Source organism: Serratia quinivorans, assembly GCF_052113645.1.
Classification (GTDB): Bacteria; Pseudomonadota; Gammaproteobacteria; order Enterobacterales; family Enterobacteriaceae; genus Serratia; species Serratia quinivorans_B.
In genome coordinates, this window is sequence record NZ_JBIEIU010000001.1 from 688321 (window position 1) to 744616 (window position 56296).

The 56296-nt window shown below is 57.3% G+C and carries 57 protein-coding genes (2 of these 57 running past the window's edge); 32 read left to right on the top strand and 25 right to left on the bottom strand.

The genetic code is table 11. The features are described 5' to 3' along the window. On the top strand, positions 1–998 hold the 3' portion of the coding sequence (locus ACGS9J_RS03150) for a CoA transferase (protein WP_442229968.1). The gene continues 388 nt to the left of window position 1, outside the view; the window shows 998 of its 1386 coding nt (coding positions 389–1386); the start codon falls outside the window, past its left edge; it ends in the stop codon at positions 996–998. Between the two features lie 2 nt (positions 999–1000). Here the strand turns inward: ACGS9J_RS03150 and ACGS9J_RS03155 are convergent, their stop codons facing one another. Then, on the bottom strand, positions 1001–1873 hold the full coding sequence (locus ACGS9J_RS03155) for a LysR substrate-binding domain-containing protein (protein WP_442229617.1): 873 nt from the start codon (positions 1871–1873) through the stop codon (positions 1001–1003). Between the two features lie 101 nt (positions 1874–1974). On the opposite strand from ACGS9J_RS03155, the gene ACGS9J_RS03160 reads away from it, so the two are divergent. Together ACGS9J_RS03160 and rcsA are read left to right on the top strand one after the other, a co-directional pair. After that, a complete protein-coding gene (locus ACGS9J_RS03160; RefSeq protein ID WP_442229618.1) occupies positions 1975–3390 on the top strand; it encodes a pyridoxal phosphate-dependent decarboxylase family protein in 1416 nt (471 codons plus the stop codon). Positions 3391–4138: 748 nt separating this feature from the next. Next, complete coding sequence (gene rcsA / locus ACGS9J_RS03165) at positions 4139–4768, top strand: transcriptional regulator RcsA (protein ID WP_442229619.1); 630 nt, start codon at positions 4139–4141, stop codon at positions 4766–4768. 235 nt (positions 4769–5003) lie between these two features. Here the strand turns inward: rcsA and dsrB are convergent, their stop codons facing one another. The 3 genes from dsrB to ACGS9J_RS03180 all read right to left on the bottom strand — a co-directional run bounded on the left by dsrB (position 5004) and on the right by ACGS9J_RS03180 (position 6909). After that, complete coding sequence (gene dsrB, locus ACGS9J_RS03170) at positions 5004–5204, bottom strand: protein DsrB (RefSeq protein WP_442229620.1); 201 nt, start codon at positions 5202–5204, stop codon at positions 5004–5006. Between the two features lie 341 nt (positions 5205–5545). After that, positions 5546–5758 (bottom strand): transcription antiterminator/RNA stability regulator CspE, encoded by a 213-nt coding sequence (cspE, locus tag ACGS9J_RS03175; protein ID WP_004946278.1) that lies wholly within the window; start codon positions 5756–5758, stop codon positions 5546–5548. Between the two features lie 284 nt (positions 5759–6042). Further along, positions 6043–6909 (bottom strand): ion transporter, encoded by an 867-nt coding sequence (locus ACGS9J_RS03180; protein ID WP_442229621.1) that lies wholly within the window; start codon positions 6907–6909, stop codon positions 6043–6045. A gap of 153 nt (positions 6910–7062) precedes the next feature. Between ACGS9J_RS03180 and ACGS9J_RS03185 the strand changes: the two genes are divergently transcribed. From ACGS9J_RS03185 to ACGS9J_RS03195, 3 genes are all read left to right on the top strand, one after another. Further along, a complete protein-coding gene (locus tag ACGS9J_RS03185; protein ID WP_442229622.1) occupies positions 7063–7431 on the top strand; it encodes a hypothetical protein in 369 nt (122 codons plus the stop codon). A gap of 511 nt (positions 7432–7942) precedes the next feature. Beyond that, entirely contained in the window at positions 7943–8152 is a 210-nt protein-coding gene (locus ACGS9J_RS03190) for a hypothetical protein (RefSeq protein WP_442229623.1), read from the top strand. A 158-nt stretch (positions 8153–8310) separates the two neighbouring features. Continuing rightward, positions 8311–9318, top strand: a complete 1008-nt coding sequence (locus ACGS9J_RS03195; protein WP_442229624.1) for an NAD(P)H-quinone oxidoreductase — start codon at positions 8311–8313, stop codon at positions 9316–9318. Positions 9319–9353: 35 nt separating this feature from the next. On the opposite strand, the gene ACGS9J_RS03200 is transcribed toward ACGS9J_RS03195, so the two are convergent. Both ACGS9J_RS03200 and ACGS9J_RS03205 read right to left on the bottom strand, forming a co-directional pair. After that, a complete protein-coding gene (locus ACGS9J_RS03200; protein ID WP_442229625.1) occupies positions 9354–10433 on the bottom strand; it encodes an endonuclease/exonuclease/phosphatase family protein in 1080 nt (359 codons plus the stop codon). A 92-nt stretch (positions 10434–10525) separates the two neighbouring features. Continuing rightward, entirely contained in the window at positions 10526–11578 is a 1053-nt protein-coding gene (locus ACGS9J_RS03205; protein ID WP_442229626.1) for an SDR family oxidoreductase, read from the bottom strand. 114 nt (positions 11579–11692) lie between these two features. On the opposite strand from ACGS9J_RS03205, the gene ACGS9J_RS03210 reads away from it, so the two are divergent. Continuing rightward, positions 11693–12625 (top strand): LysR family transcriptional regulator, encoded by a 933-nt coding sequence (locus ACGS9J_RS03210; protein WP_442229627.1) that lies wholly within the window; start codon positions 11693–11695, stop codon positions 12623–12625. Positions 12626–12628: 3 nt separating this feature from the next. Here ACGS9J_RS03210 and ACGS9J_RS03215 read toward each other — a convergent pair whose 3' ends face one another. The 4 genes from ACGS9J_RS03215 to ACGS9J_RS03230 form a co-directional block, all read right to left on the bottom strand. Further along, positions 12629–13015 carry a YidB family protein gene (locus ACGS9J_RS03215; RefSeq protein WP_442229628.1) on the bottom strand — a complete coding sequence of 129 codons (387 nt, stop codon included), beginning with the start codon at positions 13013–13015 and terminating at the stop codon, positions 12629–12631. 92 nt (positions 13016–13107) lie between these two features. Further along, positions 13108–13356, bottom strand: coding sequence for a GlsB/YeaQ/YmgE family stress response membrane protein (locus ACGS9J_RS03220; RefSeq protein WP_017893301.1), 249 nt, complete (start codon positions 13354–13356; stop codon positions 13108–13110). A 509-nt stretch (positions 13357–13865) separates the two neighbouring features. Further along, positions 13866–14768, bottom strand: a complete 903-nt coding sequence (locus ACGS9J_RS03225; RefSeq protein ID WP_442229629.1) for a LysR substrate-binding domain-containing protein — start codon at positions 14766–14768, stop codon at positions 13866–13868. 53 nt (positions 14769–14821) lie between these two features. Further along, a complete protein-coding gene (locus ACGS9J_RS03230) occupies positions 14822–15595 on the bottom strand; it encodes an SDR family oxidoreductase (protein WP_442229630.1) in 774 nt (257 codons plus the stop codon). A 268-nt stretch (positions 15596–15863) separates the two neighbouring features. Here ACGS9J_RS03230 and ACGS9J_RS03235 point away from each other — a divergent pair, with 268 nt between their 5' ends. Continuing rightward, positions 15864–16280 (top strand): VOC family protein, encoded by a 417-nt coding sequence (locus tag ACGS9J_RS03235; RefSeq protein ID WP_442229631.1) that lies wholly within the window; start codon positions 15864–15866, stop codon positions 16278–16280. A gap of 54 nt (positions 16281–16334) precedes the next feature. Here ACGS9J_RS03235 and ACGS9J_RS03240 read toward each other — a convergent pair whose 3' ends face one another. Then, positions 16335–16529: a hypothetical protein gene (locus ACGS9J_RS03240; protein ID WP_442229632.1), complete on the bottom strand. Its 195-nt coding sequence runs from the start codon at positions 16527–16529 to the stop codon at positions 16335–16337. 165 nt (positions 16530–16694) lie between these two features. Between ACGS9J_RS03240 and ACGS9J_RS03245 the strand changes: the two genes are divergently transcribed. Beyond that, positions 16695–18245 carry a sensor domain-containing diguanylate cyclase gene (locus ACGS9J_RS03245; protein WP_442229633.1) on the top strand — a complete coding sequence of 517 codons (1551 nt, stop codon included), beginning with the start codon at positions 16695–16697 and terminating at the stop codon, positions 18243–18245. A 345-nt stretch (positions 18246–18590) separates the two neighbouring features. Beyond that, positions 18591–19487 (top strand): Kdo hydroxylase family protein, encoded by an 897-nt coding sequence (locus ACGS9J_RS03250; protein WP_442229634.1) that lies wholly within the window; start codon positions 18591–18593, stop codon positions 19485–19487. Between the two features lie 57 nt (positions 19488–19544). On the opposite strand, the gene paaZ is transcribed toward ACGS9J_RS03250, so the two are convergent. Beyond that, positions 19545–21617, bottom strand: a complete 2073-nt coding sequence (gene paaZ / locus ACGS9J_RS03255) for a phenylacetic acid degradation bifunctional protein PaaZ (RefSeq protein WP_442229635.1) — start codon at positions 21615–21617, stop codon at positions 19545–19547. Between the two features lie 318 nt (positions 21618–21935). Here paaZ and paaA point away from each other — a divergent pair, with 318 nt between their 5' ends. The 14 genes from paaA to pdxR all read left to right on the top strand — a co-directional run bounded on the left by paaA (position 21936) and on the right by pdxR (position 34779). Further along, the gene (gene paaA / locus ACGS9J_RS03260) at positions 21936–22874 is read left to right on the top strand and encodes a 1,2-phenylacetyl-CoA epoxidase subunit PaaA (RefSeq protein ID WP_442229636.1); all 939 of its coding nucleotides are present in this window, start codon (positions 21936–21938) and stop codon (positions 22872–22874) included. Between the two features lie 10 nt (positions 22875–22884). After that, positions 22885–23172 (top strand): 1,2-phenylacetyl-CoA epoxidase subunit PaaB, encoded by a 288-nt coding sequence (paaB, locus tag ACGS9J_RS03265; RefSeq protein ID WP_020827596.1) that lies wholly within the window; start codon positions 22885–22887, stop codon positions 23170–23172. A gap of 8 nt (positions 23173–23180) precedes the next feature. Continuing rightward, on the top strand, positions 23181–23942 hold the full coding sequence (gene paaC, locus ACGS9J_RS03270) for a 1,2-phenylacetyl-CoA epoxidase subunit PaaC (protein ID WP_442229637.1): 762 nt from the start codon (positions 23181–23183) through the stop codon (positions 23940–23942). 9 nt (positions 23943–23951) lie between these two features. Then, positions 23952–24449 carry a 1,2-phenylacetyl-CoA epoxidase subunit PaaD gene (gene paaD, locus ACGS9J_RS03275; protein ID WP_442229638.1) on the top strand — a complete coding sequence of 166 codons (498 nt, stop codon included), beginning with the start codon at positions 23952–23954 and terminating at the stop codon, positions 24447–24449. 14 nt (positions 24450–24463) lie between these two features. Next, positions 24464–25522 carry a 1,2-phenylacetyl-CoA epoxidase subunit PaaE gene (gene paaE / locus ACGS9J_RS03280; protein WP_442229639.1) on the top strand — a complete coding sequence of 353 codons (1059 nt, stop codon included), beginning with the start codon at positions 24464–24466 and terminating at the stop codon, positions 25520–25522. 9 nt (positions 25523–25531) lie between these two features. Continuing rightward, positions 25532–26305: a 2,3-dehydroadipyl-CoA hydratase PaaF gene (paaF, locus tag ACGS9J_RS03285; protein ID WP_442229640.1), complete on the top strand. Its 774-nt coding sequence runs from the start codon at positions 25532–25534 to the stop codon at positions 26303–26305. A 3-nt stretch (positions 26306–26308) separates the two neighbouring features. Then, positions 26309–27100 carry a 2-(1,2-epoxy-1,2-dihydrophenyl)acetyl-CoA isomerase PaaG gene (gene paaG, locus ACGS9J_RS03290; protein ID WP_442229641.1) on the top strand — a complete coding sequence of 264 codons (792 nt, stop codon included), beginning with the start codon at positions 26309–26311 and terminating at the stop codon, positions 27098–27100. 2 nt (positions 27101–27102) lie between these two features. Then, positions 27103–28623: a 3-hydroxyacyl-CoA dehydrogenase gene (locus ACGS9J_RS03295; protein WP_442229642.1), complete on the top strand. Its 1521-nt coding sequence runs from the start codon at positions 27103–27105 to the stop codon at positions 28621–28623. Continuing rightward, on the top strand, positions 28623–29063 hold the full coding sequence (gene paaI, locus ACGS9J_RS03300) for a hydroxyphenylacetyl-CoA thioesterase PaaI (RefSeq protein WP_442229969.1): 441 nt from the start codon (positions 28623–28625) through the stop codon (positions 29061–29063). Before ACGS9J_RS03295 ends, paaI begins: the two co-directional genes overlap by 1 nt. Beyond that, a complete protein-coding gene (gene pcaF / locus ACGS9J_RS03305; protein WP_442229643.1) occupies positions 29060–30265 on the top strand; it encodes a 3-oxoadipyl-CoA thiolase in 1206 nt (401 codons plus the stop codon). The genes paaI and pcaF overlap by 4 nt, the downstream gene beginning before the upstream one ends. Before the next feature lie 15 nt (positions 30266–30280). Further along, the gene (paaK, locus tag ACGS9J_RS03310; protein ID WP_442229644.1) at positions 30281–31588 is read left to right on the top strand and encodes a phenylacetate--CoA ligase PaaK; all 1308 of its coding nucleotides are present in this window, start codon (positions 30281–30283) and stop codon (positions 31586–31588) included. A gap of 78 nt (positions 31589–31666) precedes the next feature. After that, positions 31667–32605, top strand: coding sequence for a phenylacetic acid degradation operon negative regulatory protein PaaX (paaX, locus tag ACGS9J_RS03315; protein WP_442229645.1), 939 nt, complete (start codon positions 31667–31669; stop codon positions 32603–32605). Positions 32606–32617: 12 nt separating this feature from the next. Continuing rightward, positions 32618–33214, top strand: a complete 597-nt coding sequence (gene paaY, locus ACGS9J_RS03320; RefSeq protein ID WP_442229646.1) for a phenylacetic acid degradation protein PaaY — start codon at positions 32618–32620, stop codon at positions 33212–33214. A gap of 80 nt (positions 33215–33294) precedes the next feature. Next, a complete protein-coding gene (gene pdxR, locus ACGS9J_RS03325; protein ID WP_442229647.1) occupies positions 33295–34779 on the top strand; it encodes a MocR-like pyridoxine biosynthesis transcription factor PdxR in 1485 nt (494 codons plus the stop codon). Between the two features lie 156 nt (positions 34780–34935). Here pdxR and ACGS9J_RS03330 read toward each other — a convergent pair whose 3' ends face one another. From ACGS9J_RS03330 to ACGS9J_RS03355, 6 genes are all read right to left on the bottom strand, one after another. Beyond that, complete coding sequence (locus ACGS9J_RS03330; RefSeq protein WP_442229648.1) at positions 34936–35853, bottom strand: DMT family transporter; 918 nt, start codon at positions 35851–35853, stop codon at positions 34936–34938. Between the two features lie 93 nt (positions 35854–35946). After that, positions 35947–37347 carry an amino acid permease gene (locus tag ACGS9J_RS03335; protein WP_442229649.1) on the bottom strand — a complete coding sequence of 467 codons (1401 nt, stop codon included), beginning with the start codon at positions 37345–37347 and terminating at the stop codon, positions 35947–35949. Positions 37348–37365: 18 nt separating this feature from the next. Beyond that, positions 37366–38553: an amino acid aminotransferase gene (locus ACGS9J_RS03340; RefSeq protein WP_442229650.1), complete on the bottom strand. Its 1188-nt coding sequence runs from the start codon at positions 38551–38553 to the stop codon at positions 37366–37368. 60 nt (positions 38554–38613) lie between these two features. Then, complete coding sequence (locus ACGS9J_RS03345; protein WP_442229651.1) at positions 38614–38985, bottom strand: RidA family protein; 372 nt, start codon at positions 38983–38985, stop codon at positions 38614–38616. A 3-nt stretch (positions 38986–38988) separates the two neighbouring features. Further along, entirely contained in the window at positions 38989–39783 is a 795-nt protein-coding gene (locus ACGS9J_RS03350; RefSeq protein WP_442229652.1) for an alpha/beta hydrolase, read from the bottom strand. Between the two features lie 161 nt (positions 39784–39944). Continuing rightward, positions 39945–40844 (bottom strand): LysR family transcriptional regulator, encoded by a 900-nt coding sequence (locus tag ACGS9J_RS03355; protein WP_442229653.1) that lies wholly within the window; start codon positions 40842–40844, stop codon positions 39945–39947. A gap of 98 nt (positions 40845–40942) precedes the next feature. Between ACGS9J_RS03355 and ACGS9J_RS03360 the strand changes: the two genes are divergently transcribed. Then, positions 40943–41560, top strand: coding sequence for a glutathione S-transferase family protein (locus tag ACGS9J_RS03360; protein ID WP_442229654.1), 618 nt, complete (start codon positions 40943–40945; stop codon positions 41558–41560). A 5-nt stretch (positions 41561–41565) separates the two neighbouring features. Then, positions 41566–42480, top strand: a complete 915-nt coding sequence (locus ACGS9J_RS03365; RefSeq protein ID WP_442229655.1) for a pyridoxamine 5'-phosphate oxidase family protein — start codon at positions 41566–41568, stop codon at positions 42478–42480. 133 nt (positions 42481–42613) lie between these two features. Here the strand turns inward: ACGS9J_RS03365 and ACGS9J_RS03370 are convergent, their stop codons facing one another. Then, positions 42614–42829, bottom strand: a complete 216-nt coding sequence (locus ACGS9J_RS03370; RefSeq protein WP_442229656.1) for a glycogen synthesis protein — start codon at positions 42827–42829, stop codon at positions 42614–42616. A 225-nt stretch (positions 42830–43054) separates the two neighbouring features. On the opposite strand from ACGS9J_RS03370, the gene gabD reads away from it, so the two are divergent. Then, a complete protein-coding gene (gene gabD / locus ACGS9J_RS03375) occupies positions 43055–44530 on the top strand; it encodes an NADP-dependent succinate-semialdehyde dehydrogenase (RefSeq protein ID WP_442229657.1) in 1476 nt (491 codons plus the stop codon). Positions 44531–44689: 159 nt separating this feature from the next. Here gabD and ACGS9J_RS03380 read toward each other — a convergent pair whose 3' ends face one another. Together ACGS9J_RS03380 and ACGS9J_RS03385 are read right to left on the bottom strand one after the other, a co-directional pair. Then, positions 44690–45085, bottom strand: a complete 396-nt coding sequence (locus tag ACGS9J_RS03380) for a (R)-mandelonitrile lyase (protein ID WP_442229658.1) — start codon at positions 45083–45085, stop codon at positions 44690–44692. An 85-nt stretch (positions 45086–45170) separates the two neighbouring features. Continuing rightward, entirely contained in the window at positions 45171–45953 is a 783-nt protein-coding gene (locus tag ACGS9J_RS03385; RefSeq protein ID WP_442229659.1) for a carboxymuconolactone decarboxylase family protein, read from the bottom strand. Between the two features lie 184 nt (positions 45954–46137). Between ACGS9J_RS03385 and ACGS9J_RS03390 the strand changes: the two genes are divergently transcribed. Further along, positions 46138–47037 carry a LysR family transcriptional regulator gene (locus ACGS9J_RS03390; RefSeq protein WP_442229660.1) on the top strand — a complete coding sequence of 300 codons (900 nt, stop codon included), beginning with the start codon at positions 46138–46140 and terminating at the stop codon, positions 47035–47037. Between the two features lie 32 nt (positions 47038–47069). Here the strand turns inward: ACGS9J_RS03390 and ACGS9J_RS03395 are convergent, their stop codons facing one another. Continuing rightward, positions 47070–48059, bottom strand: a complete 990-nt coding sequence (locus ACGS9J_RS03395; protein ID WP_442229661.1) for an aldo/keto reductase — start codon at positions 48057–48059, stop codon at positions 47070–47072. Between the two features lie 464 nt (positions 48060–48523). Here ACGS9J_RS03395 and ACGS9J_RS03400 point away from each other — a divergent pair, with 464 nt between their 5' ends. Both ACGS9J_RS03400 and ACGS9J_RS03405 read left to right on the top strand, forming a co-directional pair. Beyond that, positions 48524–50899: a glucose/quinate/shikimate family membrane-bound PQQ-dependent dehydrogenase gene (locus ACGS9J_RS03400; RefSeq protein ID WP_442229662.1), complete on the top strand. Its 2376-nt coding sequence runs from the start codon at positions 48524–48526 to the stop codon at positions 50897–50899. A gap of 253 nt (positions 50900–51152) precedes the next feature. Then, positions 51153–51347 carry a hypothetical protein gene (locus ACGS9J_RS03405; RefSeq protein WP_442229663.1) on the top strand — a complete coding sequence of 65 codons (195 nt, stop codon included), beginning with the start codon at positions 51153–51155 and terminating at the stop codon, positions 51345–51347. Positions 51348–51357: 10 nt separating this feature from the next. On the opposite strand, the gene ACGS9J_RS03410 is transcribed toward ACGS9J_RS03405, so the two are convergent. Continuing rightward, positions 51358–52614, bottom strand: a complete 1257-nt coding sequence (locus ACGS9J_RS03410) for an MFS transporter (protein ID WP_442229664.1) — start codon at positions 52612–52614, stop codon at positions 51358–51360. A gap of 80 nt (positions 52615–52694) precedes the next feature. Further along, positions 52695–54002 (bottom strand): alpha-glucosidase/alpha-galactosidase, encoded by a 1308-nt coding sequence (locus ACGS9J_RS03415; protein WP_442229665.1) that lies wholly within the window; start codon positions 54000–54002, stop codon positions 52695–52697. 200 nt (positions 54003–54202) lie between these two features. Here ACGS9J_RS03415 and ACGS9J_RS03420 point away from each other — a divergent pair, with 200 nt between their 5' ends. Together ACGS9J_RS03420 and ACGS9J_RS03425 are read left to right on the top strand one after the other, a co-directional pair. Beyond that, positions 54203–55027, top strand: a complete 825-nt coding sequence (locus tag ACGS9J_RS03420) for an AraC family transcriptional regulator (protein WP_442229666.1) — start codon at positions 54203–54205, stop codon at positions 55025–55027. Positions 55028–55271: 244 nt separating this feature from the next. After that, positions 55272–56108 (top strand): lytic polysaccharide monooxygenase, encoded by an 837-nt coding sequence (locus ACGS9J_RS03425; protein WP_442229667.1) that lies wholly within the window; start codon positions 55272–55274, stop codon positions 56106–56108. 104 nt (positions 56109–56212) lie between these two features. Here ACGS9J_RS03425 and ACGS9J_RS03430 read toward each other — a convergent pair whose 3' ends face one another. Further along, a protein-coding gene (locus tag ACGS9J_RS03430; RefSeq protein WP_442229668.1) for an EmmdR/YeeO family multidrug/toxin efflux MATE transporter crosses the window boundary here: on the bottom strand, positions 56213–56296 show its final stretch. The gene runs 1371 nt beyond the window's last position; the window shows 84 of its 1455 coding nt (coding positions 1372–1455); its start codon lies off the right edge, out of view; the stop codon is at positions 56213–56215.

Consider the following 56296-nt stretch of genomic DNA (forward strand, 5'->3'; position numbering starts at 1 on the left):
AGGATAAAAATGGGCTGGCACAAAAAGTGCTGACGTGGAAAAAAGGTGAACTGGAGCAAGCGGTGATCGACGCCGGTGGCTGCGCGGCGCAAATGCGCTCTGTCGACGCGTGGCGGCAGCATATTCAAGGCAAAAGCGTTGCACTGGAACCGCTGATCCATCAGGCACAACATCAGGAAGCTCCGCCGCCGGTCTGGGCGTTACCCTGTGCCAGACCACTGCACAGCGTACGGGTGCTGGATTTGACCCGAATTATCGCCGGGCCGGTAGCCACCCGCTTTCTCGCCGGCTTGGGCGCGGACGTATTACGTCTCGATCCCTACGGCTGGGAGGAACCCGGCGTCGAGCATGAAGTGATCCTCGGCAAACGCTGTGCGCGGCTGAACCTGACGAATGCCCACGATCGCCACACCTTTGAGCTTCTGCTGAAAAATGCCGATGTTATCGTGCACGGTTACCGTGCCGGGGCGTTGGAAATACTGGGATATGGCGCGGAGCAACGACGGGCGCTGTCACCGGGAGTGATCGACGTTTGTCTGAATGCCTACGGCTGGAGCGGCCCATGGCGGGGACGCCGGGGGTTCGACAGCCTGGTGCAGATGAGCTGCGGCCTGGCAGATGCCGGCATGAAGTGGAAAAATGCGGCCCAGCCGGTGCCATTACCGGTACAGGCATTGGATCACGCCACCGGCTACCTGATGGCAACGGCGGTGTTGCACGGCCTGCGTCAACGTCTACACAACGGCACCGGCTACAGCGCCCGGTTGTCACTGGCGCGGACTGCGCAGTGGCTGGTTGATCACCCCTATCCGCCACAACATCAGTCGGTACCGCCGGCCCCGCCGGTCCCCGCTGATGAAAACCCGGAAACCGAACTGACTCACTGGGGCCCGGCGCAACGCCTTAATCCGGCATTACGGCTAAACGGCACCGAGTTACTTTGGGCTTTTCCCGCCACCACGCTCGGCAGTTCACCGCCGGAATGGTTACGGCGCTGATTTCAAGCCAATTGACGCTGCAACCAGTGTAATAACGCTTCAACCGCCGGCGTCAACCCGGCGCTCTGCGGCCAAACCAGATAAAAATCCACCTGATCCAGATGCCTCGCCGAGGCCAGCGCCACCAGTCGCCCCTCAGCCAGCGCATCACTCACCAGCAGCTTTTTCACCAGCGCGATGCCAAACCCCTGTTCCGCCGCGCGGATCAATAATCCTGCGTCATTGAACGATGCCAGGGGCCTGCCAGACTCCCCTTGCTGATGTGCCAAAAACCAACTGCGCCATGGCGTAACATCATGTTCCAGCAATGGCATACCTGAAGTTCCGCTATCGAAGGCCGCCTGCCATTGATGTGCCAGTGCCGGAGTCGCGACCGGCACCACCTCTCCCGAGGCGATGCGTTGCGCCTGCATATCCGCCCATTGGCCATTACCGAGACGAATGGCCGCATCGAACCCTTTGCGCGCCAGATCCTGCACCGCCAGCGACGCCTCGATATCCAGCGCAATATCGGCGCAGGCCGCGTGAAAAGACGGCAAACGCGGCATTAACCAGTAATGCGCGAAAGAAGGCAACACGCTGATGCGCAGGGCCTGGCTTTGCGCAACGCGTCTGACCCGGCTGATCCCCAGTTGCAACGCTTCCAGCGCCGGTTCGGCCACCGCCAACAGTTCCCGCCCGGCAGCGTTCAGACGCAGCCCTCGCCCCTGCCGTTGAAACAACGGACAGCCGATCGCCTGTTCAAGCTGCTGGATCTGTTGGCTGACCGCACCATGGGTAAGATGTACCTGCTGAGCCGTAGCTCGCAGGTTCTCCAGCCGGGCGGCAATCACAAAGGTCGGCAGGAGGTGCAAGGGAAGGCGTTCGTTGAGCATCGGTTAGTCCTGCTATCCAAAAAGGGCATTTTTCATCGATTTTCGCGCGAAAGCAAATGGTCTAGGGTGTCACTCTTGCCCCTTCACCTCCGGAGTTACCGATGCACCCACGTTTACAACAGGATCTTGAGCAGTATCCGCAGATACTCGATCACACCCGTCAGTTGGCCGAGGACTTTCTTGCCGGGGTGAAACAACGCCCGGTTTGCCCTCCCCTGAGCGCACAGCAACTGCAGGCGGGTGACGACCAGTTGGCCGAGAGTGGCCATGGCGCGATCGCGGCGCTGGACGACTTCTGGCAGCGCTATGCCGCCGGCCTCTCCGCCAGCGCTGGGCCGCGTTACTTTGGCTTTGTCACCGGTGGCGCCACCCCGGCCGCACTGGCAGCGGACTGGCTGGTTAGCGCTACCGACCAAAACAGTCAGTTAAGCCAGGATACCGTGGCCGCCGCGATCGAACTGGCGACGGTGGCGCAGCTCAAAACCTTGCTGGGTCTGCCGGAGGCATTCAACGGCAGTTTCGTCAGTGGGGCGACCATGGCCAACTTTGTCGGTATCGCCATCGGACGGCAGTGGCTCGGGCAGCAACGCGGCATTGACGTCGCCGAACAGGGACTGGCGGCGCTGGGCCCTCTGCAGGTGCTGTCGGCCAATGCGCACGCCAGCAGCATCAAAGCGCTCAGCATGCTGGGGATTGGCCGTGATGCCCTGAAAATTATCGACAGCCTGCCGAACTCGGAGGCTATCGACCCTGCGGCGCTGGAACGGCATCTGGCCGCCAGTGTCGGTGTCCCCACCCTGGTCCTGGCCAGCGCCGGAACGGTGAATACCGTGACTTTCGACGACCTGCAACAGCTGCTGGTGCTGCGTGAGCGCTACCCGTTCTGGTTGCATGTCGATGCGGCCTTCGGCGGCGTAGCGGCCTGCTCGCCGCGCTATGCGCCACGTTTAGCCGGCTGGCAGCAGGCAGACTCCATCACCGTCGATGCGCATAAATGGTTGAATGTGCCTTATGACAGCGCAATTCAATTCAGCCGTCATCTGGCGTTGCAGATGCAGGTTTTCCAAAACCACTCGGCCTATCTGGAAGCGCCAACGCTGCGGCCGGACAACTATCTGCATCTGACGCCCGAAAACTCGCGACGGTTCCGCGCGCTGCCGTTGTGGATGGCGCTGAAAGCCTATGGCCGCAGCGGCATGCAGGACATGGTGGAACGAAATGTCCAACTGGCGCAATTGCTGGGCGCAGAGCTGACGGCCAGCGAAGGCTTCCATCTGATGGCACCGGTCAATTTAAACGTGGTGTGCTTTGCGCTCAAAAATATTGAAGGAGATGCCGTTGCAGCGCGCGATCGTTTTATCGCTCGTCTCGATCGACACGGCGCCGTGCGTTGCACCCCCACCCATTATAACGGGCAACCGGGGATCCGCGCTGCGCTGGTCAATTGGATGACGCAAGAGAGCGATATTCATCTGGCACTGGAATCGATGCGCCACTGTCTGCCAGATCCAGGCTGAACGGCAAAAATCGAGAGCGTTCCCTGAGTGGGACGCTCTATTATGGCAACCGGGATCGGGCGGGCGTAAACCTTTACCAACGATTAATAATTGACAGTTTATTGACCTAGCGGAAATACTTCAGAAAAACCAATTAATCACTCGCTGACATTTTTCACATTTGTTGAAATAGCACGAATGGTCACGTCAACCCGTTGTTATACCGCCAATTTTCTTAACAAAACCTCGCCACAATGTTAACTCAATGTGATTATTGGTTATCACAAGTGATAAGGAATGAAAGAATTATCATTATCAAAAACAAAAGAATAACTTATAACTTTATGATAATATTATTAAAAATAAAATCACACTCATTCAACACTCTTCTTACTGATGAATAAATAAGCTAAAAAATGTTAAAAAAACGACACATGAATTTTTTTTAAGATTTTTCCTAACAACCTAAAATTTCGTTTCGTGACATTATGGCTTGATTCAATGATAAAAAGACCAGCAGGCACGCGGTTCAAGCACAAATTGGCGTTACCTCACAGCAATCCCTGCGCCAGCAGATTATTCTGACTTAAGCTAAACTTATAGATTCACAGTGTTAATTAGTTTAGTAATAAAATATCGTTGAGTGCAGCCGTGTTTATTGATAGAACACTGCTTCTACGTGAATTTTTTGTTCCTTTTTTTTGCCTTTTAGGCTTCAGGCTTTTTCTTTTTGTTACCGCGGTAAAACGGATTTAAGTGGGGGTGCGATATGCCAACGATCATTATGGATTCATGCAGCTATACCAGATTAGGTTTGACAGACTACCTGACAACACACGGAGTAAAAAAACGCCAGATTAATGCCATCAGCGATATCGACGATCTGCATGAGAAATGCAGTAAGTTGAAGCCCAGCCTGGTGTTTATAAATGAAGACTGCTTTATACACGAAGCGAACGCGACGGAACGTATAAAAGGGGTGATTTCACTGCACCCTGACACCTTATTCTTCATCTTTATGGCCATCACCAACGTACATTTTGACGATTATTTATATGTTCGTAAAAATGTCATCATCTCGTCAAAATCCATCAAACCAGAGACTATGAATCAACTACTTAGTCACTATCTGGAAAGAAAAGTCCCCCGCGCGGAAAAAACTTCACTTGACCAGACGCCCGTTACGCTGAGCCAAACTGAGTCAAACATGCTGCGCATGTGGATGTCGGGTCAGGGAACTATCCAGATCTCCGACCAGATGCAAATTAAGGCTAAAACCGTCTCTTCCCACAAGGGAAATATCAAACGAAAAATCAAAACGCACAACAAGCAGATTATTTACCATGTTGTTCGTTTAACCGACACGCTGACCAGTGGAATATTTGTCAATAGCCGCTAGGTAAAAGGCCTGTCGTTTACTCTGCCAAATGTTGGTTTTAAATGTCGTTCAGACTGTCGTTCTGGATATCACGCATTTAAATAACCTAAATACCTGCTCGCGACGATACTCTCGGCCGCGGCGGGTATTCCCGTATAAAAAAACAGAGCATTTCTACCCCTCCGGGATAATTACCCAACGGAAGTTTTACCAATTAAATTAATGCGCCAGAGAGGTATGGGTGTCGGCCAGGCTATTACCTGGGTACCGCCTGTCGAAGTTCAACGAAGGTGCCGTCCCGGCTGTCAATCTCGTTGAAGAACCAGACACCGGCAGGATAGTCCGGCAATGAGACCAGATACATAATCCCTTCATTAAACTCTTCTACCGCCAGGATCACCCCTTCACGCCGCTGTTTGCCATCCGTTTTTACGGTAACCAGATCGTTAACTTTCATGCCTTACCCCATCCTTTATCATTGATGTCAGTGTATTACAAAATGAGGTGAGAAAAATACCGCCGACAGTGCATCCGTCGCTAACTTGCACGGCCTCTCCCTAAAGCGTAGCAGCCCACTCCGCCGCCGGCTTTTCGCTTTCTTAACGTTTTGTCCGCAGAATCTTAAGCGCGCAACGGTTAGTCTGTTTCCTGGTACTTCCCCCCAGAGAAGTATCAGCAAATGAAGAAGTAACAAGGAACTTTTGCCCGCAGACTTGCGGGCTTTTTTTTGCCTGCGGTAAATGACAGGCACAAAAAAACCCGCCTTGGCGGGTTTTTATTAATCAGCAGAAGAGCCGATTAGATAGCGGTAACGTTAGCCGCTGACGGACCTTTAGCACCGTTCTCGATAGAGAACTGTACGTTCTGGCCTTCAGCCAGGGTCTTGAAGCCTTGATCCTGGATAGCAGAGAAGTGTACGAACACGTCTTTGCTGCCGTCTGCTGGAGTGATGAAACCAAAACCTTTAGACTCGTTGAACCACTTCACTTGACCTTTGATCATGTTAGACATGTCTAATTCCTTCAATATTAAATGTAAGCCACCATGGGCAAGATATAGCCGGTCATCAGTTACTTATGGAGGCACTAGAAAGGAAATTCGTCAGTGAAGAGCTATCTAGGATAACGCTTTAAATTTGAACTACTTTACTCAAAATGTCGTGCATAAATAGGTCTGTACCACAGGCCGAGAAGCATTAACTCATGATGGAGCTTTAATAGCAACTCTTTTTGTTAGCCCCTCTGTGGAAACGGGGCTAAACGCACAGGATTTAACCCAGATTGATGGATTTTTAATCATTTTTGGCTGTATTTGCCCGGCAACGGAGGCAATCGGCTCCCGCAATATTTGCAAAATATTGCCTCGGTCTCGTGGCCACCTCGTTGACATTGCTCACAATTTCGCCTTTCACGATTGCGTTGCAGCTCCTGCGACATGTAGGCCGTCAGAATGCCGGTCGGTACCGCGATGATCGAATACCCCACCAGGATTAACACTGAGGTCAGTAATCGCCCTAACGGAGTATGGGGGACGATATCACCGTACCCCACGGTGGTCAGTGTCACTACCGCCCAATAGATAGAGGCTGCCAGACTGGTAAACCCGCCGCTGCCGCCTTCAATCGCATACATCAGCCCGCCAAAGACGCACAACACCACGGCGACAAAGCCAAAAAACATCGCCAGTTTGTGGCGCGCCAGCTTGATGCTGCGCCAAATCATGCCCATCTCGCTCATGTAGCGCAGCAGTTTCAGCACCCGGAACACCCGCAGTATCCTCAGGACACGCAGCAGCATCACGAACTCTACCGTCATATGCGGGAACAGCCAGATGATGTACAGCGGCAGTACCGTCAGCAAATCGACCATGCCGAAAAAACTCAGGGCATAGTGTTGCTCACGCGGCGTACTCCACAAACGCAGCAGGTACTCGACAGTGAAAATGCCGGTAAAAATCACCTCGGCCCAAAAGAAAAGATAAATCGCCTGTCGGTCGGGGGAATATAAGGCGCTGCCCCCGGGTTCGAGGAACAGCAAAATCACGCTGAGCAGCGCGGCGCTGACCCAAAAGGTTTCCATCCTGCGCCCCATGCGCGAATGGTTGTCGAACAGCAGTCGGTAGCTGCGCCGGCGCCAACTGAGCGCCGCAGTGTCAGGAGTCATAGTCCAATGTCTTATAACGGGAAGTTGCTCATATACTAGACCTGAACCTTCATGCCGCCAACTCAGCACCGCTCCGTCAGTGGCCACAAATGATAGTAATTCTCGTCTGACTGTTTTATAGTTGCGCAGCGTAACTATAAAGGGAGATTAACCATGCTTAGAGGACATACGCTGGCAGCACTGTGCTGCACCACATTATGCTTGTTGAGCGCCCCAGTCCTGGCGCTGGACCTGTCGTACAAGGCGCCGGAGCCCAGCATTAAACCCGCGCCCGCACCTAAAACCGCACCTGGCCCCGTGGAAAAAACCGCCAAGGCGCCTGTGGTCTGGTCAGAATCAGAAGAGAAAACCGGTTTTCGCGTGGATCTGGAATGCGATCACCCCGGTTGTAGCCAACCGCGCACCAAGCCGTATTCGGCGCTTAACAGCCCAGTGAAAAAAACCGATCGTCGTCGCCAGTCTGATCCCTACTCCACCAATCAGGATCCTGACTACAGCGTGAACATGGGTTATCAGTGGTAACTGCGCTTTAAGAGTTATCCCTATATCTGCGACAGCGCCCACTTCATACAATGGTTTCCTGTTCACCACTCCTCCTGGTGCTGGACACAACAAGCTGTGTTGTAATTTTTTATGCGCCTCCCTATAGGCGCTTTTTTTATGCTTGAATATCAGCAAGTTGATCTGTTACAGAATGCTCTTATTGCCGCATAACGTGATAGCTGTCACAAATAGCCGCTCTTGAGCCACGCTTTATCGGAGGTTAATCGGATGGCGACTGAATATTTATCTTTGCTGGTAGTGTTAGCCGGCATCGCAGGGTTTGCGCTGTATAAACACTTTAAATCACAGAAGAAAAGTACCCTGCTGCGTCCACACGATCGTTGATGCCAAGGTGGCTGAGGCAAAGCATCCACGCTGTGCCTCAGGCCACACATCCGCGCCCTGTCATTTTTTTATCACAAAATTGTCACAATACAGCCATATCATGGTCGGCGATTATCCGCACTGGCTCAACACCAAGGATTTCGTTATGACCACCATTAAAGCGACAAACCACCAGGAAGCAGAAAAGCTGATCCGCTACGGCACAGCAAAAAAAATCGAACTGGCCTATGACATCGGCAGCGATGACTTTTTCCAACTCGCCAGCCTGTGGTGCGATAGAGGCGCCAAAATCTCCAAAGGGAAAGAGCATTTTGTCGTCTCGCTGAAAGGTTTTCGTATCCCGCCCAATGACTGAAGCCATGCCGCCCTTGCGGCGGCGCCCCCTTCCCCCGCTAAAAATCGCCCTATGATCTACACTCCTCCCACGGCATTTCTGTAAGATAAATCATGAATTACAGCAGGCGGTTACCTACACTGGTTACTGCGCCTGAATGTCAACCGAGGAGAATCATCATGTCTGCAAACCCGCAGCTGCCCAGCACCATGAAAGCCATTGAGATCAGCCAGCCCGGTGAACCGGAAGTTCTGGTTACCGCACAACGGCCGCTGCCGACCCTGCAACAGGGGGAGATTCTGGTGAAAGTCGCCGCCGCCGGGGTTAACCGCCCTGACGTAATGCAACGTCGCGGCCAATACGCACCGCCTCCCGGCGCATCGGATATCCCTGGCCTGGAGATCGCCGGTGTGGTGGTCGCCACCGGCTTAGGGGTGAAAAATTATGCCGTTGGCGATAACGTCTGCGCCCTGATTGCCGGGGGCGGCTACGCTGAATACTGCAAAGTGCATGAGAGCAATGCACTGCCGGTCCCCCAGGGATTTAGCCTGATCGAGGCCGCGGCGATCCCGGAAACCTTCTTTACCGTTTGGGTCAATGTGTTCCAACGCGGCAACCTGAAGGCCGGTGAGACCGTCTTGATCCACGGCGGTACTTCCGGCATTGGCACTGTCGCCACGCTGCTGGCGAAGGCCTTCTGCGCCCACGTGATCACCACCGTCGGCTCAGAAGAAAAACGCCAGGCCAGCCTGGCATTAGGTGCCGACGTGGCGATTAATTACCGCAGCGAAGATTTTGTCGAGCAGACCCGGCACGCGACTAACGGCAAAGGGGCCGACGTGATTGTCGATCTGATTGCCGGTGACTACGTGGCGAAGAACTACCAGGCGGCGGCGATGGATGGCCGCATTGTGCAGATTGGCACCCAGAACGGGGTGGTGAAGGAATTGAACCTGATGCCGCTGCTGCTCAAACGTCTGACTCACACCGGCTCGACGCTGCGCGCACGCAGCGTGGAAGATAAGGCACAAATTGCCGCCGACTTGCAGCAGAAGGTTTGGCCACTGCTGGAACGCGGCGCGTTAAAACCGCAGATCTTCAAAACCTTCCCGCTGGCGCAGGCGGCCGAAGCCCATGCGTTGATGGAGTCGAGCCAGCATATCGGCAAGATTATGCTGACTCTTTAAACCGGAGCCCCGCAGCCGACGCTGCGGGGCTTGTTTCAGCCGCCTGGCGTATGCACATCTTCCGGCGTTGAGTCGGTATTGGCTAACTTCTCTTGCGCCAGCGCTTCGTCTTCGCTGTCTTTCTCCAGACTTTCCTGCTGTGCTCCCTGCTTCGGCGAATACACCAACTCCACCATGATCGGGAAGTGATCCGAACCGACGCTGGTCAACCGCCGCAGCGATCCAAGCACGAAATCGTCGCTGTGAAATACGTGGTCTAACGGCCAACGCAGGAACGGATAACCGGCATGAAAGGTGCTGAACATGCCGCGGCCACGGCGCGGATCCAACAGGCCGCTGACTTTAAGGAACAACCGGGTAGTAGTCGACCAGGCCACATCATTCAGATCGCCGGTCACAATCACCGGAAACTCCGATTTGGCCGCACTTTTACCGACCATGACCAATTCGGCATCGCGGTCTTCCGATTCTTCATTCTCGGTCGGGCTTGGCGGCATCGGGTGCACGCAGTGCAGGCGCACCTGCGGCCCCTGCGGCAAATGCACCATCATGTGCATCGACGGGATCTGTTCATCCACCAGATACTGTATTTGTGCATCGCTGAGTTTCAGCCGTGAATAGACATGCATGCCGTACAGGTTATCCAGCGGGCATTTCAACGTATGGGGATAATCCTGCTCCAGCGCCGAGAGCTGTTGTTCCCACCAGTCGTCGGTTTCCACCGCCACCAGCACGTCCGGGCGTTCGGCCGCCACTAACGCCAGCAGCTTGTCCGCCTGCCGATTGGTTGTTAACACGTTGGACACCAGAATGCGGATGCGGGGCTTTTTCTGATAGCCGGTAAAATCCAGCACCTGAGGTTTGCTCAGCCGGGTATAAGGGAAAATCCAGGTCGCCTGATAAACCACGCAGGCCAGGTTCAACGCCATCATGCCCCACACCCAAGGTGACAGCGGCACAAACAGCAGGTTAAGCAACAACACCAATAGCGAAAGCGCCAGTATCTGCAGGCGGGGGAAATCCCACACCCGAATCCACCAGGCTGCATGCTTTGAAAGCGGCGCAATGGTCACCAGCGCCAGCAAAAGCGTCAGTATGGCGGTTATCCCTGTCACGTTTATTTCCTCATCTTCGCCTGGACCTGTCGGGGTGACGGCCTCGTGGCAGCCAAAGATTGCCATAAAAAACCGTCTCCCCGCCAGCGGGCTTAAGGAATAATCTTGCGACGACGGAATTCGTCAAACAACGCGAACAACATGGTTTCGGTTTCGACAAACTGATGAAAGCCAAAACGGCGCGCCTTACTGCCGTCGGCGAACATGTCGTAATCCCACGAAAAAACGAAGTCGGCAAAGGGCCAGCTCGCCACCGCGCGGTAATCCGCCTCGGCCAAATCATGCTGCTGGGCCAGGGTCTGCCACAACTCGCTTTTGTCCGCCATCACTGACGCCAGTGGCATGGGGAGCGGCGGTGCCACCTCCAGGCCAAAATAGTCGGCAATTTTCGGCCACATCTCACTCCAGCGAAACAGGTCGCCATTGTTGATATTAAACGCCTGATTGGCCGCCGTCGGTTCCGTCGCGGCCCACAGCGTGGCACGCGCCAACAGCCCGGCATCAGTCATTTCCAACAGGCTGTGGTAAGCCCCCGGTTTGCCGGGAAAACGCAGCGGCAGCCCCAGCGCCTTGCTGATGGAGGCATAAACGGCAAGGGTCAACGCCAGGTTCATCGGATTGCCGAGCGAGAAACCGCCCACCACGCTGGGACGGATCGCACTCCAGTGCCAACTTTTGCCATGCTGGCGCCGCTCAAGATAGCTCTGCTGTTCCAGGTTGAACTCCGGCGGCATGTGCCCGGCATCGCTCTCCCGCGCCGGCGTCTTGAACGGCCCCAAATGAGCGCCATAGACTTTGTAGCCCTGCATCAGGCTGATGTGCTCCAGCCGTTGTGCTACCGGCTCCAGCGCCTCCACCACATTGGCCAACATCGCCAGGTTCGGCGCGACCAGCCCCGCCCAGTCCGGCGCATCCTGATACGCGGCATAGAAAATATGGCTGACCTGGGTCAGTGGGCGCAAGGCCGTGCGCGTCGCCTGAGCATCCAGTAAATCTACCGCCAGGTAACGTACCTGCGGCCGGTCGACTCCGCCGCGCCGCGACAGCCCCACCACCTGCCAACCCTGCCGTTCCAGCTCTTCAATCAGCTTGCCGCCTATTACGCCGTTCGCGCCGACCACCAGCGCCATTTTTTCGTTTTGCATGGGTCACTCCCGCTCACTTTTGTTTGAAGGTCTTACTGTGATAGATAAACAAAGCTTGCGGTAGAGGCGTATTTTCACTATCACTTATAAGCAAAACCTATAATTGGAGGACTGATGGACAAGCTGAGCGCCATGAACACTTTCGTCCGGGTCGCGGAACTGGGCAGCCTCTCGGCAGCCGCGCGCGATCTGGGCCTGACACAGCCGGCCGTCAGCCAGCAGATCGCCGGCCTGGAGCAACAGCTGGGCGCACAGCTGTTGTTTCGCAGCACCCGTGCCGTCACGCTCACCGATGCCGGCGGCGGCTATTACCGGCAAATCAAACCGATTCTGGCGGCCGTGGGTGAAGCGGAAGAAGCGCTGCACGGCCTGCACCAGCGGCTGCAGGGGCCGCTGCGTATTCATGCCCCTACGGGCTTTGGCCAGCAACACCTGACACCGCTGGCGATTGCCTTTCAGCAGCAGCACCCGGATCTGAATATCGAGCTATTGCTCGACGATCGCCGGGCAGATGTGATCGGTGAAGGCATCGATGTGGCGATCCGCTTTGGCGACCTGAATACGCCGGGCACGGTAGCGCGTCGGTTAGGGGAGTTACAGCGCATTTTGGTGGCCTCTCCGGCCTATCTGGCAGCGCAGGGTGAACCGCAAACGCCCGCCGATCTGGCGAGGCATCCGCATATCCGTTACAGCGGTCTGAGCGACGGCGATGCGTTGACCTTAATCGGCTCCCAGGGCACCGAGATAGTGAATCTGCGCTCGGTATTTCGCGCCAACAATACTTTCTCGCTGCTGGCGGCTATTGAATCGGGATTGGGTATTGGCGGCGCTCAGCGCCCGCTGATTGGTCGGCAATTGGCCTGCGGCGCGTTGGTGCCGGTGCTACCGGCCTGGCATTATCCGCCGATGGCGCTGCATGCGGTTTATCCCGCGGCACGCTTTATTCCCGGCAAAGTGCGGGCCTGGGTAGATTATTTGCTGGCGGCGCTGGGGAACATTGAAGGCATTCGGGTTAACAATGCCCCCGACAAGGCGTCGGGGGCATAAGCATTATTTGAACAGTTTACCGACCATATCGCCCAGCTCGTTGCTGTTCGACTGCACTTCGCCGTTGGGCGAGGCCGCGTCAGCCACCGTTGGCAGGAACTGCGCAATGGTGCTGGAAGCCTGAGCCGGATCGATCCCCAGCTTTTCAGCCAGTTGATTGATGGCATCGCTACCCAGCGCCTGCTGCACGTGGTCGCCGCTAATCTGCTGGTTTTCGCCGTTGCCCAGCCATGAGCCGACCACATCGCCGAATTGCCCCTGACGGAACTTGTCCAGAATCGCCTGCAGGCCACCCTGTTGCTCTACCCATTGCATGATGGCGACGTAATCGATGCCTTTACCACCGGCACCGCCCAGAATATTGCCCAATACGCTATCAAACAGACCCATGGTAATCCCCTTCCGGTCGTCGGCAAGGCCGCCCGACCGCTGTAATTGTACTAAAAAGGGTCGCCGCAGCGACCCTGTTGATCAGCAACTGATTAGTTCCTGATCTTTCTGTAGACAAAAAGCACCACCAGGGCACCGATGACCGCGACAACGAAGCTGCCCAGATTGAAGCCATCAACACGGCCCATACCGAAGAAGGTACTGATATAGCCGCCGACAACCGCACCGATGATCCCCAGGATAACGGTCACGATAAAGCCGCCACCGTCTTTGCCCGGCATAATCCATTTAGCCAAGATACCGGCGATTAACCCAAAAATGATCCAGGAAATGATGCCCATTTTTACTCTCCCTATAACTTTTTGCCTAAAAGAAACTCTGTTTTCAGGCCCGTACCGGCACCTGATCCAACCCTGACGATACTTTCACATGCCCTATGCTGGCCGCGAACGGCAGCGCGATGCAGGGTGAATCTTGATAAACATGCGTCTTCACACTGTTACTATAGACAAATATCAGCAGTTTACACATTCCGTCTGTCTGAATTTACCTGCGTAAAAATCGACCGCATTCATCCGGCGGTCATTTCAGCGCGTTATAACAGCAGGTGAAGACTTCCGCCGGAGACCCGCCATGACCCCTACCCCGTTTCTGCTGATACTGGCTGCACTCTATGCGCTGGCAGCCGCCTGGGACGGTTCTGCCGCCCTGCTGCTGATGTAATGTTACACAGGCTTTGTCACTTTATCGTCGGTTTTAAATGTGTCTTGTTTTTTCAGCAATTTAATTAACTGAAAAGCAACGTGAAATAGCGACTCGCTTAGATAAAAATCCCATTGCCCGTCAGCCGTCAATTTTCGCAAAAGGGCTTGATTAACTGACTGAACCACTCGGCAAACGCGGTGAAACGCGCCGAACGTTGGCGACGGTGGGGATAAAGCAACGCAATGCCCATCGCCGGAGGCCGAGCCTGCGGCAAGATTTCGCACAGGCTGCCGTCATCCAGATGGTGCTGAACGTCAAAGCGCGGTATCTGAATCATGCCCAGCCCTGCCAGACAACAGCCGATATAATTTTCCGCATTATTTACCGTGACCCGGCTGCGCAAGGTTGTTTCAATGCACTGTTCGCCCTGTTGCCAAAGCCAGGTATCTGCCTGCGCCAAAGTCGGTTGCGCGTAGCCCACGCCCCAATGTTCCGCCAACCGCTCCGGATGCTCCGGCGTTCCGTAACGCTGCAGATACGCCGGGCTGGCGCAGTTGATCATGCTTAATCGCCCCAGCGGCTGACTGACGAGGCTGCTGTCGCTGAGACTGCCGACCCGCACCACGCAGTCGACCCCTTCCTGAATCAAATCGATCGAACGGTCGCTGGCGCTGAGAAACAGCTGAATGTCGGGGTACTGCAGAAAAAAGTCCGGCAGCGCCGGCACAATCATTCGTCGGGCGATACGGCTGGGCACATCGACCGTCAACCGGCCATCAATCGGGCCGTTTTGTCGATGAAACAGGTTTTCCAGGCTTTGAACGTCGAATAACAGGCTGCGCGCTTTTTCCAGCAACAGCTCGCCGTCACTGGTCAACTGCACCCGACGGGTAGTGCGGTGAAACAGGCGGGCGCCCATTTCATGTTCCAATTGCTGTATCGCCGCCGAAACCGTGGTTTTTGGCATCAACAGAATTTGCGAAGCGCGGATAAAACTGCCCACCTCGGCAACCTGGATAAATACCCGCAATCTCCCTATTTTATCCACCGGTTGTGCATCCTGATTAACGGGCTGCGGCCCAGGCCGCAGCAGAATTGAGATTAACGGGTAGTATAGCCACCGTTGGCGAACAGCGTTTGTCCGGTGATCCACCAGCCGTCGGTGACCAAAAACTTGACGATCGGCGCGATGTCCTCAATGTCGGTCAGACCGGTTTTCGAGAACTTGCTCAACGCGGCGGCGCTGCTGTGATACTCCACCGCCTCCTTGCTTTCCTGGCCGTAGAAGAACGGCGTGTCCATGGGGCCGGGGCCAATGGCATTCACGCTGATACCCCGTTCGCCGAACTCTTTGGACGCGGCGCGGGTGAAGTGCTCTACCGGGGCCTTGCTGCCTGGATAGACCGCATAAAACGGCGTATAGGCTGCCAGCAACGAACTGACGATGGTGACAATCCGGCCGTTATCGGCCAGGTGTTTACCGGCCTGCTGGATAAAGAAGAACGCCGCTTTGGCATTGATGTCGAAACTGCTGTCGTAATCCGCTTCGGTCACCTCGGCAATCGGCTTTTTGATCACCAGACCGGCGGTATTGATGGCGATATCCACCTTGCCGAACGCCTTGACCGCTTCCTCAAACAGCCGCGCCACGTTGCCCGGCTTGGTGAGATCGCCCTGTACCGCAATGGCCTGTGCGCCGGCCGCCTTGACCGCTTTCAACGTTTCCTCGGCTGCCGCACGGGTTGCGTCGCTGTTGTAGTGCACCACCACGGCCGCCGCGCCGTTGGCGGCTAAATCACGCGCCACCAGGCCGCCCAGATTCTTCGCGCCACCGGCGATCAACACCACTTTTCCATTTAAAGATTGCTTGCTCATTACAGTGACTCCGTTAGTGAAGGTTGCAATGAGTATAGAAACGGTGACCGCTCAGATAATCTGTCCAAACCGGGATGAACCATCCCGGTTTTTCGGTCAATGGGCACCATGGCGCAGTAAATCCTCACAGCGTGATCGCCCTCCAGGCATTCAGCGCAAAGCGCACTACACTTGTAAGTTCCCAGCAGCAATAGTCGCCACTCGAAACTATTGCTCCCCGCCCGTGGGCCTCCAAACGCCTTGACGGGCCACAACAGAGGTCAAGGTCATGTTGATTCAACCCTATCTATTTTTTAGCGGTAACTGCGAACAGGCGGTCAATTTCTACGTGCAGCAGTTGGGCGCTAAAATCGAAATGATGATGCGCTACAAAGAGATGCCCGAGGAAGCCAAACAGGAGGGTCCGCAGGACGTCAATCCGGAATCCATCATGCACGTCCGGTTGTTAATCGGTGAAACGGCGCTGATGGCCTCCGACGGGTGCCCGCAGGAGGGCAACGAGGCTTCTCACAAAGGATTTGCCCTGTCGCTCAACCCCAGCGACGTGGAGCAAGGCCGTGCCCTGTTTGAAAAACTGTCGCAGGGCGGCCAGGTGACCATGCCTTACCAACCCACCTTCTGGGCCAAGGGCTTTGGCATGCTGACTGACCAGTTTGGCGTCAATTGGATGATTAACGTTGAATAACCCGTCATCCCGCCGCGGTGTCCGTTGCCAAGAGCGAACACCGCAGCGCCGCTATCAACGGTAGTGATACCAGTCATAGGCCGCCATGGCGAACAGCACAAACAACACCGTCAACAGCACCAGTCCCAAACGCCAGTAAGGCGATTTACGCTGCCGCCAGGCAAAACCGATCATTAACGCCAGCACGCCCAGGGTCACCGGGTAATAAACCACCAGCGTCAGCAAAGTAATAATGATGTAGTCAGACATGCACACCAACTCTGTATTCTTTATGTCAATTTTACGGCTAATGATAACACTGCCTTTCAGTGACTTATTCATTTTTGCCGTTTAGGGAGTAGTGGACGGCGCAATTAACGAATAAGATGTAGGATTGTTCTTATCTCGATTGAAAGACTTTCTAGCAAGGGTGACATGACACAGCAGCAACCGCAGGATGCCGAACGGCCACGCAACGGTAAAAATTCCCCGTTACTCTTTCAGGCCGGCGTATTTGTCGTCATCGTTGCCGTCACGCTGATTCTGTTTAACGCCTGGCAGATTTGGAATGCGCACCAGCGCGACTTGCAAAGCGCCGAACATGAATCCGCCAATCTGGCCCGTTCGCTGGCGCAACATGCCGATGACACCTTTATGCAGACCGACAGCACGCTGTCCGATCTGACCGAACGCATTCAAACCGACGGCCTGGGGCAACAGCAGCAACTGCGGTTACAGAAAGTGATGCAGACGCAGGTCGGCAACCTGCCTCAGTTGCACGGCCTGTTCGTTTACGATGCGCAAGGGAATTGGGTCGTGACCTCATCAGGCCGGTTCGTGCAAAACGCCAACAATGCCGATCGCGAGTATTTTAAATTTCACCTGAGCCACAACAGCAACGCGATTTTTATCGGCAAGGTGGTGCGCAGCCGCTCTACCGGTGATTTGATCATTCCGGTCTCGCGCCGTATCAACAATCCGGACGGCAGCTTTGGCGGCGTGGTTCTGGCCACGCTGTATGTCGACTATTTCCGCCAATTTTACGACACCTTCGCATTGAACAGCGACGCCTCGCTCAACCTGCTGTTGGCGGATGGCACCATTCTTTACCGCCGTCCCTACTCGATTGCCGCGATCGGCAAGAATATTTCGGAAGGCGTGCTGTTTCGCGAAATTCTGCCGCACTCCGAATTCGGCAATGCCACCATCACCTCGCGTTACGACAAGGTGGAACGGATCTACGGTTATTCGCGGGTCAATCGTTATCCGCTGGTGATAGCTGCCGGGCTGTCGAAGGAAGATGCGCTGGCCGACTGGCGCAATGATAGCGGCGTATTTGCTCTGGGCGGCGCGACCCTGTTGATCATTTTGCTGGCGATGGGGTTGGTGCTGATGCGCCAAATCAACCACAGCGTGCGAACCGAAGCCGAACTGATGCGCACCCGCGACCAGCTCACGAGCATCAACCGGACGCTGGAAGAGTTGGCGTTGCTGGACGGGTTAACCGGCCTGGCCAACCGTCGTCAGTTTGATATCGCCTTGAAGAACGAGCTGATGCGTGCCTCGCGCAACTACCGCAGCGTGGCGTTGCTGATGCTGGATATCGACTGCTTCAAACAATATAACGACATTTACGGTCACGTCGCCGGCGACCAGTGTCTGCAACAGATCGGACAAACACTCAAAGGACTGGCCTGCCGCAGCAATGACATTATGGCTCGCTACGGCGGTGAGGAGATGGCGATTATTTTGCCGGATACCGATACCCAGGGTGCGCTTATATTCGCCGAACGCGTGATCGAAACCGTGCGCGAGCTGAAAATACCGCATGCGGGTAACCCCCACGGTATCGTCACCATCAGTATTGGCATCTACGCCAAAGTGCCGCATATGTATAACGACACGCCGATCGGCTTTATTAATCAGGCCGACAGCGCACTGTATCAAGCCAAAGCTCAGGGTAAAAACCGCATTTACTCCGCCTGATCCTACCGGGCCGTCTCAACCGGAGACGGCCTCTGAGCTCAGGTTTTTTCGACAGCAAAAGTCAAAAACAAGCCACTGATTGCAAAGATTAAATTTAATTTAATCTTTTATTTCCTGCTCGACCGAAAATTAATTAATTCCGCTTAAATCTATTTTTACCCATTCGTGCCATTCGCCTGTCGTTTAATGTCTGTTTATTTTTTAGCGCTAATAAGCAGTGCTAGGATTAATCAACCCAGCTATTAATACCCTGTAGTTCAATTCAGCAATAATTCCCGCTGGTTATAAATTCCTTTCAAATAAAAACAATTAAAACATCCCCCCTCTCAAGGAGATATTATGCGCATGGAAAATCTAACGCCTGAACAGGCGTTAATGACATTGCCACAGCAACAATGGGATAGCGTTCCGACGCCCTCCGGCCCCTCTGCCGTCGAGGCACTGGAGCAAGGCAAGCTGGTGTTCTTGCCCGATCTGAGGTTTCCCTTGTTGGCCGGCGAAATCGCGCTGCTGGATCCGGCATTGGTCGATATAAAACGTAAAAATATCAGTTACTGGCCGGAAACAGGCAAATTATCCGGTGTGGCGATAGCGGCGCAGCAGCCCCAGGTCGAGACATTGCTGTCGCGCTATTATCAGGCCAGCCTTCAATTGGTTGCCGCTTTGCTGCCCCACTATCAGCAAGCCTTGCATTCACCGGTCAACACCCTGCGTCTGCACCCGGTCGCGGCCTGGCGCGAGACCAGCTCATGGCGCAAGGACGACAGCCGGTTGCACGTCGATGCCTTCCCTTCACGCCCGAACTACGGTGAACGTATTCTGCGCATCTTTACCAACATCAACCCCGATGGGGAACTTCGCCAATGGCGCATCGGCGAACCCTTCCCTCAACTGGCGCAACGCTTTATGCCGCGCCTGAGTCGCTATTCGCCGCTCAACAGCTGGCTGCAGCATAAGGTCGGCATCACCAAGCGTCGTCGCAGTCATTACGACCATCTGATGCTACAGCTGCATGATGCGATGAAAGCCGACCAAAGCTATCAGCAACAAGGCCCGCAGCTGGCGCTCGACCTGCCGCCGGGCAGCAGTTGGATCTGTTTTTCCGATCAGACGCCGCACGCGGCGATGGCGGGTCAGTTTATGTTGGAGCAAACCTTCCTGTTACCCGTCGCCGCGATGAAAAACCCGCAGCAGTCGCCGTTGAAGGTGCTGGAGTCGCTGCTGCATCAGCCCTTGCTTTAACCGGGTTGCGCCAACTGCGGCGAATATTGGTGATCCGCAGTTGGCCCTTTCTCGCCCTTAGCTCGCCGCCCCGAAATCCCCTTCCTGGCGTGCCACCAGCGTCAGAATGCTGTACAGCGCCACCGCCTGCTGATGCTGGTTGAGCACCTGAACGTCCCAGACCACCACGCCGTGTGGACGATCCTCAGCGGTTTTCTGCGGCTTGCGGATTTTCTTTTTGCAGGTCAGCCGCACCTGAAGGGTATCGCCAATCTTCACCGGTTCGATAAAGCGCAGGTTTTCCATGCCGTAGTTGGCGATCACCGGCCCGACGCCGGGATCAACGAACAACCCGGCGGCGGCGGAAACCACAAAGTAGCCGTGCGCTACCCGCTCGCCGAACAGCGATTCGGCAGCGCCAATCTTGTCCATGTGGGCATAGAAATGGTCGCCGCTCAGGCAGGCGAAATTAACGATATCGGCCTCGGTGACGGTGCGCCGCGCGGTCAGCAGGCTCTCGCCCAGCCGCAGTTGTTCAAAGTACTTGCGGAACGGATGCACCGGATCTTCAATCACCGTCGCGCCGCGAACCCACTCACGGCCGATCGCCGCCAGCATCGCCGGGCTGCCCTGGATTGCCGTGCGTTGCATATAGTGTTTTACCGCACGCAGCCCACCCAGTTCCTCACCGCCGCCTGCCCGGCCCGGCCCGCCGTGCACCAGCATCGGCAGCGGAGAACCGTGACCGGTGGACTCCACCGCCGCCTGTTGATCCAGGATCAGCATGCGACCATGGGCGCAGGCGGTGGCGCGAATAAACCGCGTCGCCAGCGCCTCGTCGGCGGTCACCAGCGATCCTGCCAGGCTGCCCTGGCCCAATAACGCCAGCTCAATCGCCTGTTCGGTATGCTGATAAGGCATCAGCGTCGCCACCGGGCCGAACGCCTCGGTACCGTGCACCGCCTGATGATTAAAGGGATCGGCACAGTACAACAGCGTAACCGGGTAAAATGCTCCCTGCTGCACGCCTTCCCCCATCACTGCCAGTTTATCCGCTCTCGCGCCGCACAGCGGTTCGCAACCGTTATGCAGCAGGAAATCCACCTTTTGTTGCACGTCGTCGCGCTGTTCGCGGCTGACCAGTGCGCCCATGCGCACCTGTTCGAGTTTAGGGTCACCCACCGTGACCCCGGCCAACCGTTGCAACAGCGCCTGCTGCACCTCGGCCACCCGTTTCGCCGGCACGATAATCCGCCGGATAGCGGTGCATTTTTGCCCGGCCTTGGCGGTCATCTCGCGGCACACTTCTTTGATAAACAGCGCAAATTCCGGCATCTGCGGCGTAACGTCTTCGCCCAACACGCAGCAGTTGAGCGAATCGGCTTCCATGGTGAAAGCAATCGATTTTTGCAGCAGACGCGGGTGCGCACGCAACTGCTGGCCAGTCTGCGCCGAGCCGGTAAAGGTCACCGCATCCTGATAATCCAGATGGTCAAACATATCGCCAACCCCGCCACACACCAGTTGCAGCGCCCCCTCCGGCACCAGACCGCTGTCGATAATCAGCCTGACCATCGCCTGTGTCAGTTGGGCGGTGGCGGTCGCCGGTTTGATGATCGCCGGCATGCCGGCCAGCCAGGTCGGCGCCAGTTTTTCCAGCATCCCCCAACAGGGGAAATTAAAAGCATTGATGTGCAACGCCACGCCAGGACGAGAAGTCAGCACGTGGCGGGCGGCGAATTGCGCCTGTTTGGACAGCGGGATCAGTTCGTCTTCCGGCCACAGCGTATCGTCAGGCAGTTCGCGCCCCGCCAGCCCGGCATAGGCAAACAACGTGGCGATGCCGCCTTCGATATCTACCCAGCCATCGCTGCGGGTGGCGCCGGTCTGGTACGAAATGTCATACAGCGCTTCTTTATGGGCCAGCAGGTGTTTAGCCACGGCTTTCATCATTTGCGCGCGCTGTTGGAAGGTCATCAGCGCCAGCGCCTTGCCGCCCTGGCTGCGTGCGTATTCCAGACTGGCGGCCAGCGGCAGCCCATCGGAACACACCTGATACAGCGGTTGGCCGGTAACGGCATGATGGATTTCGCGGGCTTTGCCCTGGCCGAACACCCAGGCGCCAGAAAGGTAACTCTGTAGCTGCTGCATTTGCTCCTCCGGAATTCATAAATTTACACCACAAGGATTAATTACGTATCACATATTGTCCAGTTTTCGCCAAGGTAAAATTTAACAAAATAAAAACACATGGCGCTTTAAGCGCGCTAAACCGCCGATTTCCACTCATAAACTCATTTTTAATATTGTTGTAAAACAATTAAATAACTAACCACCTTGTGAGTGCACTCGCAAAACCATATCAATGTTGTTTGATCTTTTTGTTATCAGTTTGTAGCCTTATGGTTAGTTAATGTGATTCACATTTTTATATTTAATGTGAAAAATACGAATCATCAAGAGGCCAGCATGACAACTGACGCGCAACAACAGCAGCACTTCGACGACAAAATTGCGGCGGACACCGCCATCGAGGCCAAGGACTGGATGCCGGATGCCTACCGCCAAAACCTGATCCGCCAGATTGGTCAGCATGCCCATTCCGAAGTGGTCGGCATGTTGCCGGAAGCCAACTGGTTGACGCGTGCACCGACTCTGCGCCGTAAGGCGGTGCTGCTGGCCAAGGTGCAAGACGAAGCCGGGCACGGCCTGTACCTGTACAGCGCCGCCGAAACCCTGGGCTGCTCGCGCCAGGACATCTACCAGAAGATGCTCGACGGCAAGATGAAGTACTCCTCGATCTTCAATTACCCGACGCTCAACTGGGCGGATATCGGGGTGATCGGCTGGTTGGTGGACGGCGCGGCGATCGTCAATCAGGTGGCGCTGTGCCGCGCCTCCTACGGCCCCTATGCACGGGCGATGGTGAAAATTTGCAAGGAAGAGAGCTTCCACCAGCGCCAGGGTTACGAAGCGGTCATGGCGATGGCCAGCGGCAGCGAACCACAGAAAGCCATGCTGCAAGATGCGATTAACCGCTTTTGGTGGCCGGTGCTGATGATGTTTGGCCCCAGCGATACCGATTCGCCGCACAGTGCGCAGAGCATGGCCTGGAAGATCAAACGCCACAGCAACGATGAGCTGCGGCAGAAGTTTGTCGACAACACCGTGCCGCAGTTGGAAGCCCTGGGCATGAGCGCGCCGGACGCCGATTTGGCCTGGGACCAGGCCAGCGGCCACTACCGCTTCGGCGAAATCGACTGGAGTGAACTGCACGAGGTGATCAAGGGGCGCGGTCAGTGCAACCACGAACGGTTGCAAGCCAAGCGCCGCGCCTGGGACGAAGGTGCCTGGGTGCGCGAAGGCGCTTTGGTTCACGCTTCGAAAAACACCTCAACCGCCGCATAAGGAACCGATGATGACACATGCCCAATGGCCACTGTATGAAGTGTTTATCCGCAGCAAACAAGGGCTGGCGCACCGTCACGTCGGCAGCCTGCACGCCGCCGATGACCAGATGGCGCTGGAAAACGCCCGCGATGCCTATACCCGGCGCAACGAAGGCTGCTCCATCTGGGTGGTGCAATCGAGCCATTTGATCGCCTCGCAACCGGAAGATCGTGAAGCCTTTTTCGATCCGTCCGATGACAAGATTTACCGTCATCCGACGTTCTACACCATTCCCGACGGCATCAAGAACATGTAGGGGCGGCCATGACTATCCATAACGATCCGCGAATCACTTATGTCCTGCGTCAGGGCGATACGCCACTGATCCTCGCCCAACGTTTATGCGCCTGGTGCGGCCACGCACCGGAGTTGGAGATCGACCTGGCGCTGGCGAATATCGGTCTGGATCTGCTCGGGCAGGCGCGCAACTTTCTCGGCTATGCCGCCGAACTGGCCGGGCCGCAATTTTGCGAAGATCGGCTGGCCTTTGGCCGCGACGAGCGCGAATTCCACAACCTGCTGCTGGCGGAACAACCCAACGGCGGGTTCAACGACACGCTGGTGCGGCAGTTCCTGATTGACGCCTATCACGTACAGCTGCATCAGGCGCTGAGCCACAGTCAGGATCCGCAACTGGCCGCCATCGCCGCCAAGTCGCTGAAAGAGGCACATTACCACCTTCGTTTCAGCCGCGGCTGGATGATCCGTCTGGGGGATGGCAGCCCGCTCAGCCACCAAAAAATTCAGCAGTCGCTGGATAACCTGTGGCGCTTTACCGCTGAATTGTTCCACGCCGATGAGCTGGAGCAACAGTTGGCGGAACAGGGCATCGCCGCCGACCCACGCCAGCTTGAGGCCCCCTGGTTGGCGCTGGTTGAAGAAACGCTGCAACAGGCCACCCTGCAGCTGCCGACAGAGCAAGCGTTCCGCCACGGCGGCAAGCAGGGGCGACACAGCGAACACCTTGGCCCGCTGTTGGCAGAGATGCAGTTTCTGCAACGCGCCTATCCCAACGCGAACTGGTAAGGGGCCGCTATGAACATTACCCGGCTGCAGGCCGCGGAAATCCCGCAAATCTGGCACTGCCTGCAACAGATCAGCGATCCGGAACTGCCGGTGCTGTCGATTACCGATCTGGGCATGGTGCGCGACGTTGAAGCCGACGGCGACGGCTGGCGCATCACCTTTACGCCAACCTATTCCGGCTGCCCCGCCACCGAGTTCCTGCTCGAGGCAATACAGCAGCGACTGGCCGAAGCCGGCTTCGGTCCGGTAAAAGTCGCTATCCGCCTCAGCCCGGCCTGGACCACCGACTGGATGAACGCAGCGGCGCGTGCGCGACTGCGCGAATACGGCGTCGCACCGCCACAGGGGCACACCTGCGACAAACCTCAGGCGCACGGCCCGGTGCCCTGCCCGCGTTGCGGCAGCACCCACAGCGAGAAAATCAGCGAATTCGGTTCTACCGCCTGCAAAGCGCTGTACCGCTGCTGCGATTGCCGTGAACCCTTCGACTATTTCAAATGTATTTAGGAGCGCAGAAAACCATGACGGTCTTCCATCGCCTGAACGTCGCCGCCATCGAGCGCGAAACGCCGGACGCCGTAGCCATCACTCTGCGGGTGCCCGAAGAACTGAAAAGTCACTATCGCTACACCCCCGGCCAACATCTGACGTTGAAGGCACAGGTGGACGGCGAAGAGCTGCGCCGCTGCTACTCCATTTGCAGCGCACCGCAGGAAGGGCTGTTGCAGATCGGCGTGAAAGCGATTCACCAGGGGCGCTTCTCCTCGTTCGTTAACCGGCTACTGAAAGTCGGCGACGCACTGGAGGTAATGGTGCCACAAGGCCGCTTCGGCTATCAGCCGCGGGCGGAAAACAGTGGCGACTATCTGGCGATTGCCGCCGGTTCCGGCATCACGCCGATGCTGTCGATCATCAAGGCCACGCTGCAACTTGAACCAAACAGCAGTTTCACGCTGATTTACGGCAACCGCAGCAGCCGTTCGGTGATGTTTAAAGAGACACTGTCCGATCTGAAAAACCGCTACCCGCAACGTTTCCAGCCGCTGTATCTGTTCAGCCAGGAGAGTCTCGACAGCCCATTGCTCAGCGGACGCATCGACCGCGAGCGCCTGTTAGCCATCGGCGGCACCCTGCTGGACTACCGCGACTATGACCATGCCTTTATCTGCGGCCCGCAAACCATGATGGACGACGCCCAGAGCGTGCTGGAACAAGCCGGTGTGCCCGCCGAACACATCCACAGCGAACGTTTCAACACCAGCGGCATGGTCGCCCGCCCGGTCAGCGATGCCAATCGCAACGCCACCCGAGTGGAAATTTTGCTGGATGGCCGCCGGTTGGATATCGAAGTCGGCGCGCAGGACGACAGTATTCTGGACGCGGCGCTGCGTCAGGGCGCCGATCTGCCCTACGCCTGCAAAGGCGGCGTGTGTGCCACCTGCAAGTGTCGGTTGAAGGCCGGCCAGGTGGATATGGCCGTCAACTACAGCCTGGAGCCGGATCAGTTGGCGGCGGGTTACGTATTGAGTTGCCAATCGTGGCCGCGCGGCGACGGTGTGGTGTTGGACTTTGACGTATAGGAGCCGCCAATGGAAACCCCTTTGATCCTGCAACATCGTCAGGCGCGCGTGGTGACCCTGACGCTACATCGTCCGGAGGCGCGCAACGCCCTGAACACCCCATGCCTGGAGCAACTGGTGAATTTGCTGGAACAGGCCGACGCCGATCCCAGCGTCGGTGCGGTGGTGATTGCCGGCGCACCACGTTTCTTTGCCGCCGGGGCCGATCTGCATGAACTGCAACAACAAGATCTGCCCGCAACGCTGACCGACCGCCGTCCGCTGTTGTGGCAACGGCTGGCGCAATTCAGTAAACCGCTGCTGGCGGCGGTGAACGGCTACGCGCTCGGTGCCGGCTGTGAACTGGCGCTGGCCTGCGACCTGGTTATCTGCGGCGAAAGCGCCCGCTTTGGCCTGCCGGAAATCACGCTCGGTCTGATGCCGGGTGCCGGTGGTACCCAGCGTTTAATTCGCTGCGTCGGTAAATCCCGCGCCAGCCAGATGGTGCTGACCGGCGAAGCCATTAACGCCGCCTGTGCACTGCAGAGCGGGTTGGTCAGCGAAGTGTGCGTTGACGCGCTGACGCTGGAACGCACGCAACAGATCGCCGAACGCATCAGTCGACAGGCACCGCTGGCACTGCGCGCCGCCAAACAGGCGCTGAAACAGGCGGAAGAAATCGGCCTTAGTCAGGGGCTGGCCGTTGAGCGCCAGCAGTTTGCCACCCTGGCCGCCACCGACGATCGCCGCGAAGGCATCGCCGCCTTCTTCGAAAAACGTACGCCAAACTATCAGGGGCGCTGATTTATGGATAACGCATTGATTCTCACCCACCTCGAAGCCGGGGTGCTGACCCTGACCCTCAACCGACCGGACAGGCTCAACAGCTTCAACGACGAGATGCACCGCCAGCTTGGCGAAGCCTTGACCCTCGCCGAGCGGGACGACGCCGTACGCTGTCTACTGATCACCGGTGCCGGGCGCGGATTTTGCGCCGGACAGGACCTGAACGATCGCAACGTCAGCGTTGAACAGCAGGCACCGGATCTGGGCCTGTCGGTAGAGCGTTTTTATAATCCGCTGATCCGCCGCCTGACCGCCCTGCCAAAGCCGGTGGTGTGCGCCGTCAACGGCGTGGCGGCGGGTGCCGGGGCAGCCCTGGCGCTGGCCTGCGATATCGTGATCGCCGCCGACAACGCCAACTTTATCCAGTCGTTCTGCCGCCTGGGACTGGTGCCGGACTCTGGTGGCAGCTGGTTCTTGCCACGACTGGCGGGCCATGCCCGCGCCATGGGCATGGCGCTGCTGGGGGACAAGGTCAGCGCACAACAGGCGCTGGCATGGGGCATGATCTGGCAGGTGGTACCGGCGGACCAACTGGTCACCACCAGCCAAACGCTGGCGCAGCATCTGGCCACCCAGCCCACCTACGGGCTGGGGCTGATTAAAAAAGCCCTCTACAGCTCGGCGAACAATACCCTCGATCAGCAGCTCGATCTGGAGCGCGATCTGCAACGTCTCGGCGGCCGCAGCGACGACTACCGTGAAGGCGTCAGCGCCTTCTTCGCCAAACGCACGCCCCATTTCAGCGGGAAATGATCATGAGCCTGCCGAACTTCAACGCAAGGGTCGCGGTCATTGGTGCCGGTACCATGGGCATCGGCATCGCCCAGGTGGCCGCCGGGGCCGGGCATCCGGTGTGGCTGTTTGATATCGACACCGCCGCCGCCCGGCAGGCGCTCGATACACTCGGTCGGCGCCTGCGCCAACGGGTCGAAGCCGGTAAGGCCGACGCCGCAACCACCGAAGCCTTGCTGGCGCGGATCCAGCCGGTCGAGTCACTCGACGCCCTGGCCGACAGCGCACTGGTCATAGAAGCCGTAGCGGAAAAGCTGGCGATCAAACAGAGCCTGTTTCGTGAGCTGGAAGCCCGGTGTTCACCGGTCACGCTGTTCGCCAGCAACACCTCATCGCTGTCGATTACCGCCATCGCCGGGGCATTGCAGTATCCACAACGCCTGGCCGGCCTGCACTTCTTCAACCCGGCACCGCTGATGAAACTGGTGGAGATCGTCAGTGGGCTGGACACCAGTGCCGAAACCATCGACAAGCTGCAAACGCTGACCCGGCAATGGGGCAAACAAAGCGTGCTGTGCCGCTCCACGCCCGGTTTTATCGTTAACCGTGTGGCGCGCCCCTTTTACGCCGAAACCCTGCGCGCCCTCGAAGAGCAGGTCGCCGACGCCGCTACGCTGGATGCGGTAATGCGCGACGCGGGCGGCTTCGCCATGGGGCCGCTGCAACTGACCGATATGATTGGTCAGGATATCAATTACGCCGTGACCGAATCGGTATTTCAGGCTTTCTTCCAGGATCCTCGCTTTACGCCGTCACTGGTGCAGCAGGAACTGGTGGCCGCCGGGCGTCTGGGCCGGAAAAGCGGGCGCGGTTTTTACCGCTATGGCGATCAACAACCGCCACAAAACCCCGCCTGGCTACCGGCCTCGTCAGCGGAGTTGCCGCACAGCATCAAGCTGCACGGCGACACGGCAGGCATCGCCGTACTGACCGAATTACTGGCGGGAAATGCGGAGGCGATCATACAACCCGGCCAGACCAGTGCCTTTGCCCGGATTGATGAAGTTACATTTATGTTAACAAATGGTAAAACAGCCAGCCAGGTCGCCGATGAAATCGGAACCCCCGTGGTGCTGTTTGATCTGTCCGCCGATTATGCGCAAGCCTCCACCATCGCCATTAGCTGCGCGGCGCAAAACGGCGCCCGACACAACGCCACTGTCGTACGCCTGCTGCAATCCCTCGGCAAAAAAGTGATCTCGTTGCCGGACTATCCGGGCCTGTTGGTGATGCGCACCCTCGCCATGCTGGCGAACGAAGCACTCGACGTGGTGAACAAAGGCGTCGCCAGCGCAGAGGATACCGACCACGCCATGCGCTGCGGCGTCAACTACCCGCGCGGCCCGCTGGAATGGGGCGCGGCCTTGGGCTGGCGGCACATCCTGAGCACGCTGGACAATCTGCAACGTTACTACGGCGAGCCCCGCTACCGCCCGATGCCGCTGCTGCGCCACTACGCATCCCTCTCTTCAGGAGCCCAATGATGAATGCCAATACGCCCCACGCGCTGGCGCAACGCTGCGCCGAACAGATGTTTCAGCAGGATACCTGCGCCCAGGCCATGGGCATGCGGGTGGATGCCGTGGACGCCGGTTTCGCCCGGGTCAGCATGACCGTCGGCCCGCAAATGCTCAACGGTCACCAGACCTGCCACGGCGGCCAACTGTTCAGCCTGGCGGACACCGCCTTCGCCTATGCATGCAACAGCCAGGGGCTGGCGGCAGTAGCGTCCGGCTGCAGCATCGATTTTATCCGCCCGGCACTGGCCGGCGATCGTCTGACTGCCAGCGCCGAAGTCCGCCATCAGGGCAAAACCACCGGTCTGTATGACGTGGAAATCGTCAATCAACTGGGCAAGACCGTCGCCTGGTTCCGCGGCCGCGCGCACCGCCTCGGCCACGCCATTTTAGGGGAGCAAGCATGAACCAGGCTTTTATCTGCGACGGTGTCCGCACACCGATTGGCCGTTACGGCGGTGCTCTGGCAAACGTACGCGCCGATGACCTGGCCGCACTGCCGCTGAGCGCCCTGCTGGCACGCCACCCCCAGGTGGACTGGTCCCGGGTAGACGATGTGATCCTCGGCTGCGCCAATCAGGCGGGGGAAGACAACCGCAATTTGGCGCGCATGGCGGCGTTGCTGGCGGGCCTGCCGGTGAACGTTTCCGGCACCACCATTAACCGGCTGTGCGGTTCAGGTCTGGACGCGCTGGCAATGGCGGCACGCAGCATCAAGGCCGGGGAAGCCGGGCTGGTGTTGGCCGGCGGCGCGGAGTCCATGACCCGGGCTCCGTTGGTGATGGGCAAGGCCGACAGCGCCTTCAGCCGTCAGGCGCAACTGTATGATACCACCCTCGGCTGGCGCTTTATCAACCCGCTGATGCAGGCACAATACGGCACCGATTCGATGCCGGAAACCGCTGAAAACGTGGCGGCCCGGTTCAACATCAGTCGTGCCGATCAGGACGCCTTCGCGCTGCGCAGCCAACAACGGGCCGCGCTGGCGCAACAGTCAGGCACACTGGCGCAGGAGATCGTGCCGGTCAGCCTCAGCGGCAAGAAAGGCACGGTAACGCTGTTTAGCCAGGATGAACACCCGCGCGCAGAGACCCGGCTGGAACAGTTGCAGGCGCTGAAAACCCCGTTCCGCCACCCCGGTACGGTAACGGCTGGTAACGCTTCCGGCCTGAACGACGGGGCCGCTGCGCTGATCGTCGCCTCGGAGGCAATGGCCGTTAGCCAGGGGTTAACGCCGCGTGCACGCATTGTCGCTACCGCCACCTGCGGCGTCGAACCCGGTTTGATGGGCATCGGCCCGCTGCCGGCCACCCACAAGGTGCTGGAATTGGCCGGGCTGAGCCTGGCGCAAATGGACGTCATCGAACTGAATGAGGCTTTTGCCGCCCAGGCGCTGGCAGTACTGCGCCAGCTTGGGCTGCCGGACGACGCCCCGCAGGTGAACCCCAACGGCGGCGCGATTGCCCTTGGTCACCCGCTGGGCATGAGCGGCGCGCGTCTGGCGCTGGCTGCCCTGTTTGAACTGGAACGGCGTTCCGGCCGCTACGCGCTTTGCACCATGTGCATCGGCGTCGGCCAAGGCATCGCCATGATTATTGAGCGAGTCTGACCCCCGAGGCTAACTATGACCACCCATCCACAGCCACTCGACGCCATTGAGTTCGCCTCGCGCGATGAGATTGAAGCGCTGCAGCTGGAGCGTCTGAAATGGACGCTGCACCACGCCTACAACAATGTGCCGATGTACCGACGCAAGTTCGATCAGGCGGGTGTCCACCCCGACGATCTCAAACAGCTGAGCGATCTGGCACGCTTCCCCTATACCACCAAGCAGGACTTGCGCGACAACTACCCGTTCGACACCTTCGCCGTGCCGATGGAACAGGTGGTGCGCATTCACGCCTCATCAGGCACCACCGGCCGACCAACGGTGGTCGGTTACACCCAACGGGATATCGATAACTGGGCCGATATCGTCGCGCGCAGCCTGCGGGCCGCCGGTGCCACCGCCAAAGACAAGGTTCACGTGGCTTACGGCTACGGCCTGTTCACCGGCGGGCTGGGCGCGCACTACGGGGCAGAGCGGCTCGGGGCGACGGTGATCCCGATGTCCGGCGGGCAAACCGAAAGGCAGGCGCAGCTGATCCTGGATTTCAAACCCGACGTGATCATGGTGACGCCGTCCTACTGTCTGACGCTGATCGACGAGCTGGAACGTAAAATGGGCGGCGATGCCCGTGGCTGCTCGCTGCGCCTGGGGGTGTTTGGCGCCGAACCCTGGACCGAGGCTCTGCGCCACGAAATTGAAAGCCGCATGGGCATCAAGGCACTGGATATTTACGGCCTGTCTGAGGTGATGGGGCCGGGCGTGGCGATGGAATGCGCCGAAAGCGGCGGCGGACCGACCATCTGGGAAGACCACTTCCTGCCGGAAATCATCTGCCCGGAAACCGGCGTCGCCCTGCAGGACGGCCAGCACGGCGAGCTGGTATTCACCACCCTGACCAAAGAAGCGCTGCCGGTGATCCGCTATCGCACCCGCGATCTTACCCGCCTGCTGCCGGGTGACGCGCGCCAAATGCGCCGCATGGGAAAAATTACCGGTCGCTCCGACGACATGCTGATCATCCGCGGCGTCAACGTGTTCCCGTCGCAGGTGGAAGAACAAATCATGCAGTTCGAGCAACTGTCGCCACACTATCAGCTACAGGTCAGCCGCAGCGGGCACCTGGACACCCTGGCAGTACGCGTTGAACTGAAAGAAGCGGCGCTCAGCCTCAGTCACCAGCAACGCTGTGAGATTTGCCACCAACTGCGCCACCATATCAAGTCGATTATCGGCGTCAGCACCGACGTCAGCATCGCCAACTGCGGCGACATCCCTCGTTCAGAAGGCAAAGCCCAACGCGTGGTCGATCTGCGGCCGCGCTGATTCACCTGGCGTCACGGATGACGCCCCGATGAATTGTGGTAATGTTGTGTCTCATCGACGGCTAACCCATGGAAAAATATGGAACATAAACTGGATGAGTTTATCCGCCATGCTATAGACGCCCAGCCGATCAGCGGCACCTCGCTGATTATCTCCTTATATGGCGATGCGCTCAGCCACCGGGGCGGCGAAGTCTGGCTCGGCAGCCTGAGCGCACTGCTGGAAGCATTGGGTTTCGGTGACCGCTTCGTGCGCACCTCGGTATTTCGCCTGCAAAAAGAGGGCTGGCTGGAAGTCGAAAAAATCGGCCGCCGCAGCTTTTATCGGGTGACCGACCAGGGCATGCGCCAATTCCGCCACGCCGAGTCGAAAATCTACCTCAGTGAGCCACCGGCGTGGGACGGGAAATGGGACCTGCTGTTGCTGGAAAGCGCAGAGAAAAGCGAGCGAGCACGGTTGAAAAAAGAGCTGGGCTGGCTGGGTTTCGGCCAGATCGCCACTAACCTGATGGCGGCCCCTACCCACGCGCAAACCGACGTCACCGCGCTGCTCGGCGAGCTTAACGCCAGCGAACAGGTGATCTATTTTCGCGCCGACTACCCCTATAACCGCTCCGAACAAACCCTGCAACAGCTGGTGGCCAACTGTTGGGCACTGGCCGACGTCGCGGCCGATTATCACGAGTTTATCGTCTCTTTCCGGCCGTTGATGGCGCTGCTGCGCGAAGCCAATGAGGCACTGCTGACGCCCCAGCGCTGTTTCCAGATTAAGCTATTATTGATCCACTTCTTCCGGCGCGTGGTGCTGAAAGATCCCCTGCTGCCGGACGCCTTGTTGCCGGCTCAGTGGGAAGGGCAGATCGCCCGCAACCTGTGCATCAACATTTATCAGCGCGTGGACCGCGCCGCGACCGAATATGTCAGTGCGCTGGCGGAAACCACCATCGGCGCCCTGCCTGCCCCGGCGGCCGGCTATTACCGGCGCTTCGGCGGCCTGCCGCGCGATCCTTCACTTTAAGGAGCTTTTGCTATGCCCGTGTATCAGATTGATGGCCTGACGCCAGTGGTCGATCCCAGCAGCTACGTGCACCCCACCGCCGTGCTGATTGGCGATGTGATCGTCGGCAAGCAGGTTTATATCGGCCCTAACGCCAGCCTGCGCGGCGACTTTGGTCGACTGGTGATCGGCGATGGTGCCAATATTCAGGACAACTGCGTGATGCACGGCTTTCCGCAGCAGGACACCGTGGTGGAACAGGACGGTCATATCGGCCACGGTGCGATCCTGCACGGTTGCCGTATTCGCCGTAATGCCATGGTCGGCATGAACGCGGTGATCATGGACGGTGCGGAGATTGGCGAAAACACCATCGTCGGCGCCATGGCATTCGTCAAGGCCGCCGCGGTGATTGAAGCCAATAAACTGGTGGTCGGCAGCCCGGCGCGGGTGTTGCGTGACCTGACCGAGCAGGAACTGGCGTGGAAAGTGGCCGGTACGCACGAATACCACGATCTGGTGCAGCGCTGTAAGGCGTCATTGCAGGAGGTGGCACCGCTGACCGCCATCGAACCGGGCCGCCAGCGCCTGAGCTTTGGTGACCACCTGATCCCGAAAAGTCAGCTTTAATCCTTGCGAACCCGCTATTGCGGCCAAAAGTGGTTTACAGTGAATACCCTGTTTAACTTCTTTTATCTGGACCGGAATTAATGCCCAGAACGGCTAAAACGGTGGAAGTCCCCGCCATCGGCGAGCTTGATCGCCAAGCGGGGCAGCTTAGTCTGCAACTTGCCCAGGCACTGCGGGCAGCGATCAATAAAGGCGAACTGAAGCCCGGCGATCCCTTGCCTTCAACCCGCGTGTTGGCGGGCGCGTTACGGCTGGCCAGAGGCACGGTGCTGGCCGCCTTCGAGCAACTGACGGCGGAAGGTTTTCTGGAAGCGCAGCCCGGTTCGGGCACCCATGTCGCCCTGTCACTTCACCGCCAGCCGCCTGTACCGGCCAACAGCGCTGATATTTGTGACATAACCCTTTCCAGCCAGGCGCAGGCATTGGCGCAATTTGCCAGCCAGTTACGGCCACTGCCGCCGGTGCCCTTCACCGTTTCGGTGCCGATCAACGATACCGCGCCCGACGACATTTGGCGCAGGCTCGGCAACCGCATCCGTGCCAGAGGGCCAGGTGCCCCTGCCGGTTATGGCGAACCGCAGGGTGCACTGCCATTGCGTAAAGCGATATGCGAATACGTTCGCAAGTCCCGTTCGGTGCTCTGTACGCCGGAACAGGTGATTATCACTTCCGGCACTCAACAAGGGTTGTATCTCGCCACGCAAATTCTGCTGGATGCCGGGGACACCGCCTGGGTTGAAGATCCCGCTTATCAAGGTATTACCGCTATTTTTAATACCCTCTTCAGGGACCGGAAAATGGCCAGAGTGCCGGTGGATGCCGAAGGCATCGAGGTCGCAGCCGGCAGAGAAATCGCCCCGCAGGCCAGGGCCGCCTTTGTCACCCCTTCTCACCAGTATCCGTTGTGCATGCCGATGAGCATGTCGCGCCGGCTTGAACTGCTGGCGTGGGCCAAAGCGCAGCAGGCCTGGATTGTCGAAGACGATTACGACAGTGAAATGCGCTCTTCCGGCCACCCGTTTCCCTCGTTGCAGGGGTTGGATCCGGCCAGGGTTATCTACCTGGGCACCTTCAGCAAGATCCTGTTCCCTTCATTGCGACTGGGGTACGCCATCGTTCCTCAGCCCTTGGTGAATGCCTTCTGCGGTGCGCGGGCGTTGATGGATCGCCACCCGCCCAACGCCGATCAACACGTACTGGCCAGTTTTATGGCGCAGGGGCACCTGGATCGCCACATCCGTAAAATGCGCAGTGTGTACGCGGAAAAACGACGGGTGTTAACCGAGGCCATCCAGACCCAGGTTTCTGCCGAACTGGCCGCTCTGCACCCCAGCGATCAGGGCATGCATATGCTGCTGTGGTTAAAGGCGGGGTTGGACGACCGACAGGTTGCCCGTAAAGCAGCCGAAGTTGGGGTCGCCGTCGGGGCGCTGTCGCCGATGTATGCCACCGACAGCGGCAAAAACGGCTTGATACTCGGGCTGGGGGGCTACACCGAGCAACAGATCCACCAGGCGGCCCAAAAGCTGAATCAGGTGCTGGTGTCGTTGGCCGAGGCAGGGTAAAACGTCCGACAGTTAGTTAATCCCCTCTCCCTTGGGAGAGGGTTAGGGTGAGGGGAAACATGCAGAACAGAGGTTTAAAATCCCTCACCCCGGCCCTCTACCCCTGGAGAGGGGACGCTCACTTAAGCAATATCGTAAACCCTTATCTTGCCCGATTTAACGTGAAAATCGCTTCGCGCCGTACACGCAAACCAATACGCCGGCCATCACCGCGATCATTGAAGGTTGAATGCTTTCATGCAATACCAGCCCGGCCAGCGCCAGGCCAAAAAATGGCTGCAGCAATTGCAGTTGTCCCACCGCGGCAATGCCCCCCTGCGCCAAACCGCGATACCAAAAGATAAAGCCAATCCACATGCTGAACAGCGAAATATAGCCCAGCGCACACCATGCGCCGACGCTGACCGCTGGCCAGGCTGTGGGGGCCGTCACCACGGCAGCGGCTGCCGTTAGCGGCAAAGCCACCACCAGCGCCCAGGAAATCACCTGCCACCCGCCGAGCTTGCGCGTCAGCACTGCGCCTTCTGCATAACCCAGCCCGCAAAGCAGCACCGCCGCCACCATCAGCAGATCGCCGGTCCAGGCCCCTCCCGCCCCCTGCCTCAAGGCGAAAGCGCCGACCAACAGGCTGCCCAACACCGAGAACAGCCAGAATGCGGCTTTGGGTCGCTCACCGCCGCGCAGTACGCCGAAACAGGCGGTGGCCAGCGGCAACAGCCCGATATACACCAGCGCATGCGCCGAGGTGGTGTGCTGCAAGGCTAACGCCGTCAGCAAAGGAAAACCGATCACCACTCCAGTCGCGACCAGCACCAGAGCCGCCAGATCACCACGCTGCGGCCAGCGCTGACGCATCAGCCCCAACGCGCTCAGGGCCAGCAAAGCCGCGATCACCGCCCGCATCGCAGTCAGGAACAACGGATCAAACTCCTGCACCGCCACCCGCGTGGCGGGCAAAGAACCGCTGAAAATCAGCATGCCCAAAAAGCCGTTGATCCATCCCTGCGCCGAATGCCGAGCCACCGGCATCCGGGCGCAACCCACAACACGCGCTTTGTCTGTCTCACTGCTCATGGCAACACCCCTCCCTATCCCCAGGAAAGGTTGATTCTCCGGATAAAGTGGTTTACCACCAGAGCCACATAGTAACATTCTCAGTGAACCGGTTTATTCCACTCCCGGCGTTTCCAGCGCAGCGGGCGCAGGCTGATGGCGGCTATAGAAGAAGTAGACGGCCATCAACAGCAGAGTGAACGGGATGCCAAACCACAGCGTCATCTTGAAAAACTCGGTGAACGCCGTCGAGATCAACAGGGCGGCCATCAAACCGGCACCGGCCAAGGTGGTGTACGGGAAGCCCCACATGCGGAATTTAAGGTGGGTTTGCCGGTGCTGGCGACGGAAAAACAGGTGCGTGACAAAAATCATCAGCCAGGTAAAGCAGGCACCGTAGACCGAAATAGACATCATGGCGGCAAACGATTTTTGCGGATAAACCAGACTCAGCACGATCGACACCACGATGCCAATGCACGACATCGCCAGGGCGCTCACCGGTATGCCGCGCTGACTGACCCGCCCCAACGCGGCCGGTGCTTGCCCGGCGCGGGACAGCGAGAACATCATGCGGGTGGTGATATACAGCTGGCTGTTCATTGCCGACAGCGCAGCCACCAGCACGATAAAGTTGAAGATCCCGGCGGCGGCAGGCAGATGGATCACGTTCATCGCCACCAGGAACGGGCTTTCACCGGTACCGGACTGCCGCCAGGGAACTATCGCCAGCATCAGCGCAATCGACAGCATGTAGAAAATAAACAGCCGCAAAATGGTGCCCTTGAACGCGGTTTTCACCGCAATGACCGGGTTCCTGGCTTCACCGGCGGCGACGGCGATCATCTCAATACTCAGGTAGCTGAAAATCGACACGATCACCGCAAACCACATGCCTTTGACGCCAAACGGGAAGAAGCCGCCGTTGGCAGTAAAGTTTTGCAGGCCGAAGGCCGGGTTGGCAGAAAACATCAGGATACCGATGCCGATGGCGATAAAGGCCGCGATGGCCACCACCTTGATGGTCGACAGCGCATACTCCACCTGGCCGAACGACTTGACGCCAACCACGTTAATCACAATCACCGCCGCAGAGAACAGCAGCACCCAGGGCCAGATCGGCGTCGTCGGGAACCAGAACTGCATATACATGCCGATGGCGGTCACCTCGGTGCCTACCGCCAGCACCACGCAGGACCAGTAGGAATAGCGCACCAGAAAACCGAACAGCGGGCTGACATAAAATTCGGCATAGTCACCGAAAGAGCCCGGCGTCGGGTGCTCGGAGGTCATTTCCGCCAGACATCCCATCAGCAACAGTGCCACCACGCCCCCGATAAAATAGCTCAGCAATACGCTGGGGCCGGCCATCTGAATGGCGTAGGCGCTGCCGAGAAACAGCCCGGTACCGATAGCGCCGCCTATCGCCAGCATCGACATCTGCCCGGCGGTGAGCTGTTTCTTCAACCCGCCTTGCCGCCGGGCAATTTCGTCAAAACCCTTTATCTGTTTCATAGCAGTGTCCCACCTTATTCACGCAGTGCGAGTAACATCCAGGATGGCGGCAGTCACGTAGTCGACGTTGTCCTGGTTCAGGCCCGGCAGGCACATACGGCCGGGGGCCACCAGATAAATGGCATAGTGTTGCCGCAGCCGTTCGAGCTGCTGTGGATTCAGGCCGGTGTAACTGAACATACCTTTCTGATCGCGGATACGGCGGTAGTCCAGCGCTGAACCGCCCTGCTCCAACCCGACAGACAGAATTTGGCGCATCTGTTTAATCCGCTGACGCATGCCCGTCAGTTCGCTTTCCCACTGCTGCCGCAAGCCTGGGTCTGCCAGCAGGGTTTCCACAATCTGGCTGCCGTGGGTCGGCGGGCAGGAATAACTGCGGCGGATCAGCGTTTTTAACGCGCCCTTGACGTTCGCCGCGCAGTCAGCGTTGGCGCAACGAACCGAAAGCCCGCCCAGTCGCTGGCCGTAGAGGGCGACATTTTTCGAGAATGAGTTGGCGACCAAAAATTCCAGATCGGTTTTCAGCGCCTCACGCAGGGCAAAACAGTCTTCATCCAGCCCCTCGCCAAACCCCTGATAGGCGATATCGAACAACGGCAACAAACGGCGGCGCTGCAGCACTTCGAGGGTGGCACGCCACTGCGCCTGGCTGAGATCGGTGCCGGTCGGGTTATGACAGCAAGGGTGCAACAGCACCACGCTGCCTTCCGGCAGGCTGTCCAGCGTATCCAGCATGGCGTCAAAACGCAGTCCCCCGTTGAGCTCATCGAAGTACGGATAGGTGTGCACCTTTAGCCCCGCGCCTTCAAAGATGGCCCAGTGATTGGCCCAGGTGGGATCGGACACCCAGATGTCACGGCGTGACAGAAAGTGATGGATAAAATCCGCCGCCAGCTTCAGCGCACCGGAACCCCCGACGGTTTGTACCGTAGCCATGGCCGATGTCGCGGCTTCGCCAAACAACAATGCCTGCACCTGTTGAGCAAACAGCGCTGAACCTTCGATCGGCGGGTAGCCGTGCGGGCTTCGCCGTTCAAGCAAGCGCCGCTCGGCCGCCGCCACCGCCTGCATCAGCGGGATCTTGCCCTGTTGATCGTAATAAAGGCCAATACCCAAATTAACTTTTTGGCTATTCCCATCCTGTAAATAGGCTTCCATCAACGACATAATAGGATCGGCCGCCGAACGGCCAATGTGATTAAACATAGCGATTCCTTTATTCATTATTTAATGAATTAGCAGGTGGAGATTTCAGGGATAGATAAATCAGGCAGTGGCGCTGACGGTTATTTCTATTTTCATGCCTGGCACCACCAATTTATCGACAATCACCGTAGAGCGATTGGGGTAAGGATAATTAAAATATTTTTTATAAATTTCATCGAGTAATTTAACGTCATTCACGTCGGTGAGATAAATAATCACCTGCAAGACATTGTCGCTGTGACTATTTGCGGCTTTCAGCGTTTGGGCCAGATTATCGAAGGTCAGGGTAATCTGTTTTTCCGGCGCGCCGGTTTCAATACTGCCGTCGGCCCTGACCGGACCGTGGGCAGTGAACAACATGCCGCCGCCCTGGGTGGCCCAGGAAAAGGGTTGGCCGATTTCCGGCAGGCCGGTGTCGATGATGCTGCGCATGGTTTATTTCCCCGTAGTGGTTAGCAGGTGAGTCAGTGCGCCATCCCTGGCGAACAGGGCATCCAGCACGTTGTAATGGTTGGCGCCGGCAACCGCGACCAGACCGACGGGCTGCCGTTTTTCCTGCAGCGCAGCGTAATAATGCAGCGATTGCCCCTTCAATTCCGGCAGCTCCTGATCGCCGTAAAACAGCGTCATTGGCTTGATGCGCTGCGGAATATGGCGCACCGGGCTCAACTGGGCAATCTGTTGCCCGGTCAACTGCAATTGATGGTTAACATAGGTGCTTAATAGCGGTTCCAGTTCGAAAATACCGCTGATGGGTAATGTGGCGTCGACCACCGGATGGTGCTGCCAAAAGCTGGCCAGATGGCCGCCCGCAGAATGACCACACAGGAACACCGGCGCACGGCGATGGGTTGCCAGGCGTTGCTCAATAGCGCTCAGCGCCACGCCGGTTTGCCGGCATATATCATCCAGCTGGGCTTGCGGCGCCAGCGAATATTCCAGCAACACCACGTCAAAACCCAGGGACAGCGGTACCTTCGCAATAAAAGCGAAATCGTCCTTACGGCAAAACTGCCAATAGCCGCCGTGAATAAATATTAAGGTTCCTTGGTGCGGCTCGTCGGAATATAACCAGTCAAAAACTTCCCGGGGCGAATCCCCATAGGCAATATTACGCTCGCTGCGGACTTTTTGATAAACCGCCTGGCTACGGGATTGAAATGAAGTCAGGATCGCCGCTTCATTATCTACCGTGCTACCGTTGTCGTAACTCCCCGCAACAAGTTTCATATATTAAACTTCGTTTATTACTTAAGATATGCGTTAACTATTAGCAGTCGGTAAAATATTGTCAAGAAAGGCATCGCAGCAATGCGCACCCGGTAATATAAATCTTTTTTCGCGCCAAATAAGTTTAACCAGTGAAACTTATTTGGCCTGACGGCCTATTTTTATACCGTCTGAATTTGCGTTAATTGACTTAATTCCTGCCAGGCATAATCCCAAAAGGTGCGCACCTTGAGCGGCATGCGCTGTTTGTTTTGCGCCACCAGCTGCACCGGCATCGGCAAAGGTTCAAATGCCGGTAACAAACGCACCAGCGTCCCCGCCGCCAAATCGTCTGCCACCTGGTACGACAGCAAGCGGGCGATGCCCTTGCCCGCTCGCACCGCCAGTAGCTGCGTTTCAACCTCGTTGAGCAACAAACGTGGCGTCAACCGCACCCGTTCGCCATTCTCCTGCGGGCCAAAACGCCATTCACGCAGCGACGCCCGCTGGGTGCCGACGATGGTGTCATGCTCGGTCAACTGTGCCGGTTCCTGCGGTTCGCCGCGTCGCGCCAGGTAATCCGGGCTGGCGACGGTCACCCGGGACACCTGCCCCAAGCGACGCGCCACCCGCGAAGAATCCTGTAAGTGACCGATTCGCACCGCCACGTCCAGCCCCTCGTCGATCAAATCCAGGTTGCGATCGTTAAGCACCATTTCGATCTGCATCTGCGGATAACGATCCAGAAACGCCATCACCACCGGTGCCACGTGCTTGCGCCCGAACTGTACCGGCGAGGTAATACGCAATAATCCGGTGAGCTGGGTGTCCGCCGTGTCCAGCACCGCCGCCTGATATTCATTGAGCAGCAAGTGCGCACGCTCCGCCAGCCGTAATCCGGCTTCGGTCGGCGCTAACCTTCGGGTGGTGCGTTCGACCAAGCGGGCGCCAAAGCGCTGCTCCAGCGAAGCGATGGCCCGGGTGACGGCCGGCGCAGAGCGCCGCAGCTTGCGCCCCGCCGCCGCCAGGCTGCCGTGCTGGATCACCGCCACAAAAATAGCCAGTTCGTCCAAGCGATCCATAGACTGTTCCATAAAGTGAAATTATCAATTTCTACATTGCCGGATTTCGCTCACTGGCCGCAAGAGTATGCTGATAAAAATTCTTCAGGAGTCTGACCATGCAAAAATTAAAACTGTACGGCACCCCGCTTTCCGGCCACGTCCATCGCGTAGCGCTACTGTTGCGGATGCTTGAACTGCCCTATGAAGACAGTGAAGCCCCCGCCGAAGTACGCCAAAGCGAGGCATTTCGCCGTCTGAACCCATTCGGCCAGATCCCGGTACTGGTGGATGGCGATGTGGTATTGGCCGACAGCAACGCCATTCTGGTGTATCTGGCCAAACGCTACGCGCCGGGCAGCCATTGGTTGCCGGAAGATCCACTGGCGGCGGCGCAGGTGCAAGCCTGGCTGTCCAAAGCGGCGGGAGAAGTGCGCTACGGCCCGGCGTCCTGCCGTTTGATTGCCCAGTTTGGGGTGCCGGAGGATTATCAGGTCGCGCAGGCGGTCAGTGCGCGCTTTCTGCCGCAAATGGAGCGGCATCTGGCCGACCGGCCGTTTCTGGCGACGGAGCAGGCCACCATCGGCGATCTGGCCTGCTACAGCTATGTGGCGGTAGCACCGGAGGGCGGTATTTCACTGGCCCCCTATCCGGCCATCCAACGCTGGGTAGCGCGCATTGCCGCATTGCCCGGCTTCTTCGCCATGCCGTCGTTGCCCTACCCCGTCGAGAGGTAAACCCAATGTTCCCGCAGATATTCCACCCCGACGAACTGCGCGCTCAGAGCCTGGCCGGGTTTTACCAGGTGGGCGGCGGCATTTTCCCCAACATGCCCGATCAGCACCGTCAATTTTTCGACGCGCTGCCTTACCTGTTCGTCGCCACTCTGGACCCGCAGGGTTGGCCGGTGGCCACGCTGTACAGCGGTCCCCCTGGATTTTTACGCACACCGGACAGCAATCACCTGCGCATCAGTGCCCCGCGTCGCAGCGACGACCCGGCGCAGGCGGCGTTGCTATCCGGCAAGCCGGTCGGAGCGTTGGGGCTGGACTTCAGCAACCGGCGGCGCAACCGCGCCAACGGCGTCATCGGACGTACCGACAAAAACCGCGTTGAGATCGAAGTCAGGCAAAGCTTTGGCAACTGTCCGCAGTATATTCAGCGACGCGAGCTGTATCCGGCCCCCGCCAACCCTACGCCGATTGAACATCTCGCGACGCTGGACGCGGCGGCGCAGGCGTTGATCCGTCAGGCGGATACCTGTTTCGTCGCCAGTGCTGCCCACACCGAGCTGGAACAGGGCGGCGTGGATATTTCACACCGTGGCGGCAAGCCGGGGTTTATCCATCTGGAGGGCCACAGCCTGTGGATACCGGATTTTCGCGGTAACCGCTATATGAACACCCTGGGCAACCTGCTGGCAGAACCGCGCGCGGCGCTGTTGTTTATCGATTTTGAGCGCGGCGACGTTCTGCATTTACAAGGGGAGACCCAGATCCTCTGGCAAGCGGAAGTAGGCCAGGGAGTGCCCGGCGCGGAACGTTACTGGCGTTTCGATATCCACAGCGCCTGGCGTTTTTCACAGTGCTTGCCGTGGCGCGGTCGCAATCTGGAGTTTTCCCCGGCCACGCTCAATACCGGGGTGTGGTCGGAGTAAATCTGCACAGATATGCGGATGAACTTCCCCCTCTCCCAGGGGTGAGGGCCGGGGTGAGGGGCTTTAAAATTACTGCTGCCTGTATCCCCTCACCCTAACCCTCTCCCAAAGGAGAGGGAATAACTGAAGGGGGTTATTTGCTGTGCTCTACCGCGGATGCGGTCTGGTAAAGCTGGCGGAAATAGCTCAGGCGCTCAAAGAACAAGCGGCTTTGCGGCTCCGACATATTGCCGGCCACCTTGCCGGCGTCGATCTCGCGCCCCTGCCACTCCATCAGCGCAATGCTGGAAGCCAAAAAATCCATGTTGCTGCTGTAGGCCGCAAGATGTCGACTGACTGAAGTCATCATTGTGCACACTCCTTGATGGTCATAGGCTCACTTCAAAAAGGGTCTTATGCCTGCTGACTTCAGTATCGTCCTGAGTGCGGGCATTTTTTGTACAGAAGGTGCGGATGGCGACAAATTGATTGGTTGCCACGGATCGGGAAAATGAAGGCGCAAAAGTTTGCTAGGGTAAAGGGTAGCCGTTTGGGACAGGTCCCCGTGTTGAATTCTGAAAAAGGAAGCTAACCGATGAGCACTCACTTCTCCGCCAGCCTCAAAGATCCCGCGTTGTTCCGCGAAGCCAACTACATCGATGGGCAATGGTTGCAGGCCAAAGGCGACCAAACCATCAAGATCCATAACCCCGCCACCGGCGAGCTGGTCGGCCAGGTGCCGGCTTTGGGTGCCAAAGAAACCGCACAGGCGATTGCCTCCGCCAAAAAGGCCCAGCCGGCCTGGCGTGCGTTAACGGCCAAAGAGCGTGCCGGCAAACTGCGAAAACTGTTCGAACTGATGATGGAAAACCAGGAGGATCTGGCCCTGATCATGACCGCCGAACAGGGCAAGCCCCTGGCCGAAAGCCGCGGTGAGATTGCGTATGCGGCCTCCTTCATCGAGTGGTTCGCCGAAGAAGGCAAGCGGGTCTATGGCGACACCATTCCGCAGAATCTGTCCGGCCGCCGTATTATCGTGCAGAAAGAGCCAATTGGGGTTTTCGCCGCCATTACGCCGTGGAATTTCCCGGCGGCGATGATCACCCGCAAGGCCGGCCCCGGCTGGGCAGCAGGCTGCACCGGAGTGATCCGCCCCGCCAGCCAGACCCCCTTCTCGGCGTTGGCTCTTGCGGTACTGGCCGAGCGTGCGGGTTTACCGGCCGGCGTGTGCAACGTGATCACCGGCCCGAGCCAGGCCATCGGCGCCGAACTGACCGCCAACCCGGACGTACGCAAGCTCTCGTTTACCGGCAGCACCGAGGTGGGTGCGCAACTGCTGGCGCAATGCGCCCCGACCATCAAAAAAACCAGCATGGAACTGGGCGGCAATGCCCCCTTTATCGTATTTGACGATGCCGATCTGGACGCCGCCGTCATCGGCGCCGTCGCGTCCAAATACCGCAATGCCGGTCAGACCTGCGTCTGCACCAACCGTTTTCTGGTACAGGACGGCATTTACGACGCCTTCGCCGAAAAGCTGAAAGCGGCGGTGGCGAAGCTGAAGGTCGGTAACGGCATGGACGACGGCGTCACTATCGGCCCGTTGATCAATCCGGCGGCCGTGGAAAAAGTCAGCGAGCATATCGCCGACGCCGTGAAGCGCGGTGCCTCGGTATTGCTGGGGGGCAAACCCCATCCACTGGGCAATAACTTCTTTACCCCAACCATCCTGACCGACGTGCCGCGACAGGCCAAGATCTTCCATGAAGAAACCTTTGGACCGGTAGCGCCGCTGATCCGCTTTAACAGCGAAGACGAAGCCATTGAGCTGGCCAACGACACACCTTTTGGCCTGGCGTCTTACTTCTACAGCCGCGACATTGGCCGGGTGATGCGCGTCGCCGAAGCGCTCGAGTACGGCATCGTCGGCATTAACGAAGGGCTGATTTCCACCGAGGTGGCGCCGTTCGGCGGGGTTAAAAACTCTGGGCTGGGGCGTGAAGGGTCGAAATACGGCATCGAAGATTATCTGGAGATAAAATACCTGTGCCTCGGGGGGCTGGGGATCTAACCGCACAACGCGATTATTCGGCCCGCCTCACGCGGGCCGGTAAAGCGGATTTCACCCCGATGACCTGTAGACGGCCGCTGTTTTGGCAGCCGCCCCAATGAGGTCAATAATGGAGCAATCGGCAACGCCTGAGCCTTTCTGCGGTTAGCCGCTCCGGTATTACTTCTGGTACTGCGCGTCGCTGACCTTCTCCATCCAGTCAACCGGACTGCCGTTTAACGACTCGGCGATGGCGATATGGGTCATGGCGGTGTCCGGCGTCGCGCCGTGCCAGTGTTTGACGTCTTCCGGGATCCAAACGATATCGCCCTGGTTCATTTCCTGGATTTCCCCACCCCACACCTGGATCCAACCGCGCCCCTGGGTCACGATCAGCGTCTGGCCGAGTGGGTGAGTGTGCCAGGCGGTACGGGCGCCAGGCTCAAAGGTCACGGTGGCACCGCCCACGCGGGCCGGTTCACTGCCGGCAAAAGGCGCGTCGATACGGACCTTACCGGTAAAATAATCTTCTGGCCCTGGACGAGAGGGTTGGGAACCGCTGCGTTGAATTTTCACTTGTTTCTCCGTTTCGGCAATGGCTGCCGGCGCTAACATTGACAGGATAATTGTAGAGGCTGCGAGTAATTTCACGGGATAACTCCTAACGGGTAACGGGGGATGCAGAGGCACGCTTGGCAAACACCTCTTTGGCGACCGGGACGGCGGACATGGCGTTGGGCCAACCGACATAGAATGCCAAATGAGCCATCACCTCGCCCGCCTGTTGCTGGGTCAGGCCGTTGTCCATCGCCTTGTTGAGATGGAAGGTGATTTGCGCCACCTGACCGTTAGCCACCAGCGCACTCACCGTGACCAAACTGCGATCGCGGGGTGCCAGTGCCGGCCGTAGCCAAAGATCGTGAAACAGCACCTCGGTGGTATAGGCCACCAGCCCGGGGAATTGCTCGCTGCCGACCGCATTTTCCACCGCACTGGCCCGTAACCCTTCCGCCACTTCGTCCAGCGGCAGCCTTTGGGGATCTGCCACAGGCAATTCGCTAGCGCTAATGCCACGCTGTTGATAAACCTCGCGCGCTGCCGCCACCGCCGTCATGGCGTTGCCCCAACCGGTATAGAAAGCCAGATGGGTGATTATCTCCGACAGCTCGGCGGCGGTGACGCCGTTGTCCAATGCCAGGTTAAATTGCTCAGCCATCAGCGCCGTTTGGTTGCGGGCAATGACGGCGGCGACGGTGATCACGCTGCGGTCACGCGGCGAAAGCGCCGGACGCTGCCAAAGATCGCCCTGCAAGGTGTCCCGTTGAAATTTCGCCAAAGCCGGTGAGACGCTTTTAACCCGCTCTTCCGACTCCGGGGTTTCTGCCCCGGCGCTGCCGGATATCGCCATCGACAAAGAAAGGGCCGTTGCTGCAAAGTATTTCATTCATTTATCTCCCGATAAAATGACACATTAGGCAAAAGATAGCGTCACGCCCGCATCAGGACTAGATAGCAAAATACGCAAGGAGCTATGAACTGAATTCATTAATTGTCTATGGCCGTAGCAAGCGACTAGAATATCGCCATTAATTTAGCCAACACAATTCTGCCCACACGGCGAGGCCGGGATGTTAAAAGAGAACTTCAACGATTTAATTTCTTTTCTGGTGGTCGCCCGGGAACGCAGCTTCACCAAAGCCGCCGCCAAACTCGGCGTTTCCCAATCGGCATTGAGCCATGCCATCAGGGGCCTGGAAGAAAGGCTCGAGCTGCGCTTATTGACCCGCACCACCCGTAGCGTGGCCCCGACCGAAGCCGGGGAAAAACTGTTCAACAGCATAGGTCCGCGCTTTGCAGAGATTGAAAGCGAGCTGGACGCCCTCAGTGAAATGCGTGCCCGGCCGGCGGGTAACATTCGCATCACCGCCGGTGAACATGCCGTCGATTCGGTGCTGTGGCCGGTACTGAAATCATTCCTGGCCGACTACCCGGATATTAATGTCGAAATCACGGTCGATAACACGCTGACCGACATTGTCGCCGGCCGCTTTGATGCCGGCATTCGGCTCGGTGAACAGGTGGCCAAGGACATGATTGCCGTCCGTATCGCGCCGGAAATGCGCATGGTGCCGATCGCTACTCCGGCCTATTTTGAACAAAACGGCACGCCGAACACCCCACAGGAATTGCAAAACCACCGTTGCATCAACATGCGTTTGCCCACCATGGGCGGCCTCTACGCCTGGGAATTTGAAAAAGACGGGCGCGAGATCAAAGTGCGCGTCGATGGTCAGCTCACCTTTAACAGTCTGCGCCAGCGCATTGAGGCGGCGCTGCTGGGTTTTGGCATCGCCTTTGTCCCCGAAGATACCGTCACTCAGGAACTGGCCGACGGCCGTTTAGTCCCGGTGCTCGACGAATGGTGTCCGCACTTCCCTGGCTATTACCTCTATTACCCCAGCCGCAGGCAGCACACCACCGCCTTCGCCCTGTTTGTCGACGCCCTGCGTTACCCACGACAGGCTTGAATTGCCCCTGCCGAGGGCGGCAGGGGGACGAGTCAGCGGCCGACGTTTTGTTGCAGATGCGCCGGATAGCGATCGCCCTGTACCTCAATGACGGCCAGTGCCGCTTCAATACTGCGCAGTTCGTCCGTCGACAGCGCCAGCGACGCCGCACCGAGGTTTTCCTGCAGGCGATGCAGTTTGGTGGTTCCCGGGATCGGCACAATCCAGGGATGCTGCGCCAATAGCCAGGCTAGCGCAATCTGCGCCGAGGTGACCCCTTTTTGCCGAGCGATCTGCCCCAGCACATCCACCAGTACCTGGTTGGCTTTACGCGCCTGTTCACTGAAACGCGGCACGACATTGCGGAAATCACTGCTGTCGAAAGCGGTATTTTCATTGATCGCCCCCGTCAGAAAACCTTTCCCCAGCGGGCTGAAAGGGACAAAACCGATGCCTAATTCTTGCAACGTCGGCAGGATTTCCTGTTCAGGCTCCCGCCACCACAGCGAATATTCGCTTTGCAACGCCGTCACCGGCTGCACGGCATGAGCACGGCGAACCGTCTGTGCCCCAGCCTCGGACAAGCCAAAGTGCTTGACCTTTCCTTCCTGGATCAGCGCCTTCACCGTACCGGCGACGTCTTCAATCGGCACGTTGGGATCGACCCGGTGCTGGTAAAGCAGGTCAATCGTCTCGATATTAAGACGTTTTAGCGACCCTTCCACCGCCTGGCGAATATGCTCCGGCCGGCTGTTGAGCACCTGTTTGCCCCCCGGTTGAGGCAGATCAAAACCGAATTTGGTGGCTATTACCACCCGATCGCGCACCGGCGCCAGCGCTTCGCCCACCAGCGACTCATTGGTGAATGGACCATAAACTTCTGCGGTATCGAAAAAAGTCACGCCCTGATCCACTGCGGCGCGGATCAAGGCAATCGCCTGTTGTTTATCGGTGGCCGGACCATAACCAAAGCTAAGGCCCATGCAGCCCAGCCCCAATGCCGACACCTCCAACCCACTGTTACCCAGCTTACGTTTTTGCATTTTTTCCTCCGAAGTGTATGCACTGACTGCCGCTCACCCGCGGCGGCCAACCTGTGATCACTCTAGAAGCACGACCGGCAAATAACCAGACGTTAAATATGCTTGAGCTTATGAGCTCAATTCATAAACGAGGTACGCAAAAAAAAAAGCACAAGGTATTCAATAAAAGACAATATTTAGAGTAACCTAGCCGCGCTTTCGGCGGTGCCATCACATTAGTGCAACATCATCTCAACGGCGTTGCCGGATCCAGCAGGATTTTTTTGGTTTTACCCCCCGATCACAGAGTTTCTGCACGCCCCAAAACTGTCCTCTTTCTTTTACTGCTGCCTTCGCCTTTTAGCGTGGGTAACAAGGGGATATGCCAGACACCCGGGATGGATTTTTAGGGAGAAACCGCGTGTTTTTTTGGATATGGCTTAATCTCTAAATCGGGGACTGTTCATTTTGGTAAGGATAATACTATGCAAAATAAAGCGTCATCATCGCCGCTCATCATCATCACGGCGCTGTTCGCCGCGTTGAGTGGGCTCTATCTGCTGGGGGGCGGCATCTGGCTGGCCAAACTCGGCGGTTCGTTATACTACATCATCGCCGGCCTGGTGCTGCTGGTCACGGCCTGGCTGCTGGTCCGCCGCCGCGCCACCGCACTGCTGCTGTACGCGATCTTTTTACTCGGCACCACGGTTTGGGCGCTGTGGGAAGTTGGCCCGGACTTCTGGGCACTGACGCCGCGTCTGGACGTCACCTTCTTCTTCGGCCTGTGGCTGGTACTGCCTTTTATCTATCGCAAGCTCCACGCCAATGGCAAGCTGGCCTACGGTGCGCTGAGCCTGGCGTTGGTAGTCACCGTGGTGGCGTTGGCTTATGCGGTGTTTAACGATCCGCAAGAGATCAACGGCACCCTCGAACCGGCGCAGGTCAAAGTCGAACCTCAGGCGTCAGACGCCGACTGGCCGGCCTATGGCCGCACGCAGGAAGGTACGCGTTACTCTCCGCTGAGCCAGATCAATGACAAAAACGTCGGCCAACTCAAGGAAGCCTGGACCTTCCAGACCGGCGATCTGAAAACGGCCAACGATCCGGGTGAAATCACCAACGAAGTCACCCCGATCAAAATCCGCGACACGCTCTATCTGTGCACCCCGCACCAGAAGCTGTTCGCGCTGGATGCCGCCACCGGTAAGCAAAAGTGGCAGTTCGATCCACAGTTGAAATTCAACCCGACCTTCCAGCACATCACCTGCCGTGGCGTTTCTTATCATGAAACCGCCGCTGCCGCGGGTGCAGCCGCAGACGCCGCGCCGGCGCTGTGTGCACGACGCATTATCCTGCCGGTGAATGACGGTCGTTTGTTCGCTTTGGATGCCGATAGCGGCAAGCCTTGCGCCGACTTCGCCAATAACGGCGAACTTAACCTGCAAAGCAATATGCCGTATGCGACCCCGGGCCATTATGAGCCCACGTCGCCGCCGGTGATCACCGATAAGGTGATCGTCGTTGCCGGTGCCGTAACCGACAACTACTCCAATCGCGAGCCTTCCGGCGTGATCCGCGGTTTTGATGTCAACAGCGGCAAGCTGCTGTGGGCGTTCGATCCGGGTTCGAAAGATCCCAACGCCATTCCGGCAGACGAACACCACTTCACCCCGAATTCGCCTAACTCCTGGGCACCTTCTGCCTACGATGCCAAGCTGGATATCGTTTACCTGCCGATGGGGGTGACAACGCCGGATATCTGGGGCGGCGATCGCACGCCGGAAATGGAACGTTACGCCAGCGGTCTGCTGGCGCTGAACGCCTCCACCGGCAAGCTGGTCTGGTTCTATCAAACGGTGCACCATGACCTGTGGGATATGGACGTGCCGGCTCAGCCAACGCTGGCAGACATTACCGACAAGAGCGGTAACAAGGTGCCGGTGATTTATGTGCCGACCAAAACCGGTAACATTTTCGTGCTGAACCGCACCAATGGCGAGTTGGTCGTGCCGGCACCGGAAAAACCGGTTCCGCAAGGCCCGGCCAAGGGTGACCGTCTGTCGCCGACTCAGCCCTTCTCCGAGCTGACGTTCCGTCCGGAGAAAAAACTGACCGGTGCGGACATGTGGGGCGCCACCATTTATGACCAACTGGTTTGCCGGGTGATGTTCCACAGCCTGCGTTACGAAGGCACCTTCACCCCGCCTTCCGAACAGGGCACGCTGGTGTTCCCAGGTAACCTGGGCATGTTCGAATGGGGCGGCCTGGCTGTCGATACTGACCGTCAGGTGGCTATCGCCAACCCTATCGCGCTGCCGTTTGTGTCAAAACTGATCCCACGTGGCCCGGGCAACCCGATCGAGCCTGACGAGAATGATAAAGGCGGTTCCGGCAGCGAGTCTGGCGTTCAACCGCAGTATGGCGTGCCATTCGGCGTGACCCTGAATCCGTTCTTGTCACCGCTTGGCCTGCCGTGCAAGCAGCCGGCCTGGGGTTATATTTCCGCCGTGGACTTGAAAACCAACGACATCGTGTGGAAAAAACGTATCGGTACCGTGCGTGACAGCTCGCCACTGCCATTGCCGTTCAAAATGGGCATGCCGATGTTGGGCGGACCTGTCTCTACCGCCGGTAACGTCTTCTTCATCGGCGCCACCGCGGACAACTATCTGCGCGCCTTCAGTGTGACCAACGGTGAAAAACTGTGGGAAGCCCGGTTGCCGGCCGGTGGCCAGGCGACGCCAATGACCTATGAGGTCAACGGCAAGCAGTACGTGGTGATTTCCGCCGGTGGTCATGGCTCGTTCGGCACCAAGCTGGGTGACTATATTGTCGCTTACGCCTTGCCAGACGAGAAATAATCGCAGAGGATAGTTCTACCAAGAGCACGCCACCTGGCGTGCTCTTTCATTCCGGTTAGCTGTAAAGACTCCCCCACCCGCTGCGCCCCTTTCTGCAATAAAATTTCACGCCAACTATTGATAATGATTATCATTCGCAATATTATAACTGCGTTGGCCCCGGCAGTGGCCGACAATCATCTTCATATGGTAGGCAGTAAACGGGTGGCCGCCTTCGGGCGGCCCTTATTTCCCTCTGCACGGAGCCCCCTGAATGAGCCAACAGCCACTGACTGCCATGCTGATGTTGCTTTACGTGCTGCTGATGGTACCGGCGCTGTTCGCTCTCGACCACCGTTTGAGCGCCACCCGTTGGGGCCATAGCCGTTTGCTGCGCAAGACGCTGCAGACCGGGTTTATCATTGTCCTGACGCTGCTGTTTTTTAGCCTTATGACGTGGCTGTATTAAGTGCTTCAGGCTAATTCGCCGCCACCGGCAGCGCGCCTTTCTCCTTCACCACCGCGACCTTACCGCTCAGGGCAAAGGCCGAGAGCAGCGTGAACAGCAAGGCAATGCAGCCGAGGATCAGATAAGAGGTTTTGAAACCGTAGTTGACGTACATCAGGCCCGCCGCATAGGACATGCCGATGGCCGAGAGCTGCTTGAAGAAGCAAAATCCCCACAGGTAAATCGAGGCGGAGAGGTTAACGTTAAACTGGGTGGTGATGTACTTGAAGATGCCCACCAACAGGAACGGCACCTCGAACATATGCAGGGTTTTGAGGATAATCACCGCGGTGACCGAGTCCGCCTGTGATGAGCCGATGATCCGCACCGACATGATGATCCCGGCAATCAGCAGCGCGTTCTTGCCGCCAATGCGGTTGATGATCAACGGCGCAAAAAACATGATGAAAGCGTTAAGAAACTCCCCCAGCGTCGTGACATAACCAAACGCCTGCGTTCCCGCGTGACGGTCGCTGAAAAACGACGTAAAGAAGTTGGCGAATTGCTGATCGAATACGTCATACACGCAGGCTACCCCGACGATGTACATCACCAGGCACCAGAATTTGCGCATTTTCAGCAGGCTCAGCGCCGCTTTCAACTTGACCGGTTTGTGGTTCAAGGCTAATCCGTCCGCCACGGCCAGCGTGTTGCTCTGTTCCGGTTTGAACAAATAAAGCAAACCGGCCAGGATCAGCGCAAAACTCGACGCCAACCAAAACGCGAACTGATTGTTGATGGTAAACATATAGCCGACTATCGAGGCGCAAATCGCCCAGCCGATGCAGCCGAACAGCCGGGCACGCCCATACTCGAATTGGCTGCTCCGACTCACTTTCTCGATATAGGCCTCAATCGCCGGCGAACCGCCGCTGCACACCAATCCCAGATAAATACCGCACAGCAAGGCCCCCAGGACAAAATGGCTTTTCAGCAGCGGCGAGAACACATAAATAAACAGCGGTGCCAGAAACAGCAGCAGGAAGATGATCATCCACAGCAGATGTTTTTTCAGGCCAAACTTGTCGGTGACGAAGCCGAAAATCGGCTGGAACACCAGGGCAAACAGCGCCATACAGGCAAACACCACCCCGGTTTGCCGTTGGTCGAGCTGGTTGACGTCATGCAGCCAGATCGGAAAGAACGGCAGCACCGCTCCCATGATAAAGAAATAGAAAAAACAGAAGGCCCCAAAGATCCAAAAGTTCTTGTTTCTCAAATAAAACATGGCTCACCACCCTATTTTAATGGCGCAGAATACTCTGCGCCTTGTGCGTTTTGAGGAGGTAATACGGTTAAATTCGGCGATCAGTGATAAGCGGGGAGCCAGCTGCCGTGAGCCTCAATCAGCTCGTCGCACAGCTTGCGAATGTCATCAATGGAAAGTTCGGCGGACGTATGCGGATCCAACAGCGCCGCATGATAAATCGCTTCGCGTTTGCCCGTCACTGCCGCTTCGATGGTCAGTAACTGAGTATTGATATTGGTGCGGTTAAGCGCCGCCAGTTGCTCCGGCAAGTGGCCGACGTAGCATGGCGAGATCCCCTGCCCATCCACCAGGCAAGGCACTTCAACGCAGGCCTCTGCCGGCAGGTTGGTGATTAAACCGGTGTTGAGCACATTGCCGCCAATCTTGTACGGACGGTCGGTTTCCATCGCTTCGATAATGTAAGAAGCATATTCGTGGGTACGGGTATGCGTCAGGTTGGCGTCATGGGTCAGCGCCAGCTTGCGTTGCTGCCATTGGTCGATTTGTTCGATACAGCGGCGCGGATACTCGTCGAGCGGAATATTGAAGCGCTCAATCAGTTCCGGATAATGACGCTTGATCCAGTACGGCATGTACTCGGCGTTATGCTCGGAAGACTCGGTGACGTAATAACCAAAGGTTTTCATGATTTCATGGCGCACCATGTCATCGTGCTTGCCCTGCAACGCATTCGCGCGGCGCTTGATTTCCGGGTACAGGTCTTCGCCGTGACGGCGAACGTCCAGCAACCAGGCCATATGGTTGATGCCGGCAATGTGGAACTGTACGTCGTCGGTAGGCATGTCCACGCTTTTCAACAAGGTCTCCGCACACACCTGAACGCTGTGGCACAGCCCCACCGTTTTCACTTCGGTATGGCGCAGCATCGCACCGGTCAGGGCCGCCATCGGGTTGGTGTAGTTCAACAGCCAGGCGTCCGGGCAAACCGCTTCAATGTCCCGGGCAAAATCAAACAGTACCGGAATGGTACGCAGTGCGCGGAAGATCCCGCCGATGCCCAGGGTATCGGCAATGGTCTGCTGCAGGCCGTACTTTCTGGCGATGGTGAAATCGGTGATGGTGCAGGGATCGTAGCCACCGACCTGAATGGCATTCACCACGTAATTAGCGTTTTTCAGTGCCGCACGGCGGTTTTCCACCCCGAGATAAGGGGTGATCTTCGCCCTGCCCGCATTGATATTGCGGTTGATATTGCTCAGCATGGCGAAAGATTCATTGAGACGAGCGCTGTCTATGTCGTACAGCGCAATATCCACCTCTTTCAGAGCCGGCGTCGCCATAATATCGCCGAGTACGTTCTTGGCGAAAATGGTGCTGCCTGCGCCCATAAAAGTCACTTTAATCATCGTATTTCTCCGCTGCTGTGGTTTTCGATAGGCTGAAACTACGCTGCAACCGGTTTGCAATATAGGGATAAATGTGACCTTGTTATGGAGAAAAATGACGCGGAACAAAAACTGTGAGCCAGGTCTGGATCTGAATCCCCCCCACCACGGTGCCACGACTACACTGTTACAGTGGGCGCAAAAAACAGGAACAATGACTGATGCACAAGAGTTTTACTCTGAGTCGCACCGACAATATCGAGCTGAATCTGTACCAGTATGGTGAGGAAAACTGTGACAAGGGGCACCGCTTTGGGCCTGCGGTACGCCAGCACTATTTATTTCATTATGTGATAAGTGGCACCGGCGTACTGAACAGCGAATACGGCGCTTTTCCGGTGGTTGCCGGTGAAGGTTTTTTGATCCACCCGCACGATGTGACCACCTACTGTGCCGACAAAACCGATCCCTGGCACTACATGTGGCTGGAGGTCGACGGGCTGATTGCCGGCAAGATTTTCGAAGAGTGCGGTCTGAGCCGCCAGTTGCCGATTTATCGTCCTCGCCAGAGTGAAGATCCGCCCCTGGCGCTGCGTTATCTGCGACAACTGATTAGCCATGACGATGAACATCGGCTAAAGACGCTCGGCCTGAGCTATCTGTTTTTTTCCGCCCTGATTGATAACACCAGGCAAAGCCTGGCAGTGCCCGCAAGCGACAAGACACAGCATCTGCACAAAGCGGTCAAACTCATTGAAAACCGCTACCATGAACCCCTCACCATTGAGTGCCTGGCCGGCTACTGCAACATCAATCGCAGTTACCTGTGTCGGCTGTTTAAAAGCGCATACGGCATCGGGCCAAAGGAGTATTTACTTAACTTCCGCATGAGTATCGCTGCCAGCCTGCTGTGCAACAGCCATACGGCAATCAAGGTGGTGGGCATTTCGGTGGGTTATGAAAACCAGCTGCACTTTTCCAAAGCCTTCAAACAGGTCCACGGTATATCACCGACCCAATGGCGCCTGGCGAACCTGTCGAATTAACTTACCCAATAATATAAATAATAAACATCCGATCGATTTTTTCGGCGACGGTTCTTTTCGTTTTATACATCCAAATGATTTAATAAACTAACTAAACATTAATTATATTTCACATTAATGTGATGGTTGTCACTATTTTTTCCTAGATATGAGTAATAATCCTTAAGTATTTTTTTTGAGGTAATTCTGCCTGACCATTCTATGGCCATTTTTTCTCAGGCCTAAATCATAGAAGGGTATTTTTATGTTATTAAAGAAAACCATTTTGGCATTAGCATCCTGTACGCTATTTTCCACCGTCGTTGTTGCTCAGGAACAACCTTCTTTAACTAAAGATACAGCCGCAACCTCAATACAACCCCGCCACGGCTCACCCTCAGCGCCTATTTCCCGTCAGTACCAATGTTATAACGAGGGCGGCTATTATTGGCCTGCTGACGGTTCAGGCATATCGCAGAGCGACTGCCGGGCGGCATACCAACACGTTTATCATAAGTACCTTGATAAATCAGGCTTTGTGGTTCCCAAAAAAGAGAAGGATCACAAGAGCAGCAAGGCCGAAGTCAATCTCATTGACCAGTCAAACTACCAGTTTAGACAGTGGAATGAGACCTCCAAGAATATCGCCGATTACAACAACCCAGCGGCGGTTAAAGCCGCCATTCCTGACGGGCAACTCTGCTCTGCGGGCAACGTGGGTACCGAATGGGATGACAGAGACAAAGTCTGGAATGACAAATCTGGCCTGGACGTGATCACCGCGTGGCGCACCACGGATATCCAGAAAAATGCAGAAGGCAAAATTGATATTACTTATGATGCCACGGCCACGCACGATCCGAGTTTCTTCGAGGTTTACATTTCCAAAGCTGACTATAATCCCGCTACCGCGGCTTTAAAATGGGACGATCTTGAGCTCTTGGGTAAAGTTGAAAACGTCAAACCTGAGAACCAAAAATATAAATTCTCCGTAGATGCCAAAAATAACACCGGCAAACACGTTCTCTATATTCGTTGGCAACGTATCGATTCGGCTGGCGAAGGTTTCTACAGCTGCAGCGATATTAATATCAAAGGATAATCGGTAATACACGCAAGCCCGATTGACCGACTCGATCGGGCTTAACCCGGAGATGCCGCTTCCCTGCCCCCGTTAAAGGGTGACTGGGAATGCGGCAATCATTCTCAAGCTCCGGGCTGACGCTCAGGCGAAACATCAGGCCGTTTGATGCGCGGGTATTTCCACAGCCAACGCCCGCTGACCATTCG

Bases quoted from the DNA above. Each gene is read 5' to 3' on its own strand.
- paaI (WP_442229969.1), top strand. From the start codon at position 28,623: ATGAATGCCAATACGCCCCACGCGCTGGCGCAACGCTGCGCCGAACAG.
- ACGS9J_RS03155 (WP_442229617.1), bottom strand. From the start codon at position 1,873: ATGCTCAACGAACGCCTTCCCTTGCACCTCCTGCCGACCTTTGTGATT.
- ACGS9J_RS03420 (WP_442229666.1), top strand. From the start codon at position 54,203: ATGCACAAGAGTTTTACTCTGAGTCGCACCGACAATATCGAGCTGAAT.
- gabD (WP_442229657.1), top strand. From the start codon at position 43,055: ATGAGCACTCACTTCTCCGCCAGCCTCAAAGATCCCGCGTTGTTCCGC.
- rcsA (WP_442229619.1), top strand. From the start codon at position 4,139: ATGCCAACGATCATTATGGATTCATGCAGCTATACCAGATTAGGTTTG.
- paaB (WP_020827596.1), top strand. From the start codon at position 22,885: ATGACACATGCCCAATGGCCACTGTATGAAGTGTTTATCCGCAGCAAA.
- ACGS9J_RS03405 (WP_442229663.1), top strand. From the start codon at position 51,153: ATGAGCCAACAGCCACTGACTGCCATGCTGATGTTGCTTTACGTGCTG.
- ACGS9J_RS03335 (WP_442229649.1), bottom strand. From the start codon at position 37,347: ATGAAACAGATAAAGGGTTTTGACGAAATTGCCCGGCGGCAAGGCGGG.
- paaC (WP_442229637.1), top strand. From the start codon at position 23,181: ATGACTATCCATAACGATCCGCGAATCACTTATGTCCTGCGTCAGGGC.
- paaG (WP_442229641.1), top strand. From the start codon at position 26,309: ATGGATAACGCATTGATTCTCACCCACCTCGAAGCCGGGGTGCTGACC.
- paaA (WP_442229636.1), top strand. From the start codon at position 21,936: ATGACAACTGACGCGCAACAACAGCAGCACTTCGACGACAAAATTGCG.
- ACGS9J_RS03350 (WP_442229652.1), bottom strand. From the start codon at position 39,783: ATGAAACTTGTTGCGGGGAGTTACGACAACGGTAGCACGGTAGATAAT.
- paaX (WP_442229645.1), top strand. From the start codon at position 31,667: ATGGAACATAAACTGGATGAGTTTATCCGCCATGCTATAGACGCCCAG.
- ACGS9J_RS03185 (WP_442229622.1), top strand. From the start codon at position 7,063: ATGCTTAGAGGACATACGCTGGCAGCACTGTGCTGCACCACATTATGC.
- ACGS9J_RS03235 (WP_442229631.1), top strand. From the start codon at position 15,864: ATGTTGATTCAACCCTATCTATTTTTTAGCGGTAACTGCGAACAGGCG.
- ACGS9J_RS03180 (WP_442229621.1), bottom strand. From the start codon at position 6,909: ATGACTCCTGACACTGCGGCGCTCAGTTGGCGCCGGCGCAGCTACCGA.
- paaF (WP_442229640.1), top strand. From the start codon at position 25,532: ATGGAAACCCCTTTGATCCTGCAACATCGTCAGGCGCGCGTGGTGACC.
- ACGS9J_RS03205 (WP_442229626.1), bottom strand. From the start codon at position 11,578: ATGCAAAACGAAAAAATGGCGCTGGTGGTCGGCGCGAACGGCGTAATA.
- ACGS9J_RS03395 (WP_442229661.1), bottom strand. From the start codon at position 48,059: ATGCAAAAACGTAAGCTGGGTAACAGTGGGTTGGAGGTGTCGGCATTG.
- ACGS9J_RS03215 (WP_442229628.1), bottom strand. From the start codon at position 13,015: ATGGGTCTGTTTGATAGCGTATTGGGCAATATTCTGGGCGGTGCCGGT.
- ACGS9J_RS03160 (WP_442229618.1), top strand. From the start codon at position 1,975: ATGCACCCACGTTTACAACAGGATCTTGAGCAGTATCCGCAGATACTC.
- ACGS9J_RS03410 (WP_442229664.1), bottom strand. From the start codon at position 52,614: ATGTTTTATTTGAGAAACAAGAACTTTTGGATCTTTGGGGCCTTCTGT.
- ACGS9J_RS03245 (WP_442229633.1), top strand. From the start codon at position 16,695: ATGACACAGCAGCAACCGCAGGATGCCGAACGGCCACGCAACGGTAAA.
- paaY (WP_442229646.1), top strand. From the start codon at position 32,618: ATGCCCGTGTATCAGATTGATGGCCTGACGCCAGTGGTCGATCCCAGC.
- ACGS9J_RS03250 (WP_442229634.1), top strand. From the start codon at position 18,591: ATGGAAAATCTAACGCCTGAACAGGCGTTAATGACATTGCCACAGCAA.
- ACGS9J_RS03425 (WP_442229667.1), top strand. From the start codon at position 55,272: ATGTTATTAAAGAAAACCATTTTGGCATTAGCATCCTGTACGCTATTT.
- ACGS9J_RS03370 (WP_442229656.1), bottom strand. From the start codon at position 42,829: ATGATGACTTCAGTCAGTCGACATCTTGCGGCCTACAGCAGCAACATG.
- ACGS9J_RS03340 (WP_442229650.1), bottom strand. From the start codon at position 38,553: ATGTTTAATCACATTGGCCGTTCGGCGGCCGATCCTATTATGTCGTTG.
- pdxR (WP_442229647.1), top strand. From the start codon at position 33,295: ATGCCCAGAACGGCTAAAACGGTGGAAGTCCCCGCCATCGGCGAGCTT.
- paaZ (WP_442229635.1), bottom strand. From the start codon at position 21,617: ATGCAGCAGCTACAGAGTTACCTTTCTGGCGCCTGGGTGTTCGGCCAG.
- dsrB (WP_442229620.1), bottom strand. From the start codon at position 5,204: ATGAAAGTTAACGATCTGGTTACCGTAAAAACGGATGGCAAACAGCGG.
- paaK (WP_442229644.1), top strand. From the start codon at position 30,281: ATGACCACCCATCCACAGCCACTCGACGCCATTGAGTTCGCCTCGCGC.
- pcaF (WP_442229643.1), top strand. From the start codon at position 29,060: ATGAACCAGGCTTTTATCTGCGACGGTGTCCGCACACCGATTGGCCGT.
- paaD (WP_442229638.1), top strand. From the start codon at position 23,952: ATGAACATTACCCGGCTGCAGGCCGCGGAAATCCCGCAAATCTGGCAC.
- ACGS9J_RS03220 (WP_017893301.1), bottom strand. From the start codon at position 13,356: ATGGGCATCATTTCCTGGATCATTTTTGGGTTAATCGCCGGTATCTTG.
- ACGS9J_RS03210 (WP_442229627.1), top strand. From the start codon at position 11,693: ATGGACAAGCTGAGCGCCATGAACACTTTCGTCCGGGTCGCGGAACTG.
- ACGS9J_RS03365 (WP_442229655.1), top strand. From the start codon at position 41,566: ATGTTCCCGCAGATATTCCACCCCGACGAACTGCGCGCTCAGAGCCTG.
- ACGS9J_RS03360 (WP_442229654.1), top strand. From the start codon at position 40,943: ATGCAAAAATTAAAACTGTACGGCACCCCGCTTTCCGGCCACGTCCAT.
- ACGS9J_RS03355 (WP_442229653.1), bottom strand. From the start codon at position 40,844: ATGGATCGCTTGGACGAACTGGCTATTTTTGTGGCGGTGATCCAGCAC.
- ACGS9J_RS03295 (WP_442229642.1), top strand. From the start codon at position 27,103: ATGAGCCTGCCGAACTTCAACGCAAGGGTCGCGGTCATTGGTGCCGGT.
- ACGS9J_RS03240 (WP_442229632.1), bottom strand. From the start codon at position 16,529: ATGTCTGACTACATCATTATTACTTTGCTGACGCTGGTGGTTTATTAC.
- ACGS9J_RS03190 (WP_442229623.1), top strand. From the start codon at position 7,943: ATGACCACCATTAAAGCGACAAACCACCAGGAAGCAGAAAAGCTGATC.
- ACGS9J_RS03345 (WP_442229651.1), bottom strand. From the start codon at position 38,985: ATGCGCAGCATCATCGACACCGGCCTGCCGGAAATCGGCCAACCCTTT.
- ACGS9J_RS03230 (WP_442229630.1), bottom strand. From the start codon at position 15,595: ATGAGCAAGCAATCTTTAAATGGAAAAGTGGTGTTGATCGCCGGTGGC.
- ACGS9J_RS03390 (WP_442229660.1), top strand. From the start codon at position 46,138: ATGTTAAAAGAGAACTTCAACGATTTAATTTCTTTTCTGGTGGTCGCC.
- ACGS9J_RS03415 (WP_442229665.1), bottom strand. From the start codon at position 54,002: ATGATTAAAGTGACTTTTATGGGCGCAGGCAGCACCATTTTCGCCAAG.
- ACGS9J_RS03330 (WP_442229648.1), bottom strand. From the start codon at position 35,853: ATGAGCAGTGAGACAGACAAAGCGCGTGTTGTGGGTTGCGCCCGGATG.
- ACGS9J_RS03400 (WP_442229662.1), top strand. From the start codon at position 48,524: ATGCAAAATAAAGCGTCATCATCGCCGCTCATCATCATCACGGCGCTG.
- ACGS9J_RS03385 (WP_442229659.1), bottom strand. From the start codon at position 45,953: ATGAAATACTTTGCAGCAACGGCCCTTTCTTTGTCGATGGCGATATCC.
- cspE (WP_004946278.1), bottom strand. From the start codon at position 5,758: ATGTCTAACATGATCAAAGGTCAAGTGAAGTGGTTCAACGAGTCTAAA.
- ACGS9J_RS03195 (WP_442229624.1), top strand. From the start codon at position 8,311: ATGTCTGCAAACCCGCAGCTGCCCAGCACCATGAAAGCCATTGAGATC.
- paaE (WP_442229639.1), top strand. From the start codon at position 24,464: ATGACGGTCTTCCATCGCCTGAACGTCGCCGCCATCGAGCGCGAAACG.